Source organism: Comamonas sp. CAH-2, assembly GCF_009668305.1.
Lineage (GTDB): Bacteria > Pseudomonadota > Gammaproteobacteria > Burkholderiales > Burkholderiaceae_C > Comamonas > Comamonas aquatica.
On sequence record NZ_VSWF01000028.1, the window covers coordinates 1 to 48,103 of the forward strand.

Annotated in this window: 46 protein-coding genes; 9 read left to right on the forward strand and 37 right to left on the reverse strand. The window is 65.0% G+C overall.

The genetic code is table 11. From position 1 onward, the window contains the following. From FYM52_RS13945 to FYM52_RS13960, 4 genes are all read right to left on the reverse strand, one after another. The coding region (locus tag FYM52_RS13945; RefSeq protein ID WP_154164533.1) for a hypothetical protein at positions 1-726 on the reverse strand (726 nt) is incomplete at its 3' end. Then, positions 723-1,877, reverse strand: coding sequence for a DUF58 domain-containing protein (locus tag FYM52_RS13950; RefSeq protein ID WP_154164534.1), 1,155 nt, complete (start codon positions 1,875-1,877; stop codon positions 723-725). The genes FYM52_RS13945 and FYM52_RS13950, both read right to left, overlap by 4 nt. Positions 1,878-1,889: 12 nt before the next feature. Continuing rightward, positions 1,890-2,861: a MoxR family ATPase gene (locus FYM52_RS13955; protein ID WP_154164535.1), complete on the reverse strand. Its 972-nt coding sequence runs from the start codon at positions 2,859-2,861 to the stop codon at positions 1,890-1,892. Between the two features lie 186 nt (positions 2,862-3,047). Then, a complete protein-coding gene (locus tag FYM52_RS13960; RefSeq protein WP_042415629.1) occupies positions 3,048-3,425 on the reverse strand; it encodes an oxidoreductase in 378 nt (125 codons plus the stop codon). A gap of 222 nt (positions 3,426-3,647) precedes the next feature. Here FYM52_RS13960 and FYM52_RS13965 point away from each other — a divergent pair, with 222 nt between their 5' ends. Further along, positions 3,648-4,499, forward strand: a complete 852-nt coding sequence (locus tag FYM52_RS13965) for a M23 family metallopeptidase (protein ID WP_154164536.1) — start codon at positions 3,648-3,650, stop codon at positions 4,497-4,499. 65 nt (positions 4,500-4,564) lie between these two features. Here the strand turns inward: FYM52_RS13965 and FYM52_RS13970 are convergent, their stop codons facing one another. Further along, complete coding sequence (locus FYM52_RS13970) at positions 4,565-5,167, reverse strand: DUF2242 domain-containing protein (protein WP_154164537.1); 603 nt, start codon at positions 5,165-5,167, stop codon at positions 4,565-4,567. Positions 5,168-5,420: 253 nt separating this feature from the next. On the opposite strand from FYM52_RS13970, the gene FYM52_RS13975 reads away from it, so the two are divergent. Next, positions 5,421-6,224, forward strand: a complete 804-nt coding sequence (locus FYM52_RS13975) for an META and DUF4377 domain-containing protein (RefSeq protein WP_154164538.1) — start codon at positions 5,421-5,423, stop codon at positions 6,222-6,224. Between the two features lie 221 nt (positions 6,225-6,445). Here FYM52_RS13975 and FYM52_RS13980 read toward each other — a convergent pair whose 3' ends face one another. From FYM52_RS13980 to surE, 30 genes are all read right to left on the reverse strand, one after another. Then, positions 6,446-6,700 (reverse strand): hypothetical protein, encoded by a 255-nt coding sequence (locus tag FYM52_RS13980; protein ID WP_238826220.1) that lies wholly within the window; start codon positions 6,698-6,700, stop codon positions 6,446-6,448. Positions 6,701-6,983: 283 nt separating this feature from the next. Beyond that, positions 6,984-7,859: a hypothetical protein gene (locus FYM52_RS13985; protein ID WP_154164539.1), complete on the reverse strand. Its 876-nt coding sequence runs from the start codon at positions 7,857-7,859 to the stop codon at positions 6,984-6,986. A 203-nt stretch (positions 7,860-8,062) separates the two neighbouring features. Beyond that, entirely contained in the window at positions 8,063-9,616 is a 1,554-nt protein-coding gene (ntrC, locus tag FYM52_RS13990; protein WP_154164540.1) for a nitrogen regulation protein NR(I), read from the reverse strand. Positions 9,617-9,660: 44 nt separating this feature from the next. After that, the gene (gene glnL, locus FYM52_RS13995) at positions 9,661-10,734 is read right to left on the reverse strand and encodes a nitrogen regulation protein NR(II) (RefSeq protein WP_154164541.1); all 1,074 of its coding nucleotides are present in this window, start codon (positions 10,732-10,734) and stop codon (positions 9,661-9,663) included. A 28-nt stretch (positions 10,735-10,762) separates the two neighbouring features. After that, the gene (locus tag FYM52_RS14000; protein ID WP_154164542.1) at positions 10,763-11,275 is read right to left on the reverse strand and encodes a hypothetical protein; all 513 of its coding nucleotides are present in this window, start codon (positions 11,273-11,275) and stop codon (positions 10,763-10,765) included. A gap of 219 nt (positions 11,276-11,494) precedes the next feature. Then, positions 11,495-12,910 (reverse strand): type I glutamate--ammonia ligase, encoded by a 1,416-nt coding sequence (gene glnA, locus FYM52_RS14005; RefSeq protein WP_043386509.1) that lies wholly within the window; start codon positions 12,908-12,910, stop codon positions 11,495-11,497. A gap of 270 nt (positions 12,911-13,180) precedes the next feature. Beyond that, a complete protein-coding gene (locus tag FYM52_RS14010) occupies positions 13,181-14,002 on the reverse strand; it encodes an EI24 domain-containing protein (RefSeq protein ID WP_154164543.1) in 822 nt (273 codons plus the stop codon). A 230-nt stretch (positions 14,003-14,232) separates the two neighbouring features. Continuing rightward, on the reverse strand, positions 14,233-14,757 hold the full coding sequence (locus FYM52_RS14015; RefSeq protein WP_042415649.1) for a phosphoribosyltransferase: 525 nt from the start codon (positions 14,755-14,757) through the stop codon (positions 14,233-14,235). A gap of 54 nt (positions 14,758-14,811) precedes the next feature. Then, complete coding sequence (locus FYM52_RS14020) at positions 14,812-16,188, reverse strand: adenylosuccinate synthase (RefSeq protein WP_154164544.1); 1,377 nt, start codon at positions 16,186-16,188, stop codon at positions 14,812-14,814. A gap of 30 nt (positions 16,189-16,218) precedes the next feature. Then, on the reverse strand, positions 16,219-17,367 hold the full coding sequence (locus FYM52_RS14025) for an ATP phosphoribosyltransferase regulatory subunit (protein WP_154164545.1): 1,149 nt from the start codon (positions 17,365-17,367) through the stop codon (positions 16,219-16,221). Between the two features lie 90 nt (positions 17,368-17,457). Next, a complete protein-coding gene (locus FYM52_RS14030; RefSeq protein WP_370513851.1) occupies positions 17,458-17,619 on the reverse strand; it encodes a DUF2065 domain-containing protein in 162 nt (53 codons plus the stop codon). A 76-nt stretch (positions 17,620-17,695) separates the two neighbouring features. After that, the gene (hflC, locus tag FYM52_RS14035; protein ID WP_042415662.1) at positions 17,696-18,586 is read right to left on the reverse strand and encodes a protease modulator HflC; all 891 of its coding nucleotides are present in this window, start codon (positions 18,584-18,586) and stop codon (positions 17,696-17,698) included. A gap of 11 nt (positions 18,587-18,597) precedes the next feature. Further along, complete coding sequence (gene hflK, locus FYM52_RS14040; RefSeq protein WP_042415665.1) at positions 18,598-19,953, reverse strand: FtsH protease activity modulator HflK; 1,356 nt, start codon at positions 19,951-19,953, stop codon at positions 18,598-18,600. A gap of 69 nt (positions 19,954-20,022) precedes the next feature. Continuing rightward, positions 20,023-21,234, reverse strand: coding sequence for a GTPase HflX (gene hflX, locus FYM52_RS14045; protein ID WP_154164547.1), 1,212 nt, complete (start codon positions 21,232-21,234; stop codon positions 20,023-20,025). 55 nt (positions 21,235-21,289) lie between these two features. Further along, on the reverse strand, positions 21,290-21,544 hold the full coding sequence (gene hfq / locus FYM52_RS14050; RefSeq protein WP_042415668.1) for an RNA chaperone Hfq: 255 nt from the start codon (positions 21,542-21,544) through the stop codon (positions 21,290-21,292). Positions 21,545-21,657: 113 nt separating this feature from the next. Beyond that, positions 21,658-22,992, reverse strand: coding sequence for a ribosome biogenesis GTPase Der (gene der, locus FYM52_RS14055; RefSeq protein ID WP_043386529.1), 1,335 nt, complete (start codon positions 22,990-22,992; stop codon positions 21,658-21,660). A gap of 13 nt (positions 22,993-23,005) precedes the next feature. Continuing rightward, the gene (gene bamB, locus FYM52_RS14060; protein WP_154164564.1) at positions 23,006-24,106 is read right to left on the reverse strand and encodes an outer membrane protein assembly factor BamB; all 1,101 of its coding nucleotides are present in this window, start codon (positions 24,104-24,106) and stop codon (positions 23,006-23,008) included. Between the two features lie 65 nt (positions 24,107-24,171). Further along, positions 24,172-24,852, reverse strand: coding sequence for a tetratricopeptide repeat protein (locus FYM52_RS14065; RefSeq protein ID WP_042415674.1), 681 nt, complete (start codon positions 24,850-24,852; stop codon positions 24,172-24,174). A 19-nt stretch (positions 24,853-24,871) separates the two neighbouring features. Beyond that, positions 24,872-26,167, reverse strand: coding sequence for a histidine--tRNA ligase (hisS, locus tag FYM52_RS14070; protein WP_162524734.1), 1,296 nt, complete (start codon positions 26,165-26,167; stop codon positions 24,872-24,874). A gap of 126 nt (positions 26,168-26,293) precedes the next feature. Further along, complete coding sequence (ispG, locus tag FYM52_RS14075; protein ID WP_045267103.1) at positions 26,294-27,565, reverse strand: flavodoxin-dependent (E)-4-hydroxy-3-methylbut-2-enyl-diphosphate synthase; 1,272 nt, start codon at positions 27,563-27,565, stop codon at positions 26,294-26,296. Positions 27,566-27,568: 3 nt separating this feature from the next. After that, a complete protein-coding gene (locus FYM52_RS14080; RefSeq protein ID WP_154164549.1) occupies positions 27,569-28,558 on the reverse strand; it encodes a helix-turn-helix domain-containing protein in 990 nt (329 codons plus the stop codon). Then, entirely contained in the window at positions 28,551-29,357 is an 807-nt protein-coding gene (locus tag FYM52_RS14085; RefSeq protein WP_154164550.1) for a tetratricopeptide repeat protein, read from the reverse strand. The genes FYM52_RS14080 and FYM52_RS14085 overlap by 8 nt, the downstream gene beginning before the upstream one ends. 46 nt (positions 29,358-29,403) lie before the next feature. Further along, positions 29,404-30,528, reverse strand: a complete 1,125-nt coding sequence (rlmN, locus tag FYM52_RS14090; protein ID WP_154164551.1) for a 23S rRNA (adenine(2503)-C(2))-methyltransferase RlmN — start codon at positions 30,526-30,528, stop codon at positions 29,404-29,406. 88 nt (positions 30,529-30,616) lie between these two features. Next, the gene (gene ndk, locus FYM52_RS14095) at positions 30,617-31,042 is read right to left on the reverse strand and encodes a nucleoside-diphosphate kinase (RefSeq protein ID WP_042415683.1); all 426 of its coding nucleotides are present in this window, start codon (positions 31,040-31,042) and stop codon (positions 30,617-30,619) included. Between the two features lie 105 nt (positions 31,043-31,147). Further along, the gene (gene rluB, locus FYM52_RS14100; RefSeq protein ID WP_370513852.1) at positions 31,148-32,398 is read right to left on the reverse strand and encodes a 23S rRNA pseudouridine(2605) synthase RluB; all 1,251 of its coding nucleotides are present in this window, start codon (positions 32,396-32,398) and stop codon (positions 31,148-31,150) included. A 74-nt stretch (positions 32,399-32,472) separates the two neighbouring features. Continuing rightward, on the reverse strand, positions 32,473-33,183 hold the full coding sequence (scpB, locus tag FYM52_RS14105; RefSeq protein WP_070356683.1) for an SMC-Scp complex subunit ScpB: 711 nt from the start codon (positions 33,181-33,183) through the stop codon (positions 32,473-32,475). Positions 33,184-33,300: 117 nt separating this feature from the next. Then, a complete protein-coding gene (locus tag FYM52_RS14110) occupies positions 33,301-34,314 on the reverse strand; it encodes an RluA family pseudouridine synthase (protein WP_179954955.1) in 1,014 nt (337 codons plus the stop codon). 96 nt (positions 34,315-34,410) lie between these two features. Continuing rightward, positions 34,411-35,274, reverse strand: coding sequence for a peptidoglycan DD-metalloendopeptidase family protein (locus FYM52_RS14115; protein ID WP_043386556.1), 864 nt, complete (start codon positions 35,272-35,274; stop codon positions 34,411-34,413). 13 nt (positions 35,275-35,287) lie between these two features. After that, a complete protein-coding gene (locus FYM52_RS14120) occupies positions 35,288-36,076 on the reverse strand; it encodes a protein-L-isoaspartate(D-aspartate) O-methyltransferase (protein WP_043386559.1) in 789 nt (262 codons plus the stop codon). Then, on the reverse strand, positions 36,073-36,861 hold the full coding sequence (surE, locus tag FYM52_RS14125) for a 5'/3'-nucleotidase SurE (RefSeq protein WP_043386562.1): 789 nt from the start codon (positions 36,859-36,861) through the stop codon (positions 36,073-36,075). Before surE ends, FYM52_RS14120 begins: the two co-directional genes overlap by 4 nt. A 153-nt stretch (positions 36,862-37,014) precedes the next feature. On the opposite strand from surE, the gene FYM52_RS19190 reads away from it, so the two are divergent. The 5 genes from FYM52_RS19190 to FYM52_RS14150 all read left to right on the forward strand — a co-directional run bounded on the left by FYM52_RS19190 (position 37,015) and on the right by FYM52_RS14150 (position 44,371). Continuing rightward, positions 37,015-38,550: a GGDEF domain-containing protein gene (locus FYM52_RS19190; RefSeq protein ID WP_154164554.1), complete on the forward strand. Its 1,536-nt coding sequence runs from the start codon at positions 37,015-37,017 to the stop codon at positions 38,548-38,550. 533 nt (positions 38,551-39,083) lie between these two features. After that, positions 39,084-40,322 (forward strand): sodium/glutamate symporter, encoded by a 1,239-nt coding sequence (gene gltS, locus FYM52_RS14135; RefSeq protein WP_154164555.1) that lies wholly within the window; start codon positions 39,084-39,086, stop codon positions 40,320-40,322. 80 nt (positions 40,323-40,402) lie between these two features. After that, positions 40,403-42,271 carry a gamma-glutamyltransferase family protein gene (locus FYM52_RS14140; RefSeq protein WP_154164556.1) on the forward strand — a complete coding sequence of 623 codons (1,869 nt, stop codon included), beginning with the start codon at positions 40,403-40,405 and terminating at the stop codon, positions 42,269-42,271. Between the two features lie 69 nt (positions 42,272-42,340). Continuing rightward, a complete protein-coding gene (locus FYM52_RS14145) occupies positions 42,341-43,939 on the forward strand; it encodes a phospholipase D family protein (protein WP_154164557.1) in 1,599 nt (532 codons plus the stop codon). A 54-nt stretch (positions 43,940-43,993) separates the two neighbouring features. Next, complete coding sequence (locus FYM52_RS14150) at positions 43,994-44,371, forward strand: helix-turn-helix domain-containing protein (RefSeq protein ID WP_154164558.1); 378 nt, start codon at positions 43,994-43,996, stop codon at positions 44,369-44,371. 33 nt (positions 44,372-44,404) lie between these two features. On the opposite strand, the gene FYM52_RS14155 is transcribed toward FYM52_RS14150, so the two are convergent. After that, a complete protein-coding gene (locus FYM52_RS14155) occupies positions 44,405-45,400 on the reverse strand; it encodes a GlxA family transcriptional regulator (protein WP_154164559.1) in 996 nt (331 codons plus the stop codon). 192 nt (positions 45,401-45,592) lie between these two features. On the opposite strand from FYM52_RS14155, the gene FYM52_RS14160 reads away from it, so the two are divergent. Both FYM52_RS14160 and FYM52_RS14165 read left to right on the forward strand, forming a co-directional pair. Further along, positions 45,593-46,390 (forward strand): hypothetical protein, encoded by a 798-nt coding sequence (locus FYM52_RS14160; protein WP_234686608.1) that lies wholly within the window; start codon positions 45,593-45,595, stop codon positions 46,388-46,390. A 160-nt stretch (positions 46,391-46,550) separates the two neighbouring features. Continuing rightward, on the forward strand, positions 46,551-47,660 hold the full coding sequence (locus FYM52_RS14165; protein WP_042415706.1) for an S-(hydroxymethyl)glutathione dehydrogenase/class III alcohol dehydrogenase: 1,110 nt from the start codon (positions 46,551-46,553) through the stop codon (positions 47,658-47,660). A gap of 104 nt (positions 47,661-47,764) precedes the next feature. Here FYM52_RS14165 and FYM52_RS14170 read toward each other — a convergent pair. After that, on the reverse strand, positions 47,765-48,103 hold a 339-nt coding region (locus FYM52_RS14170; protein ID WP_154164561.1), incomplete at its 5' end, for an isoprenylcysteine carboxylmethyltransferase family protein.

Below are 48,103 nucleotides of genomic sequence, written 5' to 3' on the forward strand. Positions count from 1 at the left end.
GTGCAGGGCTGGGCGGGTTCCCGGCCCCTCGCCCGCCTCGGGCCGGGAACCCGCCCAGCCCTGCACATCCCCACCGGGCAGGAAGCCAAAGCCCAGGGACGGCGGACGCGGTGCCCACAGGAACAGGCTGCTGGTCAGGGTGACCACCAGCGCCATGAAACCGCAGGCCAGTGCGATCTTCTTCCAGCCCGCCAACGGGGCCTGGGCCGCATGGTGCCAGGCCAGCGCCAGCGCACCCCACAGCCAGGCCGGCCCCAGGTAGAACCACAGCGTCCAGTCGGCCGCCCAGTCCGTCGCCAGCCAAAAGCCCACGGTCATGACCACCAGCAAGGCCAGATAAAAATCACGGTCGGTGCGCATGCGCGGTGCGCGGGCACCGGTGATCAGCAACAGGCACAGGCACAGCCACAAGATGGCGCCCCCGCGCAACAGCCCAGGGAACAGCAACACGGCCACCAGCGCGGTCACGCTGCCCATCGCGATGCTGCGCTTGCGCCCGGCCAGGGGCTCCTGGGTCAACATGTGCTTCCAGGCCCCGTGGAACCCCCACCAGGTCCACAGTGACCAGGCGACCAAGCCAAAGCCCATGCCCCCGGCGCGGCGGTTCAGGTACATCAAGGCCATGCAGGTGCACCAGTAGCTCAGCGCGGTCAACACCACCACCCCGCGCGTGCCCAGCCGCGGCGAGGTCGGTGCGGTCGCGGGCGTGCGACGCCACAGATTCATGCCACCTCCGTATGGGTCAGATACCCGGCCTGCGCCAAGGCCGGCGCCAATGCTTGCGGCACTGCCGCCCCTGCTGCCCCTTGCGCCAGGCACACCAACACCGGCCCGCCTCGCGCCCGCAAGCCCTGCAGGGCCTGCAACACCTGCGGGGGGGGCAGGCTGGCCGGCAGCACCACGGCCACCGACGCCCCGGCCTGCAACTGGGGCAAGGCCTGGTGCACCACCACCGGCAGGCTGTCGGGCACCGCCGGGACGGCGGCCAGCGCCAGCAGGGCCGCTGCGGGATCGGTCAGGGCCTCGGCATGTGGCGGCAGGTGCAGGCGCAGTTGCACATGGTGGGCCTGCGCCGCGGCGACGATGCCGGCGGCCAGGCGCATGGTCTGCTCACCATCGCTGTCCGGCTGGCCGCACGCCTGTGCATCGGGCACAGCCACCAGCACATGCAGGCGCAGGCTGCCGGTTTGCTGAAAGTGCTGGATCACCAGTTGCCCCGCACGCGCCGAAGCGCGCCAGCTCACGCGCCCCAGAGGCTCCCCATCCTGGTAGGCGCGCAGCAGGCCCAGCTCCATGGACGGCCCCAGGTGGCGTGTCGAGCGCTCGCCCTGCGGGTCGGCCGTCACGGTCCAGGGCAGGGGCCAGACAAACGGGCTGGGCTGCGGCAGCACCTGCACCGCCAGCTCGGGTGTGGGCATCTGCAGTTGCGCGCGCAGCAAGCCCAGGGGGAAACCGCTGGCCAGGCGCACCGACTGCAGCCGGTACACCCCCCGGCACGGAAAGGTGCACAGTTGCTCCAACGCCACCGACCGCCCCCTGCGCACCAGCGCCACGGTATGGCGCATGACCAGGCGTTGCGAGGCCCAGACCCACTCGGCCTCGATCTCGACCAGGAAGGCTGGCCAGCGCGCACGGCGCTCCAGCACCAGGTGCAGCGGGTAGGCCTGACCCTCGGTCACTTGTGGCGTCTCCTGCCCCAGCCAGCGCAGCTGCATGCCGCGCAGGGACAGCCAGGGCAGCAGATAGCCCAGCGTGCAGATCACCGCCAGGAACAGGAACACGCCGTAGGCCATGGGGTCCCGGCGGTTAAAGGCCGCAATCAGCATCAGGGCGCACAGCCCCAGCAACACGCGCGACTTGGACAGCCAGCGTTCCATGGCGGCGTGCCGTCAGCGCGGTGTGCGTTGCAGGGCCAGGATCTCGCGCACCACGTTTTCCGTGGCCTGCACGGGGTGCGCCTGCACATGCGGCTGGGCCAGCACGATGCGGTGGGCCAGCACGGCCGGTGCCACCTCGCGCACCACCGCGGGCTCCACGTAGCGCTGTCCGCGCACATGGCTCAGGGCGCGGGCCATGCGTGCCAGGCCCAGCGTGCCGCGCGGGCTGGCGCCGAAGCGCAGCATCGGGTGCGTGCGCGTGGCCGCCACGATCTGGGCCATGAACTGGGCCATCTCCGGCGTCACGATGACGGCGCGGGCGCCCTCGGCCAGGTCCGCGAACTGTGCCGGCGTGCACACCGGCTGCAGGCGCTGGATGGGGTGGACGAACTGCTGGCTCTGGATCAGCCCGGCTTCGGTCGCGAAGTCCGGGTAGCCCAGCGACAGGCGGATCAGAAAGCGGTCCATCTGCGCCTCGGGCAAGGGGAAGGTACCAGCCATGTCCATGGGGTTTTGCGTGGCCAGCACCACAAACGGCTGGGGCAGCGGCAGGCTGTGGCCATCGAGCGTCACCTGCCCCTCCTCCATGCATTCCAGCAGGGCCGACTGGGCGCGCGGGTTGGCGCGGTTCACCTCGTCGGCCAGCACGATGTGGGCAAACACGGGGCCGGGGCGCAGCGCAAAGCTGCCGTCCTTGGGGTTGTAGACCGGACCGCCCACGATGTCCGAGGGCATCAGGTCGGCTGTGAACTGGATGCGCTTGAACGACAACCCCACCGAGGCGGCCAGGGCCCGCGCCAGCATGGTCTTGCCCAGACCCGGCACATCCTCCAGCAGCACGTGGCCGCTGGCCACCATGGCCGCCAGCGCCCATTCCACCTGCTGGTGCTTGCCTTGCAGCACCTGCTCAACATTGCGCACGATGGCTTGCGCCAGTGGTGCCCCCGACTGTGCAGGGGTGGCCTCGGTCACCGCAGCGTCCATGTCATTCCCTCTCTGTGTCTGGTTCTGGAATGCCGCCATCTTCCAAAGAAGCCGCCGTGCCAGCAAGCCCCCGCACCCAAAATGCCACAGCCATGAAAAAGGCTGCCCCGGGGGCAGCCTCGGCCGCGTGCTTGCGAACAAAAATGGCTTTCAGCGCTTATCCAGCAAGCGCCAACAGCTATGCTTTTAGGCGTATTGCTGCAGACCGTGCTTGCTGTCCACCAGCTTGCCGGCCGACAGGGACATCATCAGCAGTGCAATCTGCTCGTGCATGATGACCGTGTGGGCATTGCGCGAATCCACCATGTACTGGCGCAGCTGCTCGCGCACCTTGGTGGCACCGGTCACGTCGATGATGATGTCCACCTGGGAGCCCAGGCTCACCAGTTCCATGAAGTTGTCGGTCACGGGCACCTGGTGCTGGCGGGCCAGCGCGATGCCGGGCAGCTCCAGGTTCAGATCGGCCACGCCCAGCACCTGCACGAACGGTGCATTGAACAGTTGCTGCAGCAGCGGGGTGCCAGTGTCACCGGCGCCGATGACTACGATGCGAAAAGCTTGCATGAGATAACTACCTTCCATCAGCCAGCCGTTCGCCCCAGAGGCACGGACCTGGTCAGAACCCGCAAGTGTCCCCGCGCTGCCGGCTGCGTTTTCTGCGCCACGTCAAGGACTCGGCAGGCCGCCCCCATCACCCCGCTGTCGCGGCCGTGCACGGGTGTGCCCCGCGCCCCAGCGCAGGCACGCGACAATGCAGCGATGCGAACCGCAGTTTCGGAATCTCTCATGCAACGACGCGACTACCTGGCCGCACTGGGCCAACTGGGCCTGTGCGCCGCCCTGCCCGCCTGGGCCGCAACCCCGGCCGACACCCCCTGGTTCCCCCTGGACAGCCGCGTCCCGGGCGGCGTGGCCCGCCTGTCGCTGGGCCCTTCGTCCTTTCGACCGCAGGTCACCACGTCGGAAGGCATGCCGGTGCTGGTGGTGGGCGACATGATCGAGTGGACGGCCCTGGTCGGCATTCCGCTGTCGGCCAAGCTGGGCGTGCACACGGTCACCGTGCACAGCGACGACGGCACCCAGTCCGTGGACTATGCCGTGCGCGACAAGCGCTACACCGAGCAGCAGTTGAAGGTCTCGCCCAAGACCGTCGACCTCTCACCCCAGAACCTGGCACGCCACGAGCGCGAACGTGCGCACCAGCAGACCATCATGGCCCTGTTCAGCAGCCCGGCACCGCAGACGGGGGACCTGCAGATGCGCCAGCCCTGCCCCGGGCGCCGCTCCAGCAGCTTCGGCCTGCGCCGCGTCTTCAACGGCCAGCCGCGCAATCCGCACAGCGGCATGGACATTGCCGCCGCCACCGGCACGCCCATCGTGGCACCGCTGCCGGGCAAGGTGGTGGATGTGGGGGACTACTTCTTCAACGGTGGCACCGTCTGGCTGGACCATGGCGGCGGGCTGCTGACCATGTACTGCCACCTGTCCAGCGTGCAGTGCCAGGTGGGCGATACGCTGCGCACCGGCCAGGCGTTTTGCAAGGTAGGCGCCACCGGCCGCGTGACCGGCCCCCACCTGCACTGGGGGGTCATGCTCAACCGCAGCATGGTGGACCCCGCGCTGTTCCTGGCCGAATAGCCCCCCAGCGCTTGTCTATCCAGCGCTGACTGCTATCAATTCACAAACCATAGCCGCAGCGCGGCTCAGCGCTTGCTGTGGGCCACGGGCTCCGCCGGCACATCGACCAGCAGGTAGCGGCGCATCAGGTCGAAGAAGCTGTCGTAGAACTGGTCGCTGGTCACGGTCTCGCTGCCGATCTTGATCATGGAGTCGTGGCCGGCCGCCACGGGCACCGACACCGAACCAAGCATGCTGACGCCCAGGCTGGCCGAGTTGCTGGCCATCTTCAGCGCGAAGCTGTCCTGCAGCGCACTCACAAAACCCATGCTGAGCTGGCCGTCGCTGCTCTCGGGCACGCAGGTGACACGGATGTTCATCTGCACATGGCGGTCCGGCTGGGGCTGGAAGCTTTTTTGCCCCTCGACCGTTTCCTGGTCGGCCTTGTTCACGATGTAGCCCTGGCTGAGCAGGGCACGCCGCGCAGCCTCACAGGTCTGCGCCGGCGTCGCATCAAACAGGCGCGAATAGGTCGCGGCCGAGCCGAACTTTTCCTGCACCTTGGGCATGGCCTCGGGCACGGGCGATCTCCCCAAGCCACCACACGCTGTCATCAACAGGGCCACCGCCACTGCGGTGCCGCCACGCACGGTGGCCTTGGCCCAACGGCCTCGCAACAATCTGGACATGAACGTTTCCACAAGACCCGAGATCCAACTTTCTGAACAAGCGACGGGTGGGCACTGCAGGCCGCCCCATCGCTCACTATTTTATAGCTCCTGCCATTCGCACGCCGGGCATGCACAGCCGTCATGAACGGCTTGATACATCGGCATACGATTACAGGGCTTGTCTCACACAAGCGCCCCCACACCGCCAACATACTTGGGGTTTGCATACGCCCCCACCGGGGCGTTGTCCATTTTGAGGAGAAGAACACCCATGCTGAACCGTACAAGCTTCACCGCCGCCAGTGTGCTGGCCGCCATGACCCTGGCCGCCTGCACCTCGGCCCCGCAGGCCACGACACCGGCCACCCCATCTTCGGTCAGTCTGCAATCCCATGAATGGCAACTGCATAAAGCCTTGAACGCACAAGGGACGGTGGACCCGCAATGGCAATTGCCCGGCACACCCCAGGGGCCAGCCCCCACCGTCGGCCTGCGCTTTGTCGATGCGCAGACGGTCAGCGTGGAGAACCTGTGCAACCGCATGCATGGGCGCTATACCCTCAACGGCACCAACATCCAGGTCGAGCGCCTGGCGAGCACCCTGATGGCCTGCCCCAACGCCAACCTGATGGCCCTGGAGCGCAAGGTCGGACAATGGCTGCCCCAGGCCCGGACCTGGAAGATCGTGGGCAATGCCAACGCCCCGGTGCTGGAGCTGCAGTTTGACAATGGCGCGCGCTGGCAACTCACGGGCAGCCCCACCTACGAAACGCTGTACGGCGCCAGCGAGCGCATTTTCCTTGAGGTGGCCCCCCAGCAAATGGCCTGCAGCCACCCCCTGATGCCGAACGCCAAATGCCTGCAGGTGCGCGAAGTGACCTACGACGCCCAGGGCATCAAACAAGGCCACGGCGCCTGGGAGGCGTTCTACGGCGCGATCGAAGGCTATACCCACCAGGATGGGGTGCGCAATGTGCTGCGCCTCAAGCGCTACACCCGCTCGCCAGTGCCTGCCGATGCCTCCAAGTACCTGTACGTGCTGGACATGACGGTGGAAAGCGAACGCGTGCGCTGATACTGCCGTGCTCCGGCTCCGGCGCCATGCAAAAAGCCCTTGGATCACCTCCAAGGGCTTTTTGCATGGCCCACAGGCCACCGCCATTTGTACCCAGCATCTGTGGGCCCAGCTGTGGACAACCCACGGGAAAAGCCACCAAGCTTTTGAATCAAAACAGCTTTTACAAGCTGCTCAAAAATTAAGTAGATTCCACAAATCGGTCAGCCGCCCCATCGTCCTCAGACGAAATGGAAGGTGCCGTCCACGAACATGGAGGCACGGTGCCCACGTTCACTGAATTCGTCCGCGTACGACCAGAAGGCTTTCACGGTGCCGTTCTCGGTATCGATCACCTGGCTCACCGTGAAGCCCGTCTTTTCGATCCAGTTCAGGAAATGCAGCGTGTCTGACAGTTGGAGATAGCTCAGTCGCTCATTGCCCTGGGTCACATTACCGTTCTTGTCCGTGACACACCAGTGCAAGTCTCCACGCACAGAATATCGGACCTGTGCCGTGCTTTCCGGGAATTGAATCACTGCCTCGCGTCCCAACAAGGCCCCGGTGTAGTGCATTGTCATACAAGCCCCCTTTGCAACCATGCTTTGGATATGGCGCTGGTCGCCATCGCCTGGAATCGATTGTTCTGCGGGCGTCACAGGACATGCTGTGAGAATTTGGCGCATCCTCGAGCCATCACCTTGGCGGATGGCGACATAGGCGTTTGGCTGATACGGGACACCCCTATGTGGCCGGCAACGGTTTGGTGGGCACCGCTTCTTATTCGAGATTCCAGTTGTGGCGCACCCAGCTGAGCTTTTCCATGTGCACGCGCAAGCGTTTGGACTGCATTTGCAGCAGCTCCCGGACCTCGACAGGCAGCGTCTTGCGCAGCGCCCGCTGGTAGCTGGACAGCAGGGTGCGTTCGCGCAGCTCGCAGACCTCGAACACCTGGGCCGGCGCCCAGTCCGACAGGTCGTCGCGCCAGGCCATCCAGCGCCGGCGCAACCTGCTGGGCCACGTGGTCAAGCCCATGTCCTCTTTGTGAAACGCACGCTTCACATGGCTGTGCAAGGTGTAGGCAAAGTCACGCAGCATCAGGATGTGCCGTTGAATGACCTGGTGGGCGAAGTCACTCATGGGGATGGTGCACATGCGTTGCAAATCCTCGGCCAGCAGGGCGCAGCCGCGCTGCAGCGGCAACAGGCTGGCCGCGGTCTCGCGGCTGCACTCCACGCGTGCTGCCGGCTGCTGCACCTTGCGCATTTGCTGGCTGGCATGGAGCCAGGCCGCATGCACGGCCTGGTGCACCTCGCGCCAGGGCAGCAGGCTGGAGCCACTGCGCACGGCCCACTGCCGGTGCAGGCGATCGGCCAGGTCTTCAAACTCAGCATCCGGGTATTGCAGCGCCGTCTGCCAGCCCAGTTCATAGGCCGGGCGGTACTGGTCGTAGCTGCGGCCGGCGACGTAATAAGGTGCCTGTGAGAAGCGCTCGCGCCAGTAGGTGTCCTCCTGCTCGGAAACCAGGCGCATGTGGATATCTAGGGTCAGCACGGCAATGTCGCTGTCAGGAGGGTGGTCATAGCGTGCCACGCCGGTCTGCACCGCGGACAGTGCCGTGCTACGTGCCGGATAGTGGGGAAAAGTAAGCAGCATGGGCTATGACAGATTTCAAAAGCAAGTGAACGCCAACTTGGCGATGCTTTTGATTCTCAGAAACCATGCGCAGTCCGACGGTCGGCTGATACGAACGGTCGATGTAGGACGGCCCCGTCTGCCCTGCCCGACCCGCCATCGCCATGAAAAAAGGGCATATCGCAGATATGCCCTTGTGCCGTGGTGCCTGTCGGCGGATGCGGCTAGACCTCGTCACCCGCTCCACGCTCGGGGCCGTCCAGCCCCAGCTCCTGGATCTTGCGCGTGATGGTGTTGCGCCCGATCCCCAGGCGCTGCGCAGCTTCCATGCGCTTGCCGTGGGTCAGGCCCAAGGCGGTCGTGATCAGGCTGGACTCGAAGCGCTTGCTCAGCACGTCCCAGACCTCCTTGCAGTCACCCTGCAACAGCTTGCGGGCATCAGCCTCCAGCAGGCTTTCCCAGCCAGGCCCGACATACCCCGCGGCGGCAGTGGCCGCCCCACTGGCCTGCGGCTGTGCGGCGCTGGCTACCGGAACCTCCGCCACCGTGCCGATCTGCAGAGGCACCAGGCCCGCGGGCTCGACCGGTGCAGTACTGGCAGACGCACCCAGCACCTCCGGAGGCAGGTCCTGCACTGAAATTTGCTGGGCCGGAGCCATGACTGTCAGCCAGTGGCAGATGTTCTCCAGCTGGCGCACATTGCCGGGGAAACCGAACTGCGCCAGACGCTGCAAGGCGGCCTCCGAAATGCGCTTGGGCTCCACCCCCAGCTGCTTGGCGCTGCGCTGCAAGAAATGCTTGGCCAGCATGGGCACGTCCTCGGAACGCTCGCGCAGCGAGGGCAGACGCAGCCGGATCACATTCAGGCGGTGGAACAAGTCTTCACGGAACACCCCATCCTTGACCCGCTGCTCCAGGTTCTGGTGGGTGGCAGCAATCACGCGGACATTGCTTTTGACCGCCGTATGACCACCAACCCGGTAAAACTGGCCGTCAGACAGCACGCGCAACAGCCGGGTCTGCAGATCGAAGGGCATGTCCCCGATTTCGTCCAGGAACAAGGTCCCGCCCTCCGCCTGCTCGAAACGCCCCCGGCGCTGTGTCTGCGCCCCGGTGAAGGCGCCACGCTCATGGCCGAACAGCTCCGACTCCAGCAAATCCTTGGGAATGGCGGCGGTGTTGATGGCCACGAAAGGGCCGTTTGCGACCGGCGAGTGCTTGTGCAAGGCTCGGGCCACCAGCTCCTTGCCCGAACCGGATTCGCCGGTGATCAGCACGGTGACAGCACTCTGGCTGAGGCGGCCGATCGCCCGGAATACATCCTGCATCGCTGGCGCCTGGCCCAGCATTTCGGGCATGGCCGTCTGACGCTCCTCGGCAACCTGCTCGCGCTCGCTTTCCTCCACCGCGCGGCGAATCAACTCCACCGCCTTGGGTAGATCGAAAGGCTTGGGCAGGTACTCGAACGCGCCGCGCTGGAAGGCCGACACCGCACTGTCCAGGTCCGAGTAGGCGGTCATGATGATGACCGGCAACTCCGGCTGCTGCGCATGCACCTGCTCCAGCAGTTGCAAGCCCGAGCCGCCAGGCATGCGGATATCGCTGACCAGGACACGCGGGCCCTGGTGTGCAGGATCGCCTTCCGGCAGATCGGCCAAGGCGGCCAGCACTTCGCGAGGGTTACTGAAGCTGCGGGTGTCCAGGTTTTCGCGAGCCAACGCCTTTTCTAAGACGAAGCGGATCGAGGGGTCGTCATCTACTATCCAGATCGGCTTCATATGCTGTGTTTACCTTCCGTTGTTTGTTCTTGAAAGACCCGGTCTCACGGCAGCGGGATCAGGATCCGAAAATCCGTGCGCCCCGCCATGCTTTCGCACTCGATGAGGCCGTGGTGGCGCTGCACGAATGTCTGCGCCAACGGCAGCCCCAAGCCGGAACCGCCATCCCGCCCCGTCACCAGCGGATAAAAAATCCGCTCCTTGATGTGGTCCGGTACGCCGGGTCCGTTGTCAATCACATGCAATTCCAATGCCAACCTGTGGCGCTGGCGACCAATCGTCACCTGGCGAGCCACCCGGGTGCGCAACACGATTTCGGCCTCGCCACTGGCAATCTTGTCGGAGAGCACCTGTGCGGCGTTTTGCACGATGTTCAGCAGCGCCTGGATCAGCTGCGCGCGATCCCCCTTGAACTCCGGGATGGAAATGTCGTAATCCCGGCGCACTTTCAGGCCCTGGGGGTACTCCAGCAGGACCAGGGAGCGCACCCGCTCGCACACCTCATGGATGTTCAGGTCGGCCAGCTGGTGCGGGTGACGGTGCGGGGCCAGCAAGCGATCGACCAGGCTTTGCAGGCGATCGGCCTCATGGATGATGACCTGGGTGTATTCCTTGAGCTCACGGCTGTCCAGCTCCATCTCCAGCAACTGGGCCGCACCGCGAATGCCGCCCAGCGGGTTCTTGATCTCGTGCGCCAGATTGCGCACCAGCTCCTTGTTCGCCTGGGCCTGCTCGACCAGGCGCTCCTCGCGGTCCTGGCGGGCCTGCTGCTCCAGCACCCACAGCTCCACCAGGCTCAAGTCCGTGTGCTCAATCGGTGTCAGCGTGACATGCACGAACAGCGGCTCTTGCACCGTGCGCTGCAGGCCGGTGTCGAAGCTCATCGCCGCATAGCCGTGCCCATCCGAGGATTGCAGGCCCGTGCGCAGCAGCGAGGGCGAGGCCAGGTACTGGGCGAACTCCACCCCTTCGAGCATGCGCCGCGACATGCCCATCGCGCTTTCCAGGGCGGCGTTGGCAAACACCACGGCGCCCTGCTGGTCAACCACCACCGCCAAGGTAGACAGCAAATCCAACGCAGCAAAACGCTGCACATCACGGGGAACTGCAAGCGACATGGACAGACCACTCAACTTTCAAAAACAATCAGCCACCAGAGTGGCGTGCCAGCTCTCGCTGGATGCCGGCAATGTCGCTCTCCTGGCGGGCAATGCTGGCCTTCAAGCTCTCCAGGCGCTCGTTGTAGACCTGCGAATTGCGCAACTCCAGCGCCGACTTGGTCGGGTAGCCGTCGTTGTATTCAGCCTTGAGTGCCTTCAATTTCTCCTGGGCCTTGACCAGCTCGGCCTGCAGGATGGCCCGGGCATCGCTGTCACGGGCTTTTTGCTGGCTGGGATCGACCTGCACTGCACGGGCGCCCGCCGGTGCAGGCGTAGAGGCCTTGCCCTCACCAGTCCCGGCGGTGGGGGCAGACGCGGGGCGGGTGTGCACCACGGTCACATGCCCGCCTTCCACCACCTGGCAGTTGCGCTGCTTGGCGATGGCGGCGCTGTTGGTGTACTCATTGCCACAACGGTAAATGCGCTCCTGGGCCTGTGCCGCAGGCAGCACGGCGGCACAGGCCAGCCAGCAGGCGGTTGCTCCGATCAGTTGCTTCATAGTGTTCACACCTCCAACGTTCAAATCCAGGCGCCGTGCCGCAGAACCAGCATGCATGGCGTGTCTGTATGGCATTGTGCAATGCCCGACCTGCACTGTCCCGGATTGTCCGACCTGGGCCACCCGCTGCCGCCGACAAAAAAGGCAGCCTCTCGGCTGCCTTTTTGTGTCGTTCCAGCACAGGGGCCACGCATGCATGCCCAGCCCCTGGCGCCGGAATTACAGCGAGTAGTACATGTCGTACTCGACGGGGTGCACGGCCTGGCGGAAGCGGGTCACTTCGCCCATCTTCAGTTCGATGTAGGCGTCGATCATGCTGTCGGAGAACACACCACCCTTGGTCAGGAAGGCGCGGTCCGCGTCCAGGGCTTCCAGCGCCTGGTCCAGGCTGTGGCACACGGTCGGCACCAGCTTGTCTTCCTCGGGAGGCAGGTGGTACAGGTCCTTGGTGGCGGCTTCGCCGGGGTGGATCTTGTTTTCCACGCCGTCCAGACCGGCCATCAGCAGCGCTGCGAAGCCCAGGTAGGGGTTCATCAGTGGATCGGGGAAGCGCGCTTCCACGCGGCGGCCCTTGGGGTTGGCCACGTAAGGAATGCGGATCGAGGCCGAGCGGTTCTTGGCCGAGTAGGCAAGCTTCACAGGGGCTTCGAAGCCAGGCACCAGGCGCTTGTACGAGTTGGTACCGGGGTTGGTGATGGCGTTCAGGGCACGGGCGTGCTTGATGATGCCGCCGATGTAGTACAGCGCGAAGTCGGACAGACCGGCATAGCCGTCGCCGGCGAACAGGTTCTTGCCGTCCTTCCACACAGACTGGTGCACGTGCATACCGGAACCGTTGTCACCGCTGTAGGGCTTGGGCATGAAGGTCGCGGTCTTGCCGTAGGTGTTGGCCACGTTCCAGATCACGTACTTCTGCAGCTGGGTCCAGTCGGCACGCTCCACCAGGGTGGAGAAGCGGGTGCCCAGTTCATTCTGGCCAGCGCCAGCCACTTCGTGGTGGAACACTTCGACGGGGATGCCCAGGGATTCCAGGATCAGGGACATCTCGGCACGCATGTCCTGGGTGCTGTCGACGGGAGGCACGGGGAAGTAGCCACCCTTGACGCGGGGACGGTGGCCACGGTTGCCGCCTTCAAACTTGGTGCCGGTGTTCCAGGGGGCTTCGTACTCTTCGATTTCGAAGAAGGGGTTGTGGGGTTCGGTGCCCCAGCGCACGCCGTCGAAGATGAAGAATTCGGGTTCGGGACCGAAGTAGGCGGTGTCGCCCAGGCCGGAAGCCTTCAGGTAGGCTTCAGCGCGCTTGGCCACGGAACGGGGATCGCGGTCGTAGGCCTTGCCGTCACCGGGTTCGATCACATCGCACTGCAGGATCAGCGTGGTTTCTTCGAAGAAAGGATCGATGTTGGCGGTGTTGGGATCGGGCATGAGCAGCATGTCCGACGCTTCAATCCCCTTCCAACCAGCAACCGACGAACCGTCAAAGGCGTGGCCCGAAGTGAACTTGTCATCATCAAAGTGCGACACAGGCACGGTCACGTGCTGTTCTTTGCCACGGGTATCAGTGAAGCGCAGGTCAACAAACTTGACCTCGTTTTCCTTCACTAGGTTCATCACATCTGCAACGGTCTTAGCCATCAGGTTCTCCTGGAAAAGCGCTTCATAGAAAGTACGCAGTTAGCAAAGCAGTTTGTGTGCCAGCTCGCCCGACACCCATCCACAAGCGGAAAGGCTGTGAAGTCCATGTTTTCACAGCCTTTTGCAATTCACCACTTTGGTGCAAATTCAACAAGCCATTCCGGACTTGCTTTCCATGCACTATTTTAGTTCCTGGATGTGCACCACATTGGTGCAATCACCAATATGCGGCACGCCCTGCACCAAGTGGCAAAAAACACACAACGGTTTTCACGGCCGCGTGCCTGCCGGTGGTGCCGCCTGCCCGGCATCCGGCGCGGCATGCTCCCGCAGACTGTCCAGGGCGACCAGGCCATAGTGCGCAAACCAGAGCGAGGAAAACGCCAGCACCAGCGCATAAATCCACACGGCCACCGGAATCAGCACCCAGAACGCCGCGGCGAACACCACCCCCGACGCCCACACCAGGCTGGGCGCAGCGCCCAGGTAGCCACAGACCACACCCATCAGCAGCAAGCGGTAGCGGTGGGTGGCCAGGACGGTCTGGCGCTCAGCCGGGCTGGCGTGCTCGGCCAGGGCATCAAAGGCCATGACGCGGTAGGTCAACCAGCCCCAGATCAGCGGCGGCAGCACCAGCACCAGCGGTGGCACCAGCCACAGCGGCATGGACAGCACCAGGGCCAGCAAGGCCATGGCCGTCGATCCCAGGGCCCACAGTGCGCTGCCCACCCAGCCCGCACCCTGCTTGCGCTGCAGTTGCGGAAAGCGGCGTTCGGCCACCAGTGCCACCATCTGCGGGGTCATCACCACGGCCACGATGGCCAAGGCCACCATCACCATCACCGGGCTGATCACCAGCACCAGCAAGACCGCCGCCGCCACGGCGCTGGCCGATGCTGTGCCCTGCCCCATCCAGCCCCACAACCATTCCAGCCAGGCCTGCACGCTGGCCGCGGCAGCGTCCCACCAGAACACCCCGACCAGCGCCGCCATGCCGGCCACCAGCAGCAGGGGAAACAAAGACCAGGCAATCACCCGGCCCCGCAGGCAATCGGTCACCGCGCGCCACAGCGCATCCAAGATCATGTGCATGCTGCCAAGCATAGCGGCGCCGACCTGCCCGGCACAAGGCCAGTGGCACGCTGGCCCCTGCACACCCCAAGCACATCAAAAAGCAGAGCTGCTGGCGCTGATCAAAACTGGGTTGCAGATACTTTTTGGATTGAAAGCGTTGAATGACGCGCGCCGACTGCTCTTATTTATAGATTTTGAAAATAAAAAAAGGAGCCCCGGGGGCTCCTTGTGTCGACATGCACGCTGGCTTACAGCTTCCACTTGTCCATCAGCTTCTCGGGCGACAGGTTGTCGTAGCCTTCGAAGGGTTGGTGGATCCAGGGGTTGGTGGGCAGGTCTTCCACAGAGTAGTCAGCGCGGAAGGTCGACACACCCTTGGTCCAGATCACGGCGGTACGCAGCTCGGTGATGGGCTGGTAGTTTTCCTTGAGCATCTTCACCACGGCATTCAGCGTCACGCCCGAATCGGCCAGGTCGTCAACCAGCAGCACGCGGCCGGCGATCTCACCCTTGGGGGTGGCGATGAAGCGGCCGATGTCCAGATGGCCCTGCACGGTGCCGGCTTCGGCGCGGTACGAGCTGGTCGACATGATGGCCAGGGGCTTGTCGAAGATGCGGCTCAGGATGTCACCGGGGCGCAGGCCACCACGGGCCAGGCACAGGATGGTGTCGAATTCCCAGCCGGACTGGTGGATCTTGAGGGCCAGCTTTTCGATCAGGCCGTGGTATTCGTCGTAGCTGACGTACAGGTGCTTGCCGTCTTCAGTCAACATGGTCGTGTTCCTGTGTAATTTCGCGAGGAGCGTGTTTATAGAGGCAACGCCGCTTCAGCCCGCGCTGTAGGGGTTTTGCATCAGGATGGTGTGGTCGCGGTCGGGACTGGTGGAGACCATGGCGATCGGCACACCGGTCACTTCGGCGATGCGGTCCAGGTAACGGCGCGCATTCACAGGCAGCTTGTCATAGTCGGTCACACCCACGGTGGAATCGGTCCAGCCGGGAATAGATTCGTAGATGGGCTTGCAGCGCTCGATGTCGTCCGCGCCCATGGGCAGAATGTCGATCTTCTCGCCGTCCAGCTCATAGCCCACGCACAGTTGCAGCTCTTCGATGCCGTCCAGCACGTCCAGCTTGGTGATGCACAGACCGGACAGGCCGTTGATCTGGGCCGAGCGCTTGAGCAGCGCGGCATCGAACCAACCACAGCGGCGCGAACGGCCGGTGGTCACGCCCTTTTCGGCGCCCACGGTGGACATGACGTAGCCCGGTGTGCCTTCCTTTTCCCACTCCAGCTCGGTGGGGAAAGGACCGCCACCCACGCGGGTGCAGTAGGCCTTGGTGATGCCCAGGATGTAGTGCAGCATGCCGGGGCCCACGCCCGCACCGGCGGCGGCATTGCCGGCCACGCAGTTCGACGAGGTGACGTATGGGTAGGTGCCGTGGTCCACGTCCAGCAGCGTGCCTTGCGCGCCTTCAAACAGCAGGTTGGCACCGGCGGCATGGGCGTCGTTCAGCTCGCGCGACACGTCGGCGATCATGGACTTGAGCAGCTCGGCATGGCGCATCGCTTCGGTGTACACCGCGTCGAACTGCACTTCGCCGTCCTTCATGTAGGGGGCCAGGTGGGGACCGAAATCGAACTGCTTGGAGCCCAGAACGTTCACCAGAATGTGGTTGTGCAAGTTCAGCAACTCGCGCAGCTTGGTGGCGAAGCGCTCGGGGTGCTTCAGGTCCTGCACGCGCAGGGCACGGCGGGCGATCTTGTCTTCGTACGCGGGGCCAATGCCCTTGCCGGTGGTACCGATCTTCTGCGTGCCACCTTGCTCGCGGGCGGCTTCACGCGCCACGTCCAGGGCCTGGTGGAAAGGCAGGATCAGGGGGCAGGCTTCAGACACGCGCAGACGGTCACGCACGGACACGCCGGCCTTTTCCAGGCCTTCGATTTCCTCGAACAGCTTGCCCACGGACAGCACCACGCCATTGCCGATGTAGCACTTCACGCCAGGGCGCATGATGCCGCTGGGAATCAGGTGCAGTGCGGTCTTCACGCCATTGATCACCAGGGTGTGGCCGGCGTTGTGGCCGCCCTGGAAGCGCACCACGCCTTGGGCGCTTTCAGTCAGCCAGTCGACCAATTTACCCTTGCCTTCGTCGCCCCACTGGGTACCGACGACGACCACGTTGCGACCTTTGGTTGCTTTCATAATCTCAAATCCGATGAATTGAAAAATGCCTTAGATGGCTTGAACGACCCATTGCCCGGCGCTGGGCACCAGTGCGCGGTCGCAGTCGAATTCGTCCACTTCGCTCTCATGACCTGGCAACACGCACACCACGGTCTCGCCTTGGCTGCGCAACTGCGCAATGGCTTGACTGAGTTGCGCATCGTTGCCCCAGGGAGCGCGAATGGCCGCACGCAGCGGACGCGATGGCACCACCGACACCAGCTGCTTGATATCCAGTGAGAAGCCCGCCGCAGGGCGGTTGCGTCCAAACACGGAACCCACTTCGTCGTAACGACCGCCGCGCACCAGCGCATCGCTGGCACCAGGAGCGTAGACGGCAAAGCGTGTGCCGCTGTAGTAGGAGTAGCCACGCACGTCCGCCAGGTCGAACGTCAGGTTCGCTTGCGGGAACTGTGTGGCAAACCACTTGAGGTGCTGCAGCACGTGCAGCGTTCCGGGTGTGCGGGCCAGCGCCTTCTCCGCCTCATCCAGCACGGAGACATCACCGTACAGCTGCAGCAAGGCCTGCAGGCCTTCGCGCGCGGTCTGGGGAAAGCTTTTGGTGAGGGCCGCCAAGCCCGTGGCGTCCTTGGCAGCCAGCGCCGCGTGAACCTTCTGCAGCACGCTGGCATCCACCATGACCCCGGCCAGCAGGCTGCGCACGATGCGCACATCGCCCAGGTCCACGGTGAAGCCGGTCACGCCCGCACCTTGCACGCAAGCCAGCGCCAGGCTCAGCGCCTCCACGTCGGCTTCGGGTCCGGCATGGCCATAGATTTCAGCGCCGAACTGCAGCGGCTCCCGTGTAGCACGGGGGCGATCCTGCGTGGCATGCAGCACCGGACCGCAATAGCACAGGCGCGTCACGCCCTGGCGGTTCAGCAAATGTGCGTCGATGCGCGCCACCTGCTGCGTCATGTCAGCACGCAGCCCCAGGGAGCGTCCGGAAATCTGGTCGACCAACTTGAAGGTCTGCAGGTTCAGTGCTTCACCGGTGCCGGTGAGCAAGGACTCCAGATACTCCAGGAGCGGAGGCATGACCAACTCATACCCATAGCTGCGCGCCGTATCGAGCAAACCTCGGCGCAACTCTTCGATGTGACGTGCCTCAGAGGGCAGCACATCGGCGATGTGATCCGGCAGGACCCAAGCGGACATGGAAAAAAGGGGGAGGCTGTTAAAAACGTGATTCTATCGGCTATCGTCGGCCGCCCCCAACAAAGCCTTAAGGCCTAGCCATGATCCACGTTATTCAAGCCACCACAGCAGGCTTAAACCGACTGCGATACAGAGCAGCCCCACAGCGCGTATCTGGCTATCGCGCAGGGCCAGCAGCTGGATCAAGGTGGCGCGCCAGTAGCGCGGTGATGCAAACGGCAGCAAACCCTCGACCACCAACAACAAGGCCAAGGCAGTCCACCAAGAAAATCCGGATTCCATGAGGTGGGCTGGCCTTGGCCTGAAGGGCTACAGACGGTGCGCGCGCTTAGTTGCTGCTGGCTCCACTGCTGCGGTAGGACTTGAAGAAGTCAGAACTGCTGGGGTCAACCAGCATCACGTCGCTCTTGTTCGCAAAGCTGGCCTTGTAGGCTTCCAGACTGCGGTAGAACTTCGCGAACTGGGGGTCTTGCCCAAAAGCTCCGGCATAGGTTCGGGCTGCCTCGGCGTCGCCTTCGCCCTTGATCTTCTGTGCATCCCGGTAGGCATTCGCCACGGTGATTTCGCGCTGACGATCGGCTTCCGCACGGATTTTTTCACCCTCGGCAGCGCCGGTCGACCGCAGCTCGTTGGCCACGCGCTTGCGCTCGGCTTCCATGCGGCGATAGACGGATTCGGTGATGGTCTCCGCGTAATCCACACGGGTGATGCGCACGTCGACCACATCCACCCCCCAGGTCTTGCCACCGGTCACGGCATTCAGGACTTCCTGCTTGACATCGGCCATCAGGGTGTCGCGCTTGCTGGACAGCAGCTCGCGCACGGTACGCTTGTTGACCTCCTCTTGGAAGGCATTGCGCACCACACGGTTCAGCTGCATGGCACCGGCACTTTCGTCCAGACCCACGTTGCGGATGTATTCCGACGGATCGGTAATGCGCCAGCGCACGTACCAGTCGATCACCACGCGCTGCTTTTCGGCGGTCAGCATGGGTTCGGTATCGGTACTATCCAGTGTCAGCAGACGCTTGTCGATGTAACGCACGTTCTGGAACGGTGGCGGCATCTTGAAGTTCAAGCCCGGCTCGGTAATGACTTCCTTGATCTGCCCCAGGGCGTAGACCACGCCAAATTGACGTTGGTCCACCACAAAAAGCATGGAGCTCAGCACGGCCAGCACCACCAGCAGGCTAGAGGCAATAAATCCAACTCTGTTCACAACAGATCTCCTCAGCGGGACTCACGCTCGCGCGAGCGATTCACATCGCGCACACGGGCATCAATGGGGGTTGCGGGCACGACAGTGACACCGTTCTGCGCAGGCGTGCGAGCAGCATCCTGCGCGGCCTGTGGTGCAGCGCCAGAGCTGTGCAAGATCTTGTCCAGCGGCAGATACAGCAGGTTGGAACCCTGGCGCGAATCCACCAGCACCTTGGTCACATTGCTATAAACCTCTTGCAGGGTTTCGGTGTACAGGCGGTCACGCGTCACCTGGGGCGCCTTCTTGTATTCGGCCAGCACCGAGCTGAAGCGCTGTGCATCACCCTCGGCCTGCGCCGCGATGCGCTCGCGGTAGGCTTCCGCTTCTTCCTTCAAACGCGCAGCCGTACCTGCGGCACGGGGGATCACGTCGTTGGCATAGGCCTGGGCTTCGTTCTTGGCGCGCTCGCGCTCCTGACCAGCCTTGAGTACATCGTCGAATGCGGCCTGCACCTGCTCGGGCGGACGCACACCGCCTTGCTGCATATTGATGCCGACCACCTCCACACCCACCTTGTAGCGGTCCAGGATGGTCTGCATCAAATCCCGCACGCGCGGCGCGATCTGGTCGCGCTCTTCCGCCAGTGCGGTATCCATCTTCATCTTGCCCACCACTTCACGCACCGCAGTCTCTGCAGCCTGCACCACTGCGACGTCGGGGCTCTTGCTCTCAAACAGCCAGGCCCGGGCATCGCTCAAGCGGTACTGCACCGCGAACTTGATCTCGACGATGTTCTCATCCTCGGTCAGCATCGCCGATTCGCGCAGACCGGTGCTCTTGATGATGGTGTCACGACCCACATCCACGGAACGGATCTGCGACACGTAGACCAGCTCATGGTTTTGCACGGGATACGGCAAACGCCAATTGAAGCCAGCACCCACGGTCGAGTGGTACTTGCCGAACTGCGTGATCACCGCCTGCTGGCCTTCCTGCACGATGAAGAAACCCGTGCCCAGCCAGATCAGCACAGCGATACCGGCGATCACGCCGACGCCAATGCCTGCACCCTTCATTTCTGGCGGCTGGCTGCTGTTGCCCCCCTGGGGACCACGGGGAGGCTTGCCTCCAAACAGCCCCGAGAGCTTGCGATTCAGGTCACGCCACAGCTCATCCAGATCCGGTGGCTGACCCGCCTGCTGCTGGCCACGCGGCGGAGGGGGAGAGGAAGGAGGCTGTGCAGGACGGTCAGAATCCGGGCGCGACTCACCCTCCCCTGCTTGGTTGTCCTCTCCACGCCCCCAGCGGGGATCATTCAGATTGAACATTCCCCGCAAGCGTTCTGGCAGCACTGCCCAACGAGGGGCGCGATTCAGGAAATTCATGCGAAAAGTCTCAATTGGTATTGCTATGAACCATGTGGCATTGTGCCGAAATGTGCAGATGCACTTTGCTCAATCGTCGTAGTCATCAAGGGACATTGGTTCAGACCTTAGGCCATCACGACCATCTTGGACCTCCCCTTCGTCGGATGCATTCCGGGCTGCCAAAGCGGCCTGAGCCAGCAGCTGGCGCAACTGCACCAGGCCTTCGCCCGTGCGCGCACTCACAAACACACGCGGAACGGCCACCCCGTCTACCTCGTAGGTGTCCTGCGTGATGACAGGCATGCGCTCCGGCGGCAAGGCATCCAGCTTGTTGAAGACCAGTACCTGGGGAATATCCAGAGCACCGATCTCGCCCAACACACTGCGGACTTGATCCATCTGCTCAGGGAAAGTTTCATTCGAGGCATCGACCACATGCAGCAGCAGATCGGCATCCACCGCTTCTTGCAACGTGGCCTGAAAGGCCTCGACCAGACCGTGGGGCAAATCACGGATGAAGCCCACGGTGTCCGACAGGGACACAGACATGCCCGCCTCGCTCAGGTACAGCTGGCGCGTGGTCGTATCGAGCGTGGCAAACAACTGGTCCGCTGCGTAGGCTCGCGCTTTCACCAGGGCGTTGAACAGCGTGGATTTGCCAGCATTCGTGTAGCCGACCAGCGAGATGTTAAACACATCTCGGCGCTCGCGCTGCCGGCGCTGGGTGGCGCGCTGCTTCTTGACCTTCTGCAGTTTGTCCTTGGTGCGCTTGATGGCATCGGCAATCATGCGGCGGTCCAGTTCGATCTGCTTTTCGCCCGGTCCACCACGCCCGCCGATACCGCCCATCTGGCGCTCCAGGTGGGTCCAGCGGCGCACCAGGCGTGTGGCCACGTACTGCAGCCGTGCCAGTTCGACCTGCAGTTTGCCTTCATGGCTGCGCGCGCGCTGGGCGAAGATCTCCAGGATCAACAACGTCCGGTCATTGACCGGCATTTCCAGATGGCGTTCCAGGTTGCGCTGCTGCGCCGGGCTCAGAGCCTGGTCAAACAACACCTCGCGGGCGCCATGCATCTGGGCCAGCATGCGGATTTCGTCCGCCTTGCCACTGCCCACAAACAAGGCTGCGTCGGGTGCTTTGCGTTTACAGGTGATGCGTGCCACAGGGCGCAGGCCGGCGGTTTGTGCCAGCAGGCCCAGTTCTTCAAGCTCGGTGTCGAAGTGTGGAAGTCCGAAGTCAACGCCCACCAGCACAACGGGGGTGGCGTCTTCGGGGGAGGGTGCGGCATTCACGCTCATGCCATCACCTCCCCCACCCTGCACGGCTGTGCAGGGAAGGGATAAGTCAACAGTTTCAAGCGGCAGCGGCCTCGTTGTCGTTGTTGTCAGCTAGGCTGAAGTTCACAGGGCGACCTGGGACGATGGTCGAGATGGCGTGCTTGTAGACCATCTGGGTCACGGTATTGCGCAGCAACACCACGTACTGGTCGAACGATTCGATCTGGCCTTGCAGCTTGATGCCGTTCACCAAATAAATGGAAACCGGCACGTGCTCGCGGCGCAGTGCGTTCAAAAATGGATCTTGCAGGAGTTGGCCTTTATTGCTCACGATATTCTCCGTGTTCGGAAATGTTGTTGTAAACCGACACCATACCACAGCGCCTTTTGTGCATTTCCCTTGCAGGGATTCGCCCTCTGGCACTGCGGTGATGGCTTCCCAGCTTAGTCGGAATAGGGGTTGTGGGAAGTCTTAAACTCGATCCTCAGGGGGGTCCCCACCAAATCAAACTCCTTGCGGAAACGTCCTTCCAGGAAACGGCGGTAGGCCTCGGTGATGTGCTCCAAGGAATTGCCATGCACCACGATCACGGGCGGGTTCATGCCCCCCTGGTGCGCGTAGCGCGGCTTGGGGCGATAGGCTCCCGCCTTCTTTGGCGTTTGATACTGCACGGCTTCCAGCAGGACGCGTGTGAGCACAGGCGTCGGCATCTTGCAGGTGGCCGCCTTGTGCGCCTGCACGATGGAAGCCCACAAGGGCCCCAGGCCTTGGCGCTTGGTGGCAGAGATGAAGTGCAACGCGGCAAATTTCAGGAAGCCCAGGCGGGTTTCAATCGCACGCTCAACCAACTGACGCTGGTAATCGTCCACGGCGTCCCACTTGTTCACCGCCACCACCACAGCACGGCCACTTTCCAAGACGTAGCCCGCAATGTGGGCGTCCTGGTCCGTCACCCCTTCGGTGGCATCGATCAGCAGCAAGACCACGTTCGCGGTTTCGATCGCCTGCAAGGTCTTGACCACCGAGAACTTCTCGATGGCCTCGAAGACGCGACCCTTGCGGCGCAGACCGGCGGTATCGATCAGCTCGAAACGCTGGCCGTTGCGCTCGAACGGCACAGCAATCGCATCGCGCGTCGTGCCCGGCATGTCGAACGCCACCAGGCGTTCCTCACCCAGCCAGGTGTTGATCAAGGTGGACTTGCCCGCGTTCGGGCGTCCGGCCAGGGCCAAGCGCACAGGACGCGCTTCCACGTCCTCGATGCTTTCCTCTTCGGGCTCGGGCAGGTTCAAGGAACCCAGCGCCAGATCCACCAGACCGCGCACGCCCTGCCCATGGGCAGCGGACACCGGGTAGACATCCCCCAGACCCAGCTCATAGAACTCCGCCAGCTGCGTGCCCGCCTTCATGCCTTCGGCCTTGTTGGCCACCAGCACACACGGCTTGCCCAGGCGACGCAGGTAGTTGCCGATGTCATGGTCCTGGGCCGACAGGCCGTCGCGCGCATCGACCACAAACAGCACCACGTCGGCTTCTGCCACGGCCTGGCGCGTCTGCTTGGCCATTTCGCGGAAGATGCCCTTGGAGGCATCGGGCTCAAAACCGCCCGTGTCGATCACGATGTACTCGTGCTTGCCCTGGCGACCCTGGCCGTAGTGGCGATCGCGTGTCAGACCGGCAAAGTCGGCGACGATGGCGTCGCGCGACTTGGTCAGTCGATTGAACAAGGTTGATTTGCCCACATTGGGCCGCCCGACAAGGGCAATAACTGGCTTCATTCGAAAATTTTTGTCAATCCGGGCGGAAGCCGTAAATGCCGCCGCCGCGTGTCACAACCACCAAGGTATCGGCGGCCACCACCGGCGCTGCTGCCACGCCGGTTCCATCGGTATTCAATCGGTTCAGGTGCGAGCCGTCCTGCTTGGACACCAGGTGCACCAGGCCCGTCTCATCGGCCATCACCACGGCACGCCCCAGCACCAGCGGTGCGGACAGCTTGCGGTGCTGGAAGCGATCGACCGACCAGCGCTTGGTGCCGTCGGCCAGATTCCAGGCCTGCAGGATGCCGTTGCTCTCCGTACCAAACACGTACTCTGCATCAGCTGCAATTCCCACTGCTCCCTTGGCAGTTTGTGACCATGCGGTGCGACCGACATTCGCATCCACGCAGCCCACAGCCGCCTGGAAGGCGCGCGCGCAGACGGCATTGCCAACGCGGCTGGCTGGGCCGACCAAGTCCACCAGGCGCTCCACATCGTTGGTGCCGCGCGGCGATGCCAGCGGAGCTTCCCACTCGACGCGGCCATCATCCGGATTCAGGGCCACCAGGCGGCCGGACAGGCCGGCCAGCAAGGTGTTGCCATAGGGCATCAGCACCCCCTGCTGGCGCAGCACCAGGGGCTCGCCCTCCCGGCGCTGGGTCCACAGGTGGGCACCATTTTGCGCATCGAAGGCCGACACCGAACGGTCGGCCGCCAGCACAAATATGCGACGGCCCGCGACCAGCGGGGCGGTGAAGACCGAGGTGCTGAGCGGCTTGCTCCACAGCTTGTTGCCGCCCTCCAGCACCACCAGCTCGTTGCCGGTGGTCACCACGGCCGCATGGCGGCCATCGGCGCCGACGCCGGTTTGCAAGGCCTTGCCGGCCTGGCCACGCCAGCTTTCACGGCCATTGCTGGCGTTGATGCTGACCACCGTACCGTCGGCCGCTGCCACGATCACGTCCTGCCCCTGGACCTGGGCCCGCACATTGGCGTCCTTGATCGCTGGAATGCGCACCGTCCAGGCCTGGCGCACCGGCAAATTGACCACGTTCGGACCCAAGTCCATGGGCTTGGGTGCACTGCCGGAACCGAACCACGCGCAGCCACCCAGGGCTGTCACCATGGCCATGGCCACCACCGTGCGCTGCACGGTCACTCCCCAAACTCGTCCTTGATCGCGTTGCGCGTTGTGATTCACTTGTTGGTCTCCGTCAAAGTCGCCATTCCGGATTCAGAGGTTGCCACCCCCAATGCATTCAGCTTGAAGCCCACCAGCGCGCGGTAGTCCACCTGCGGGTCCAGCAGCTTCCAGGCTTCCTGGTAGGCTGTGATCGCTTCGCTGGTCTTGCCCTGCTGCTGCAGCACATCCCCCAGGCGATCGGCCGCCAGGCCCTTGAATTCGGCAGGGAAGCTGCCACGCAGCACGGCTGCGGCAGCCTCCAGGTCCTTTTCTTCCATCAGCACCGCGGCCAGACGCAGCTTGGCCGTGGCTTGGTAGCCCTCGTCCTTGGTGTGGTCCACCACCCATTGCAGGGCCGACTTGGCTTCGGGCAGCTTGCCCGCCTTCACGGAGGACTGGGCCACCAGCAAGGCGGCGTGCCCGGCCTGCAGCGTGCCGGCGTAGTCGGCCTTCACGGCATCGAACGCCTGGGCAACACGGGCCTGGTCGCCGCTTTCCACGGCCACCGCCACCACATCGGCCAGGGCGGAGGCCTGCACCGCCTGGCGCTGCTGCCACATCTGCCAGCCATTCCAGGCGGCAAAGCCGCCCATCACGATCACGGCCACGCCGGTGATGGGGGTGCCCCACTTGTTCCAGAAGTGCTTGATCTGATCAAGTTGCTCTTGTTCTTCGAGGTCGAGATGCGTTGCCATACTGGGTGTTGTAAGAGATTCAAGCCTGAGATTGTAGGGTGGCGGCCCAATCGACCACCTGCGCCAGCGGCTGCTGCACCTGGGCGCCCTGTCCATCGCGCAGCGATTTGACGGTCACCAGGCCCTGCGCCAGCTCGTCGGCACCGAAGATCAGCGCAAAGCGCGCGCCCGATCCGTCGGCTTTCTTGAACTGCGACTTCATCGAGCCCATGCCCTCGGCGCCAGCCGTGTGCATCTGTGCGCGCACGCCCGCATCGCGCAGCTGGGTGAGGGTGCGCAGCACCACGGGCATGGCGGCGGCATCGGGCACGATGGCGTACACGTCCAGACCAGGCTCGGGGATGTCGGTGCCCAGTTCCTTGACGAGCTCCAGTACGCGCTCCACGCCCAGCGCCCAGCCCACGGCGGGGGCCGGCTTGCCGCCGACCTGCTCGATCAGGTAGTCGTAACGGCCGCCGGCACAGATGGTGCCTTGCGAACCCAGCAGGTCGGTCACGAACTCGAACACGCTGAGGTTGTAGTAGTCCAGGCCGCGCACCAAGCGGGGGTTGACCGTCCAGGGCACGCCGTTGGCGTCCAGGATGGCCTTCAGGCCGTCAAAGTGCGCCAGCGAGGCCTCGCCCAGGTAGTCCAGCAGCTTGGGCGCGGCGTTCACCATCTCCTGCATCGCCGGGTTCTTGGTGTCCAGCACGCGCAGCGGGTTGCTGTACATGCGGCGCTTGGCCTCTTCGTCCATGACGTCGGTGTGCTGCTCCAGGTAGGCGATCAGCGCCTCGCGGTGCGCCTTGCGCTCCTCGGGCTGGCCCAGGCTGTTGATTTCCAGGCGCCACTGGGTCAGACCCAGGCGCTTCCACAGGGCCACGGCCAGCAGGATCAGCTCGGCGTCCACGTCGGGGCCGGCAAAGCCCAGGGCCTCGGCACCGATCTGGTGGAACTGGCGGTAGCGGCCACGCTGCGGACGCTCGTGGCGGAACATGGGGCCGATGTACCACATGCGCTTGCCGCCGTCGTACAGCAGGTTGTTCTCGATGGTGGCACGCACCAGGCTGGCCGTGCCTTCGGGGCGCAGCGTCAGGCGCTCGCCGTTGAGTTTGTCCTCGAAGGAGTACATCTCCTTCTCGACAATGTCCGTCACCTCGCCGATGCCGCGCACAAACAGCTGCGTGTGCTCGACGATGGGCGTGCGCACGTTGCGGTAGGCAAAGCGCCCCATCAGATCGCGCACTTGCGCTTCCAGCCACTCCCAGCGGGCGGACTCGCCGGGAAGGATGTCGTTCATGCCTTTGACGGCGGAGAGTTTGTCGGTCTTTGCCACTTCAGAAATCTCACCAAAAATACAGCCCTTCAAAAAGAAGAGCTGTTTGCGCTGGTTCAGCGCGGTTTTCAGAAACTTTTATCGTTGAAAGTATTTAAACACGCGCGCTGAAAGCTATTGTTTTATTCAAGCACCCGCACCCCAGCGGCGCTGCACGTAGGACTCGACGATGCCCTGGAACTCCTGCGCGATCCCCTCCCCGCGCAGCGTCATGGCTTTTTCGCCGTCGATGAACACCGGCGCTGCGGGCGCCTCGCCGTTGCCCGGCAGGCTGATGCCGATGTCGGCATGCTTGCTCTCACCCGGGCCATTGACGATGCAGCCCATGACGGCCACCTTCATGGCCTCCACGCCCGGGTACTTCATGCGCCACACCGGCATCTGGCCTCGCAGGTAGTCGTCGATCTGCTTGGCCAGCTCCTGGAAGGTGGTGCTGGTGGTGCGGCCGCAACCGGGGCAGGCCGTCACGCTGGGCACGAACACGCGCAGGCCCAGGCTTTGCAGGATTTCCGAGGCCACCACCACCTCCTGCGTGCGCGCTTCGCCCGGCTGGGGCGTGAGCGAGACACGGATGGTGTCGCCAATGCCTTCCTGCAGCAGCACGGCCAGCGCGGCGGTCGATGCCACCGTGCCCTTGGTACCCATGCCGGCTTCGGTCAGGCCCAGGTGCAGCGCGTAGTCGCAGCGGCGTGCCAGCTCGCGGTACACGGCAATCAGATCCTGCACCCCGCTCACCTTGCAGGACAGGATGATGTTGTCAGGGTTCAGCCCGATGCTCTGGGCCAGCTCGGCCGAGGTGATGGCCGAGGTGATCAGCGCCTCGTACATGACCTGGCGCGTTTCCCAGGGCTGGGCGCGCCGGCTGTTGGCATCCATCAGCTCGGCCATGATTTCCTGGTCCAGCGAGCCCCAGTTCACGCCGATGCGCACCGCCTTGTCGTACTTGGCAGCGATCTCGATCATCTGGCCGAACTGCTTGTCCTTCTTCTCGCCCTTGCCCACGTTGCCGGGATTGATGCGGTACTTGGACAGCGCCTCGGCGCAGGCGGGGTAATCGGTCAGCAGGCGGTGACCGTTGTAGTGAAAGTCGCCCACCAGCGGCACGTACTCACCCATGCGGTCCAACTGCTCGCGGATGTAGGGCACGGCGGCCGCGGCCTCGGGCGTGTTCACCGTGATACGCACCATCTCCGAGCCGGCCTGTGCCAGCTGGCGCACCTGGATGGCGGTTTCCACCGCATCCACCGTGTCGGTGTTGGTCATGGACTGCACGCGCACGGGCGCATCGCCCCCCACGGTGACCACGTTGTTGCGCCACACCACACGGGCCTGGCGGCTGCGGCGGGGCAGCGGGGCAGCGAGCGCGATCGGCGACGCCTGGAATGTGTTGTCAGACACTTGTTACTTCACCTCGAACCGGGCCACATTGTTCTTGGCCGCAGCGGCCAGATCGAATGCAGCGCCATCAATCTGCAAGGTGGTGGCGCCGGCATTGCCCACCACCACGTGCAGAGGCCGTCCGGCGGCCGTGTCCTCAAACACATCGCCAGACTTCAAAATCTTTTCCATCACCACGCGCTGCTGCGCATCGCGCACCTGTACCCAGCTCTCGGCATTCGCGGTGAAACGCAGTTGCATGCCATTTGCCGCCGGAGCTGCGGCGGCAGCGGCTGTCGCAGCCGGCATGGCAGGGGTGGCCACAGGTGCCGCGGCAGGCTCGGCGGCGCTGCTGGGTGCAGGGGCGGCTGGCGCAGCAGCCGAAGGGGCCACGGCCTTTTCCGCCACGGCGGGGGCCGCCTCCGCAGCAGGTGCCGCCTCGGTGGCTGCAGGTGCTGCGGCTTCGGGGGCAGGCATGAACAGCGGCTCCGCGGGAGCGGCTTCGCTCAGATGGGTCTCGCCGCCGGCCGCGTCCTGGGCTTCCTGCCACTGCGGCAGGAAATACAGGCCGGCGCCACCGATGGCGGCAATCAGCACGGCGATCCCCAGTTTCACCGCACTGCCGGAGCCGCTGTCCTGCGTGGGCGACATCAGGGAGCGCAGCGTCTTTTCCTTGAACGGCGTGTTGATGCCCTCGGGGTTGGACGCCAGCTTGGCCGCCTCGTGCTTGGGCAGCCCGGCCATCACCGGCGCCGAAGGAATCTGCAGCACGCGGCACACGCTCAGCGCCAGCGAACGCGTGAACACCGAATCCGTGAGCAAGTCCCAGCGGTCTTCCTCCAGGGCCTGCAGCTTGTGTGCCGGCACCTTGAGTGCGCCCGCCAAGGATTGCAGCGACACCTGTCGCTGCTCACGCGCCTGGCGCAGCATCTGCCCCGCACTGCTGCTGGGCAGCGTGCCCGTGCCGCCACCAACTTGTTGCTCTGCGTTGCTCACATCCACCACCTCAGTCATCAAACGCTCCCCGCTCAAACCGTTGCCATTCCTTGGAGTCAGGGAATCGCTTATGTAATTGATCCGCCAATTGCCGCATCGCCACCCGGTCCCCCAGGCTGCGCTCCACCTTGATGCCCAGCCACAGCGACTGCGCCGATGCCCATTGCCCATTGTTGATGCGGCGCACATAGAAGCGCGCACGCTCGGCCTCGCCCTGCGCCAGCAGGGCATCGGCAAAATTGTAGGCAACCGCAGGGCTGCCCGGCTCGATTTCGTTGGCTTTTTCCAGCGCCTGCAAGGCCTTGTCGATCTGACCAGCTTGGCGCAGGCACACCCCCTTGGCTAGCCAGATGCGTGCCACCGATTGGCCGCTGGCGCGCGGCGCACCCAAGGCCGCATCGAAATTACCATCGGCCACCGTGAATTGCTTTTGCAGGCACTGCACCCAGCCCAGGTTGTACAGGCTGTCGGCATCGCCGGGACGCAGGGCCAGGGCCTGCACAAAGCTCTGGTGCGCGTTCTTGTAGTCCTGCAGGCTCAGGTAGATCCAGCCTTGCAGGTTGAAGGCATCGACGTAACGGGGGTAGGCCTGCAGCGCCTGGGCAATTTCGCCCAGCGCCACTTCGGCGCGGCCTTCCTCAAAGTGCAAGGCCGCCAGTTGCAAGCGCGTCTTGGCCAGGCGGTGCACCTCTGTTTCGGCGGCAGACCCGGGAATGGCCTCCGGCTTGACGGCCGCCGGCGTGGACACACACCCGGCCAAGATACATGCTGCCACCACCCCCACGCCCAGATAGGCCTTGCTGAATATCTGCTTCATGGGAATGAATGGGGCTGGCATGCACATCCTTGCGGTCAAGAAACGGTTACGAAATGGGTGTCAGCGGTATGGTACGTTGCTTTGCCATGCGCTCCGCAGCCCGGGTCCTGTCCTTGACATCGCCAGCCAGCTGCCCGCAGGCGGCATCGATATCGTCCCCGCGGGTTTTGCGCACCGTCGTCACGATGCCCGCATCGCTGAGCGCCTTGGCAAAGGCCGCCACCGCCGCATTCGGGGACCGCAACAGCCCAGAGGCCGGGAAGGGGTTGAACGGGATCAGGTTCAGCTTGCACCAGGGCTTGCCTTGGTGGCTGTATTTGCGCACCAGATCGATCAATTGCTGGGCATGCTCCGGCTGGTCGTTGACGCCGTCCAGCATGCAGTACTCGAAGGTGATGAAATCGCGCGGCGCAAATTCCAGATAGCGCACGCAGGCCTGCATCAGCTCGTCCAGCGGGTACTTCTTGTTCAAGGGCACCAGGTTCTCGCGCAAGGGATCGTTGGGCGCGTGCAGCGACACCGCCAGTGCCACGGCACAGTCCTGTGCCAGGCGGTCCATCATCGGCACCACGCCCGACGTCGACACGGTCACACGTCGGCGCGACAGGCCGTAGGCATGGTCATCCAGCATGGTGCGCAGCGCGGGGACCAGGGCCGTGTAGTTCTGCAGGGGCTCGCCCATGCCCATCATCACCACATTGGTGATGACGCGTTCTTCGGTCTGGAGGTGCTTGCGCAGCAAATGCTCGGCGAACCACAGCTGGGCGAGGATTTCACCCGTGGTCAGGTTGCGGCTGAAGCCTTGGTGGCCGGTGGAGCAAAAACGGCAGCCCACGGCGCAACCGGCCTGGGACGACACGCACAGCGTGCCGCGATCATCCTCGGGGATGAAGACCGACTCCACCGCATTGCCATCGCCCACATCGAACAGCCACTTGATGGTGCCATCCTGCGATTCGTGCTGGGTGATGACGGACAGGCCTTCAATGCAGGCGTTGCCCTTGAGTTTTTCGCGCAGGGACTTGGCCAGATCGGTCATCTGGTCGAAGTCGCTGGCACCGCGCTGGTGGATCCAGCGGAACAGCTGCGTGGCTCGAAAACGTTTTTCCCCCAGCGACTCGCAATATGCGGTCAGCCCCTGGAGGTCGAAATTCAAAAGATTCGTGGTCATATGCAGTACCTGGACCACTTACAGGGCGGCACTCCCATGCAGGGGTGCCGCCGTTACAGCAAGCACGGCCAGCATGGGAGACATGGTATTAACGTGCGTAGACGTTCATGCCAGGGAAGAAGAAAGCCACTTCGACAGCAGCAGTTTCAGCGGCGTCCGAACCGTGCACGGCGTTGGCGTCGATGCTGTCAGCGAAGTCAGCGCGGATGGTGCCGGCTTCAGCCTTCTTGGGGTCGGTGGCGCCCATCAGTTCGCGGTTCTTCAGGATGGCGTTTTCACCTTCCAGCACTTGGATCATCACGGGGCCGGAGATCATGAAGTCCACCAGGTCTTTGAAGAAAGGACGGGCAGCGTGCACAGCGTAGAACTGCTCGGCGTCAGCGCGCGACAGGTGCACCAGCTTGGCAGCGGCGATCTTCAGGCCAGCGCCTTCGAAACGGCTGTAGATTTGGCCGATCACGTTCTTGGCAACGGCGTCAGGCTTGATGATGGAGAGGGTGCGTTCGATAGCCATTTGGTTTTCCTAGTGAAAATGGAATGATTTTTTGCCGTATCGGCAAAACCCTTGATTCTAGCGGGCCAGTGGCAACCCTAGAAAGCGCTGACCTAGGCCAGCCAATCAGCGCCCGCCGCGCCGCGCGCCAGGTTTGCGCTTCGCCTGTGCGCGGGCACGCGCTAGGCTGTCGTGACCGATGTAGCCGACCGAGGTCTTCAACGGATCTGGCTGAACGGACGGCAATTGGTAGTCGTTGTTGCTGGTCCGCTTGGGCGCGGACTTGGCCTTGCGCCGCGCACGCAGCTCGCGCGCCTCTGCAGCGGCTGTCACCCGTGCCTTGGCACGTGAACCGGCACGGTCCGACTCGCGACGCGCATTGCCCTGCGGCACAGGCTTGCGCGGCTTGGCCATGGACACGCCGGTCGCCTGGATCAAGGCCTGCACGTCCTGCTCGTCCAGCTCCATCCAGGCGCCACGGCGCAGGCCGCGGGGCAGCTGCATGGCGCCGTAGCGGATACGGATCAGGCGGCTGACAGCACGCCCCACCGCTTCGAACATGCGACGCACTTCACGGTTACGGCCTTCGGAGATGGTCACGCGGTACCAGACATTGGCACCCTCGCCCCCGCCATCCTCGATGGAACCGAAGGCGGCCTCACCGTCTTCCAGCTGCACACCACTGGTCAGCAGCTGCTTTTCTTCCTTGGTCAACGCACCCAGCACGCGCACGGCGTACTCGCGCTCCAGACCGAAGCGAGGATGCATCAGGTTATTGGCCAGGGTGCCGGAGCTGGTGAACAGCAACAGGCCTTCGGTGTTCAAGTCCAGGCGACCGACCGACTGCCACTTGCCGTTGTGCAGCTTGGGCAGGCGACGAAACACGGTGGGGCGGTTTTGCGGATCATCCAGCGTCACCACTTCGCCAGCCGGCTTGTGGTAGGCCAGCACGCGCACAGCCGGTGGATCGATGCGCACCTTGATGGGTTTGCCGTCCACCTTGATGCTGTCACCCAGCTGGATGCGCTGCCCCACGTGGGCCGGCTCGCTGTTGACGGTGATGCGCCCCTCGACAATCATGCGCTCCATCTCCAGGCGCGAGCCCAGGCCGGCCTGCGCCAGCACCTTGTGCAGCTTCGGCGATTCCACCTCGGGCTTGAGCACGCGTTTGACCGTGCTGGACTCGGGCTGCGTCTCGGCCGCATCCAGCTCCCCGGCAATCACGGCTGCAAAATCGTAGCCAGACTCGGCATTCGAGACATCCGTCAACGCGGATTGAGGGGCGTTTGCCACTTCGGGCGTGGACGCGCGGTCCATCTGCTGCTTGCGCTCGGTGCTGCGTGGCGCACGGCGAGCGGGCTTGTGTTCTTTAGTCATGATTTCCATTTCTGCGCCCGCCCATTTCTATCGGCACGACGCTTGCATTCAATACGAGGCAGCTTGCCCCAGGGTCAGACGGGATCGGCCTCGCCGGTATCCACCGTATCCACGGCAGCCGGCGCTTCCACCGGAACAAACACCTGGTCCATGGGCAACGCAGGTTCGGCAAACAGATCGTCGGGTGCGGTGTCCGCAGGTACGGCAGGATCTTGCGCCACCACGGCGTCGCCCGCCTCTGCATCCAGGGCCGAGAACAAGGTGGCCTGGGCCTCCGGCTCATCCAGCATGGGCAGCTCGTCGAGCGACTTCAGCCCCAGATCATCCAGAAACTGGCGCGTCGTGGCGAGCAAGGCGGGACGCCCCACCGTTTCCCGGTGACCGATCTCTTCCACCCACCCACGGTCTTCCAGCTGTTTGATGATCAGGCTGTTGACCGTCACGCCGCGAATGTCTTCGATATCACCACGTGTCACGGGTTGACGGTAGGCGATGATGGCCAGAGTCTCCAGCACAGCACGGCTGTAGCGCGGTGGCTTCTCGGGGTGCAGCTTGTCGAGGAAGGCCCGCATTTCCGGGCGGCTTTGAAAGCGCCAACCCGAGGCCACCTGCACCAGTTCCACCCCACGCCCCACCCACTCCTGCTGCAGGCCCAGCAACAAGTCCTTGAGGGTGTCCGCCCCCAAGTTGCCGTCGAACAGCGCGCGCAGATCCCGCAGCGGCAAAGGCTGCTGCGCACAGATCAAAGCGGTTTCCAGAACCCGTTTGGCGTCAACCGTATGCATGGTTCAAGCGCGGGATAGCCTCATCAAAAGAGGGGGATGGCAGACAGATGGACCGGACCCTCACGGGCAAGTGCACCAACAATCGCAGGGGCACCCACCAGGCGCCCAGCTTCAGAATCAGGACGGATTGTAGCGCAGACCCAATTCTTCGATGGCCCGCAGGAAATCCGCAGGCGGCTCGGCCGCCAGCTCCAGGCTCGCGCCCGTGACCGGATGGGCGAATGACAGGCGAAACGCATGCAGTGCCTGCCGCAACATGCCACCGGCCTGCGCGCCCCCGTACAAGGCATCGGCCACCAAGGGGTGCCCCAAGGAAAGCATGTGCACACGGATCTGGTGGGTGCGCCCGGTGTGCAGCTTGCAATGCACCAGGCAATGCGCCTGCGTCGTATCCCAGCAGGTGATGTCGGTACGCGCTTCCTTGCCGGCATGCTGCGCCAGATCCACCACCGCCATGCGCAGGCGGTTGCGCGGATCGCGCCCGATCGGGGCATTCACCGCCTGCAGCTCCGGACCGCTCCAGCGCTTGTGCGCCAGGGCCAGATAGCGTCGGCTGACGTCGCGGCGCGCAATCAAGGCCACCAAAGCGTCCATGGTGGCTCGCGTCTTGGCCACGACCATCAGGCCGCTGGTGTCTTTGTCCAGACGGTGCACGATGCCGGCGCGCGGCACGGCCGCTGCTCCGGCATGGTGGGCCAGCAAACCGTTCAGCAAGGTGCCGCTCCAGTTCCCTGGCGCCGGGTGGACCACCAGGCCGGCCGGCTTGTTGACCACCAGCAGGTGCTCATCCTCGTAGACAACGTCCAGCGCCATCGCCTCCGCCCGGAAGGACTGGCTTTGCGCCGTAGGACGCATCTCCACCGCCAACACATCACCCAGCTTGACCTTGTGCGAGGCCTTGGTCACCCGGCGGTCGTTGACCTGCACGGCCTCCTGCGCCAGCAACTGCTGCAGGTAGCTGCGCGAGAACTCCGGCACCAGGTCCACCAGCGCCTTGTCCAGCCGGCTGCCGTGCTGCTCCAGGGTCACCTGCAGCACGCGCAGCTCCACCTCCGTCGTCGCGACCTCCACGTCGGCGGCATCGTCCTCAACGGACAGGTCATGATCGGGGGGCAAGGACGTTTCACTCACACCAGCTCCTGGGTCAAAAGATGTCAAAACAAAAATGCCCGGTGCGGGTTGCACCGGGCATTTGCACCAGAGATCCGACAGACCTCCGGCCACGCATCAACGTGCGGGCAGATAGCGCGAAGGGTCGACCGGCTTGCCTTGACGGCGTACCTCGAAGTGCAGCTTGACGCGGTCGGCATCGCTGTTGCCCATCTCCGCAATCTTCTGCCCCTTCTTCACATTCTGGTCTTCCTTGACCAGCAGCTTCTGGTTGTGGGCGTAGGCCGTCAGGTAGGTGTTGTTGTGCTTGAGGATGATCAGGTGCCCATAGCCGCGCAGGCCGGCCCCCGAATACACCACGCGGCCATCGGCGGCGGCCATCACGGGATCGCCAGCCTTGCCGGCAATATCCACCCCCTTGTTGGTCGACTCGTTGAAGCCGGCAATCACCGGACCCGCAGCGGGCCAGATGAAGCCCAAACCGCTGGCATCGCCACCCGCCGAACCATTCTTCGCCGCGTCGGACGGTGGGGTCGCCACGGGTGTGGGCGTTGGCGCAGGTGCGGGCGCTGCGCTGCCCGAGCTGCCGGCCGGCGGCAAGGGCGTAGCCTGCACCTTGGTGCTGGCCACGGGGCGGGCACCTTCGCCATCCGCGCCCCCTGGCGGCACCACGCGCACCACCTGCCCCACTTCGATCAGGTCGGGATTGGACAGATTGCTCCAGCGCGCAATGTCCTTCCAGCTTTGGCCGTGCTCCAGGCCGATCCGGATCAAGGTATCACCAGGCTGCACCGTGTAGTAACCCGGCTTGCCCGCATTCTCTGCACCAGGCAGCGTGGCAGGGTCAACGCGCGCAGCGGACCCACCGCCCCAGCCACCACGGTCTTCCACCGGAGCCTTGTTCACCTGAGCGCACCCCACCAGCAATCCGCCAACCACCAAGACCGCACCCCAAGAACCAAGACCTCGCGATAACAACATATTCATTTCCCTTTCAGGCAATCCCCGATTTTAGGGGGACAAAGTGCACTGCCTCGAGCACGGATTCCGTAAACCCGTGCAACGTTTTATCGATCACCAGCAGCACCTGCTGACCGGCATTTCTCACCATGGGCGCAACCAGACGCCCTCCCACAGCCAGCTGATCCAGCCATGCCTGGGGGACGGCATCGCCACCCGCGGCCGCAATGATGCCCGCGTAGGGCGCACCTTGCGCATACCCTTGCATTCCGTCACCAAACAAGAGGTGCACATTCCTGAGTCGCAGCGGCCGCAAATTGTTCCGCGCTTTTTCATGCAGGCCGCGCAGCCGCTCGATGGAATACACCTCGCGCGCCACGCGCCCCAGCACCGCAGCCTGGTAGCCGCAGCCGGTACCGATTTCCAGCACCCGCCCCAAGCCTCCGGGAGCACGCGCGCACTCGGCGCCCTCCAGCAGCTCGATCATGCGGGCCACCACGCTGGGCTTGGAGATGGTCTGCTGCAAGCCGATTGGCAAGCTGGTGTCTTCGTAAGCCTGGTTCACCAGGGCACTGTCCACAAACAGGTGCCGCTCCACGCCGCCCATGGCAGACAGCACCGCCTGCGACTGAATGCCCGAGGCCGCCAACCGCTGCACCATGCGCATGCGCACGGCCACCGAATCCAGCCCCCACCCCACGGGCGCCATCGCCGGGCGCTGGGCGGTGCCGGCCGCTACGGGCGTGCGCGCACCTGCTGCAGGTTTGGGCGCCGCGGAGGACGCAATCCATGCCGGAAAACCGGGTCGCTTGGGTTGGTTCATGCCGCGGCCCTCGCACCTGCGCTGCCATCCAGGCGGGAGGCCGTCTGCGCCCAATAGACCAAATGTTCGTGGTCTGTCAGGTCCACCTTCAGCGGCGTCATGGACACATGGCCCTGGGCGGTGGCATGGAAATCCGTCCCCTCCGCATCGTCCTTGGCCGCGCCTGCGCTGCCGATCCAGTACATGGTCTCTCCGCGCGGACTGACCTGGGTGATCACGGGCTCGGCCGAATGGCGGCGCCCCAGGCGACACAGCTTGACGCCCCCCATCTGCTCCAGCGGCAGATTGGGAATATTCACGTTGAGCAGCCAGGGGGCCTGGCCCACCAGTTGCTGCTGCAGCATCTGCTGCACGATCTGCTTGGCCTTCTGCGCGGCCGCCTGCAGCTCGACCCAGTCGCGTTGCACCTGGGAGAAGGCAATGGCGGGCACGCCAAACAGGTAGCCCTCCATCGCGGCGCCCACGGTGCCGGAGTAGATGGTGTCGTCGCCCATGTTGGCGCCGTTGTTGATGCCGGAGACCACCAGGTCCGGGCGGTAGCCCAGCAAGCCGGTCATGGCGATGTGCACGCAATCCGCGGGGGTTCCGTTGACATAGCGAAAACCATTCGCACCACGGTGCACGTACAGCGGAGAATGCAGTGTCAGCGCATTCGACTTGGCGCTGTTGTTGTGCTCGGGGGCGACGACCTCGGCTTCCACCCCCTCAATGGAAGTCAAGGCAGCGTGCAGCGCGACGATGCCGGGTGCCTGATAACCGTCGTCGTTGGAAATGAGAATCTTCATGGGCTCTAAACAGATTACACCGATTGTAGGTGGCATCCAGACAATCTCCAGCGGAGTATGAGGGCACACTTACGCACCCTCTGGGCCGCGCGACTGCCCCGAAATTCGGCACACTCCCGAAATCCCCCCCCCCCATAACTAGAAGGCATTGCTGTGGCCGCCCTCTCACCCGCTGAAATTGCACGCGACACCTTGAAGCTGCTGGCTTCGCGCCGGCTGCCCCCCACGCCGGAAAATTACCAGGCCATCTACGAAGAAGTCGCCGGCCTGCTGCCCAAGCTGCCCTTCCCCAAGCCACCGCTGCGCCGCATCGCCAGCATTTTGCCCACCCAGACCCCGGCGCAAAAACGCATCACCCACGAGTTTGCCGCAGCGGTGGAGGCCGAAGACTGGACCGGCCTGCAAAGCGCCATTGCCAGCTTCGCCAAGCTGGACCTGGGCAATTCCACCTTGCTGCCCCCGCCCGGCCCCGTGACCGAGACCGTGCACGTCCTGCCCCCGGCCCTGGCCGACCAGATGGCGCGCATGATGGAAAGCACCCTGGCCGTGCTGGGCGATGAAGACCAGCGCATGCACGAGCTGACCGACCAGCTGGCCACTTTTTTGCGCACCGCACCGCCGCCGCTGCCCGCACTGGAGCAAATGCTGCACAACTACAGCTACCGGCTGTCCTTCACCGCCGAAGACCAGGCGCAGCGCCGGCAGAGCATGTTGGCCATGCTGCGCATGGTGGCCGAGCACATTTCTGCCATCGCCGCGCAGGACCAGGCCCTGCAGCAACAGGCCCAGGCGCTGACGAGCGCCATGCAACAGCCCTGGTCCCTGGCACAGCTCGACACGATGCAGACGCACCTGAAGAACCTGCTGTTCCGCCACCTACAGATCGAAGGCGCCCGCAACGACGCCTACCAGCAGCTCAAGCAGCTGCTGGGCGAACACACCAGCCAACTGGCCAGCCTGGGCAAGCTCAGCGCCACCCACGCCGAGGCCTTGCAGGAATGCGCCCAGCAGATCCAGCAGACCCAGGACCTGGGCAGCCTGGCGCAGGTGCTGGAATCCGTGGTCCAGTCCGGCCATGCCCTGGCCACCGAAAACCGCATGGCCCAGGCCCAGTTGGAAGATCTGCGCGCCCAGGCCCTGGCCCAGGAGCGCAAGATTGCCGAGCTGACCGATATCCTGACCCAGTTCGAGAGCAGCACCCGCCACGACCCGCTGACGGGCGCCCTGAACCTGCAGGGCCTGCAGGAAACCCTGCAGGCGGAAGTGGCCCGCACCCAGCGCCATGCGCAGCATGTCAGCCTGGCCACGCTGCAGCTGGACCCGCTGGCGGCCACGGACCTGCCCAGCCAGGACTTGCCGCCGGCCGAGTTGGCTGCGCTGACCCATGTGGCGCGGCTGGTGCGCAGCACCCTGCGCCCGCAGGATGCCCTGGGGCGGGTGAACGACCTGCAGTTCGCCATCGTCTTTCCGGCCACCGACCCTGGTGATGCCGCCCAGGCGCTGGCACGCCTGCAGACCGAGCTGGCGCAGCGCCCGCTGCTGCATGCCGAGCACAAGCTGGGGCTGAGCTTCAGCGCCGGGCTGATCGCCGTGCGCAGCTCCGAGACCCCGGCCGAAGCCCTGGCACGAGCCACCCAGACCTGCGAACAGGCCCAGCGCATGGGGCGGGCCCGCGTGGCACTGTCTTAGGCGCCACAGGCGAAGGCGTGCCGCGTGCCGCCTTCAGCCCCAACCGCGGCATGGCATTGCACCACCATGGTGCGCAGCGTCCGCCAGCACCCACTGCGGCGCACAGCCTGCACCTGTGCGATCCACAGCCCATGGGCCACGCAGCGCCGCGGCGTCTGGCACAAGACTGCTATCACATTTCGCAGATAGCTCCCATCGCATTCCCAGAATACAAGAGGGAAAACCCGCCATCAGCAAGCGCTAACGCACATCTTGGTGCATAGTCCGCGCGCAGGACGTCCCTCCCCTTGCGGCGGGACAGTCACATCTCGAAAAGTCATAACTGGCTTTTCAAAATATTCAAAGACACTCGCCAGATAGCGCTTTATTCCTATGCGCCTCCAGCTATCCACTTGATAGCTGCAGATATATGCATTACGCATGACTGGCTCTCACACGTCTTTGACCGACCAACTTAAGCGCTTTTGGCCATGCCCCTGCTGCGGCCGGACATGGACCATCGCTTTGCCGCTTCTTGTGAAAGAGGACCCTTGATGCATGTGAATTTCAGTGCGTATTACACGCTCATCCTCGCCGTGCTGGTGCTGCTGCTGGGCAAGCTCCTGGTCTCGCGCATCCGCTTCCTGCGTGACTTCAACATTCCGGAACCCGTGGCCGGCGGCCTGGTGGTCGCCGCCGTGATCTATGTGCTGCACCTCACCCTGGGCTGGACATTCGGCTTCGAAAGCAGCCTGCAGACCGCGTTCATGCTGGTGTTCTTTTCCTCGATTGGCCTGAGCGCCAATTTCGCCAAGCTGCGCGAGGGGGGCTCGGGCTTGGTGCTGTTTCTGGGCGTGATCGCCGCCTTCATCCTGGTGCAGAACGCCGTCGGCGTTGGCCTGGCCAGCGCACTGGGTCTGGACCCGCTGATCGGTCTGGTGGCCGGCTCCATCACCCTGATCGGCGGCCACGGCACCGCCGGCGCCTGGGGCTCGGTGCTGCAAAACCAGTACGGCCTGAACGGCGCCACCACCCTGGGCATGGCCTGCGCCACCTTCGGCCTGGTGATCGGCGGAATTTTGGGCGGCCCCTTGGCCAAGCGCCTGGTTACCCAGCACCGGCTGGCCAAGTCCCGCAGCGATGCCGAACAGCTGAGCGAAGAAACCCCGGCCGTGTCCGAACACAGCCTGGTGGCCAACTTCGAATCGCCCAACAAGACCCCACGCCTGATCACGGCCGACGCCGCCATCGAGACCCTGGCCCTGTTTGCCGGCTGCCTGGCGTTTGCCGAATTCATGACTGGCGTGACCAAGGGCACGGCCATCCAGCTGCCCACTTTCGTCTGGGCACTGGGCGGTGGCGTCATCATCCGCAACTCGCTGGATTACATCTTTGGCTTCAAGGTGTTTGACCGCGCCATCGACGTGTTCGGCAACGCCGCGCTGTCGATCTATCTGGCGATTGCCCTGCTGTCGCTGAAGCTGTGGGAGCTGACCGATCTGGCCGCCCCCCTGATGGTCATCCTGGCCGCACAGACCGTGGTCATGGCGCTGTATGCCACCTTCGTCACCTTCCGCATCATGGGCAAGAACTACGATGCCGCCGTGCTGGCCGCCGGCCACTGCGGCTTCGGCATGGGGGCCACGCCCACGGCCGTGGCCAATATGCAGGCCATCACCAACCAGTACGGCCCTTCGCACAAGGCCTTCCTGATCGTGCCGCTGGTGGGGGCCTTCTTCATCGACATCATCAACGCCTTCCTGATCCAGGCCTTCATCAAGTTCATCCATTGAACTAGCTGAAACTGCCTACGCGGTGGCACGCGGGCTTGGGGCACACTGGGGTTTTTTCACGGACCCCAGGAGACCGCCCCATGCACGCACCTGCTCTCGCCCGCACCCCCAACACCCTGCGCCCAGCCCCTGTGCTGGGCGCTGTCGTTTTGACGGCCTTGCTGGCAGGCTGCGGCACCCCCACCCGCCCGACCGCAGGGCTGAACTACCAGATCCCCGCACAACCCGAAGGCAGCTCCGGCTACACCGAGAAACCCGGCTGGGCCACCGAGCAATTCGCCGTTGCCGCCGCCAACCCGCTGGCCACCGATGCCGGCTACCAGGTGCTCAAGGCCGGCGGCAGCGCCATCGATGCCGCAATTGCCGTGCAAATGGTGCTGGGCCTGGTCGAGCCCCAGTCCAGCGGCATCGGCGGCGGCGCTTTCCTGCTGCACGCCGCCGGCACCCAAGTGCTGGCCTATGACGGGCGCGAGACCGCCCCGGCCGCCGCCACCGAAAACCTGTTCCTGAAGGCCGACGGCCAGCCCATGGCCTTCCACGATGCCGTCGTCGGCGGCCGCTCGGTGGGCACACCCGGCGCTGTGCGCATGCTGGAGCTGGCCCACCGGGAACACGGCAAGCTGCCCTGGGCCAGCCTGCTGCAACCGGCCATCCAGCTGGCCGAGCAGGGCTTCAAGGTCAGCCCGCGCCTGCACACGCTGCTGCGCAGCGAGAAATTCCTGCCCAGCGACCCCGTCGCGCGCGCCTACTTCTATGGCGCCGACGGCCAGCCCCTGCCTGTGGGCACGCTGCTGAAGAACCCCGCATACGCCCAGGTGCTGCGCGCCATCGCCCAGCACGGCAGCCAGGCGCTGCACGAAGGGCCCGTGGCCCAGGCCATCGTCGACAAGGTGCGCAACCACCCCACCAACCCCGGCGTGCTGTCGCTGCAGGACCTGGCCGGCTACCAGCCCAAGAAGCGCCAGGCCCTGTGCCACGACTGGAACCTGCCCGCCAGCACGCCCGGTGGTGCCGCACGCAGCTACATCCTCTGCGGCTTTCCGCCACCCAGTTCGGGTGCCATCGCCGTGGGTCAGATCCTGGGCATCCTGGGCCACACGCCCGCCGCGCGCATGCCGCTGGGCAGTGACGGCCTGCCCAGCGCCGACTGGCTGCACTACTACACCGAGGCCGCACGCCTGGCCTTTGCCGACCGCGCCCTGTACGTGGCCGACCCCGACTTCGTCCAGCCCCCGGGCGGCAGCTGGCACAGCCTGCTGGACCACCGCTACCTGCAGGAGCGCGCCCGCCTGATCGGCGCGCAGAGCATGAAGGTGGCCAAGCCCGGCAACCCGGCCCAGTTCAAGGTCGGCCATGCGCCCATGCCCGAGCAGATCGAATACGGCACCAGCCACATCAGCATCGTCGATGCGTTTGGTAACGCCCTGGCCATGACCACCACCATCGAGGACCAGTTCGGCAGCCGCCAGATGGTCCAGGGCTTTCTGCTCAACAACGAGCTGACCGATTTCAGCATGGCCCCCCGGGCCGCCGACGGCCAGCCGATTGCCAACCGCGTGCAGCCCGGCAAGCGCCCGCGCTCGTCCATGGCCCCCACCCTGGTCTTCGACAAGGCCACGGGCCAGGTCATCATGAGCGCCGGCAGCCCCGGCGGGGCGCAGATCATCCACTACACGGCCAAGACGCTGCAGGGCGTGCTGGGCTGGGGTCTGACGCCGCAGCAGGCCATCAACCTGCCCAACTTCAGCAGCCTGAACGGCCCGACCTTGCTGGAGGCGAAGCGCTTCCCTGCCGCCACCGTGCAGGCCCTGCAGGCACGCGGCGCCGAAGTGAAGGAGCAGGACCTGACCAGCGGCCTGCAGGCCATCACGCGCGGCGAAGCCCACGGCAAGCGCTTCTGGTTTGGCGGCGCCGATCCGCGCCGCGAAGGCGTGGTGATGGGCGACTGATGCCGGTGCAGCCCACCGTTGTCCCAGCCTTTTTGGCCTGTAGCGCTTGTCCAGCCAGCGTTGAAAGCTATGTTTTTTAGCAAGACCACGCCCCAGCACCGGCGCCTGCCGTGGCTCGGGGCTGCCGTGCTGGCGGGCGGGCTGGGCGCCTGCAGCCTGCCCGCCCCCATCCAGCCGCCCCAGGCCACGCAGGCCATAGCCCCGGACGTGTCCGCACAGACGGCCCTGGGCCAGGCCCATGCGGCCCTGCGGCAGCAGGCGCAGGCCCCGGCCACGCACTCCGGGGTCTACGCCCTGGGCGATCCGCGCGAAGCCTTCGCCGCCCGCAGCCTGCTGGCCCGCGCCGCCCAGCACACGCTGGATGTGCAGTACTACATCTGGCGCCACGACAAGACCGGCCTGCTGCTGCTGCACGAGCTGCTGCTGGCCGCCGACCGCGGCGTGCGCGTGCGCCTGCTGCTGGACGACGGCGGCACCACCGGGCTGGACGACGCCCTGCAGGCCCTGCACAGCCACCCGAACGCCGAAGTGCGGCTGGTCAATCCCTTGCCCCTGCGCGGCTGGCTCAAGCCCCTGGGCTATGTCACAGACTTTCGCCGCACCCACCGGCGCATGCACAACAAGTCGTTCTCAGCGGACGGGCAGGCCAGCATCGTGGGCGGGCGCAATGTCGGCAACGAATACTTCGGCGCCACCGATGGCGTCGTGTTTGCCGACCTGGACGTGTTGGCCATCGGCCCGGCCGTGCTCGCCATCGAGCAGGACTTCGACCGCTACTGGAACCATGTCGCCGCCTACCCGGTCGACCAGGTGGTGCGCCCGGTCGCCCCGGGGGCACTCGAGGGTTTGCGCCGCAGCGGCCAGGCGCTGGTGCAGTCGCCCGCAGCCCAGGACTACCGCCAGGCGCTGGAAGCCACCCCCTTCGTGCAGCACCTGCTGCAGGCGCAATTGCCCATGGACTGGGCCGTGGCCCACCTGGTGAGCGACCCGCCCGAGAAGATCCAGGGCCAGGCCCCGAGCACCGCCCTCATCGGCGAGCAGTTGCGCCGCGCCATCGGCACACCCACGCAGTCGCTGGACCTGGTGTCGCCCTACTTCGTGCCCACGGCCGCTGGGGTGCAGGCCTTCGCCCAACTGCGCGCCCAGGGCCTGCGCGTGCGCATCCTGACCAACGCCCTGGAGGCGACCGACGTGGCCATCGTGCACTCGGGCTACGCCAAGTACCGCAAGCCCTTGCTGCAAGCCGGCATCGCGCTGTACGAGAAACGCGGCGCACCGCCGGACTATGCCGAGGACGGCGACCGGTTGCGCCTGCAGTTGGCGTCACTGGGCAGTTCCGGCAGCAGCCTGCATGCCAAGACCTTCGCGGTCGACGGGCAGCGGGCCTTTGTCGGCTCCTTCAACTTCGACCCGCGCTCGCTGCAGCTCAATACCGAGATGGGCCTGATGATCGAAAGCCCGCGCCTGGCGCAGCAGATCAGCCACAGCTTTGACCAGACCATCCCGGCCCTGGCCTACCGCGTCAGCCTGAACGCGCAGGGACAGCTGCGCTGGCACAGCGGCGTCGGCGATCCCGCGCCGGTGTACGACACCGAGCCCCAGAGCCGCTGGCACCAGCGCCTGTCGCTCTGGTTCCTGGGCCTGCTGCCGATCGAGTGGTTGCTGTGAAATTATTCATAGAGTTACCCCAACGCCCGACGAACGGTACTACCATCGGCCTCCATGCCCCGCCAGAACACCTGTCCCACCGACTTTCCGCCGTTCATCCTGTCGCAGATCGAGCAAGTGGCCCAGCAGATCGTCGCCACCCGCAAGGCGCGCGGGGAAACCCAGGCACAGTGGGCGCAGCAGCTGGGCATCTCCCAACCGACCATGGCCCGCCTGGAGCGCGGTGACCCGGCGATTGCCACGGCCACCTATGTGATGTGCCTGTGGCTGGTCAACCCGCAGCTGGATCTGCAGCAGCTGCTGCCCTCGGCGCTGCCCGCAGTCCCCCCGGCACAGGCGGCGGCCACCCCAGCGCCAGCACAGAGCCCGCCACCATCGGCCGCCGACGAGCTGGCCGATCTGCTGGCGTCCTGGAACACCCCCGCGCTCTGAGCCTGCACCACGCAAGCCCCGGGCGCCCGGAGCCTAATCCCCGAAGCGCTCGCGGTAGGCCACGGGCGTGATGCCCAGCCTTTTCTGGAACAGGTGGCGCAGGGCCTGCTCCGACCCCAGCCCCACCTTGGCCGCCACGGTCTTCAGGGGCAGATCGCCACGCGTCTCCAGCAACTGCTTGGCGCCTTCCAGGCGTGCGTTCTCGACAAAGGCGCTGGGCGTGACGCCGGTTTCCTGCTGGAACACGCGGCGAAAGTGCCGCTCGCTCATGGCGGCTTTGTCGGCCAGCAGCGCCTGCGGCATGGGCTGGTCCAGATGCGCCAGCACCCACTGCTGGACCAGGCGCACACCACTGTGCTGCACGGCCTGGCTGGCCAGCTGCACGCTGAACTGCGACTGCCCGCCGGGGCGCTTGAGGTACATCACCAGATCGCGCGCCACCTCCAGCGCCAGGGCGTGGCCAAAGTCCTGCTCCACCACGGCCAGGGCCAGATCGATCCCGGCCGTGACCCCGGCCGAGGTCCAGTACGGCCCCTCGCGCACATAGATGGCATCGGCATCCACCCGCACCTGGGGGTGGCGGCGCTGCAGCTCCTGCGCCACGCTCCAGTGCGTGGCCGCGCGGCGGCCGTTGAGCTGCCCGGCCTCGGCCAGGAAGAAGCTGCCGCTGCACAACGCAATGGTGCGTGCCACCTGGGGCGCCACACGCCCCACCCAGTCCACCAGCGGCGCGCTGGCCTGCAGCACCGTGGCGATGTGGCGCGCGCCCACCAGCAGCACGGTGCAGCCCGTGTCCTGCTCCACATCGGCCAGGGTGTGCGTGGCCTCCAGCGCCATCAGCGTGTCCGAGCGCACCAGCCCGCGCTGCGCGGCCACCACGCGCAGGGCATAGCCATCGGCCAGCCCCTTGGCACGCAGGTGCACGTTGGCGTACTCAAAGACCGACATCGGGCCGATGGCCTCCAGCGCCTTGAAGCCGGGGTAGACGACGATATCGACGCGGTGAGCGCCTGGGTGGCGGTGTTCCATATCAAAAAAAGTAGCTTTAAACACAGGTAAACAGAGGGCAACAGGCATTTTTGATTCAAAGCCGGCCACCGAGCTGCCGCCGACTATACGCAGGCCCATGCCTGCGCCCACGCGGCACGCCTGGCAACCATCGCTACAGTTGGGGCATCGCCGCCTGCACTGCCCACTCCCCGATCGATGATTCCCGGCCCTTTGTTTTCCTGGCCCCAACTGCTGCTCCTGCTGGCCCCGTGGGTGGCTGCGGCGCTGGGCGCCGGCTTGCTGCTGTACCGCCTGCGGTGGGGATGGCGCCACCGCCACCTGCCCGCTGCGCAGCGCCCCCGCTTCTGGCGGGCGGGGATCGTGGCGCTGTCGGTGCTGGCAACGGTTGGCTGCCTCTGGGGGCTGGTATTGGTACAGCACATCTGGCAGATCCAGCAGACGCTGGAGCAGCAGCACCGCTCCCGCCACAGCCGCCAGCACTTCGTGCTGCCGCAGGACTTTCAGTATGGCGAGCTGCGGATCCCCCAGGGCAGCCTGATCGACCGCTATGACCCGTTTGACAACGGGGAACCCCAACGACCGCTGAGCTTGCGCGGCTTGCGGGCCGTGCGCTTCCCCCACCCGGTGCAGGTGGCCGGCGCCTGGGCCACGGCAATGGAGACCAACCCCACCCGGTTGGAGCTGGCGCACGACCAGCAAATTCGCCCCGTCGCCCACTTCGACCGCCAGGCTGGCGATGGGTATGGCGCCTGGGTCCCAGACCCGGACCGACCCCATCTGGACTGCCAGCAGGGCGAATACGCCTGGTTCCACCGACCGCTGATCGACTACGACATCGAGGCCGAGTTCGGCCAACCCGAGCCCGACGGCCCCGCCGCGCGCTTCCGCCCCAGCCAGTGGGCGGTGACGCACTGCGAAAGCAGCTGGGGGCCCATCGAGCTTCAGCCGGCCGCCCCTGCCGATGCCACCCCAGTCTGGGGCGCGCTGCTACCGAACGCTACGCCCTAACAGCCACTGCCGCCCAGATGCCCACCTGCATCTGCGGCCAACACACCTGCACCTGCGGCCATGGCCCGCCACCGCGGCCCGGCATGCTCTACAGTCAGGCACTTGCACCGCGAAGCCGTCCCGCGCCTCGCCTTCCCACGCCTTCAACAGAAAGACCATCATGAAATCCCGCGCCGCCGTGGCCTTTAAGGCCGGAGAACCCCTGCAAATCGTCGAAATCGACGTGGCACCGCCCCAGAAGGGCGAAGTGCTGATCAAGATCACCGACACCGGCGTCTGCCACACCGATGCCTTCACGCTCTCCGGTGAAGACCCCGAAGGCCTGTTCCCCGTGGTGCTGGGCCACGAAGGTGCCGGCATCGTGGTGGAAGTGGGCGAAGGCGTGACCAGCGTCAAGCCGGGTGACCATGTGATCCCGCTGTACACCGCCGAATGCGGCGAATGCCTGTTCTGCAAGAGCGGCAAGACCAACCTGTGCGTGGCCGTGCGCGCCACGCAGGGCAAGGGCGTGATGCCCGACGGTACCACCCGCTTTTCCTACAACGGCCAGCCCATCTACCACTACATGGGCTGCTCCACCTTCAGCGAATACACCGTGGTGGCCGAGGTCTCGCTCGCCAAGATCAACCCCGAGGCCAACCCCGAGCAGGTCTGCCTGCTGGGCTGCGGCGTGACCACCGGTCTGGGCGCCGTCAAGAACACCGCCAAGGTCCAGGAAGGCGACACCGTCGCCGTGTTCGGCCTGGGCGGCATCGGCCTGGCCGTGATCCAGGGTGCCAAGCTGGCCAAGGCCGGCCGCATCATCGCCATCGACACCAACCCCAGCAAGTTCGACCTGGCCAAGACCTTCGGCGCCACGGACTGCATCAACCCCAAGGACTTCGACAAGCCGATCCAGCAGGTCATCGTCGAGATGACGACCTGGGGCGTGGACCACTCGTTCGAGTGCATCGGCAACACCCAGGTCATGCGTGCCGCGCTGGAATGCGCGCACCGCGGCTGGGGCCAGTCGGTCATCATCGGCGTGGCCGGCGCGGGCCAGGAAATCTCCACCCGCCCCTTCCAGCTGGTGACCGGCCGCAAGTGGCTGGGCACGGCCTTCGGCGGCGTCAAGGGGCGCAGCGAGCTGCCTGGCATGGTGGAAGACGCCATGGCTGGCAAGATCCAGCTCGAACCGTTCGTGACCCACACCATGGGCCTGGACCAGATCAACGAAGCGTTTGATCTGATGCACGAGGGCAAGTCCATCCGCTCGGTGGTCAAGTACTGACCCGGCCAGCGTTGATGCCCCCCGCCACGGTGTTGCCACCGTGGCTTTTTTTATGGCCGGGTGGCTGCAGCGTCCTGGGCGCGCACGCCGAGCGCCAGCCCGGCTTACAGCCAGCGCCGCACTTGCTGCAGATAGCGGGTGTAGGGTACGCCGAACTTCTGCGCCAGCATGCGCTCTTCCGGCACGATCTGGAAGCGGTTCATGTACAGCACAAACGCCGGCAGCACCAGCAGCGCCCCGGCATGGCCCAGCCACAGGCCCCAGCCCAGCAGCGCCAGGGCAAAGCCCAGGTACATGGGGTTGCGGCTGTGGGCATAGATGCCCGTGGTCACCACGCTGGACGAGGCCTGCGGCGTGGTCGGGTTCACCGTCGTGGCCGCGCGGCGAAAGGCCAGCACCCCGGCCAGCGCCACGCCCGCCCCCAGCGCGATGGGCAGCGCCCC

Bases quoted from the DNA above. Each gene is read 5' to 3' on its own strand.
- FYM52_RS13950 (WP_154164534.1), bottom strand. From the start codon at position 1,877: ATGGAACGCTGGCTGTCCAAGTCGCGCGTGTTGCTGGGGCTGTGCGCC.
- FYM52_RS13955 (WP_154164535.1), bottom strand. From the start codon at position 2,861: ATGGACGCTGCGGTGACCGAGGCCACCCCTGCACAGTCGGGGGCACCA.
- FYM52_RS13960 (WP_042415629.1), bottom strand. From the start codon at position 3,425: ATGCAAGCTTTTCGCATCGTAGTCATCGGCGCCGGTGACACTGGCACC.
- FYM52_RS13965 (WP_154164536.1), top strand. From the start codon at position 3,648: ATGCAACGACGCGACTACCTGGCCGCACTGGGCCAACTGGGCCTGTGC.
- FYM52_RS13970 (WP_154164537.1), bottom strand. From the start codon at position 5,167: ATGTCCAGATTGTTGCGAGGCCGTTGGGCCAAGGCCACCGTGCGTGGC.
- FYM52_RS13975 (WP_154164538.1), top strand. From the start codon at position 5,421: ATGCTGAACCGTACAAGCTTCACCGCCGCCAGTGTGCTGGCCGCCATG.
- FYM52_RS13985 (WP_154164539.1), bottom strand. From the start codon at position 7,859: ATGCTGCTTACTTTTCCCCACTATCCGGCACGTAGCACGGCACTGTCC.
- ntrC (WP_154164540.1), bottom strand. From the start codon at position 9,616: ATGAAGCCGATCTGGATAGTAGATGACGACCCCTCGATCCGCTTCGTC.
- glnL (WP_154164541.1), bottom strand. From the start codon at position 10,734: ATGTCGCTTGCAGTTCCCCGTGATGTGCAGCGTTTTGCTGCGTTGGAT.
- FYM52_RS14000 (WP_154164542.1), bottom strand. From the start codon at position 11,275: ATGAAGCAACTGATCGGAGCAACCGCCTGCTGGCTGGCCTGTGCCGCC.
- glnA (WP_043386509.1), bottom strand. From the start codon at position 12,910: ATGGCTAAGACCGTTGCAGATGTGATGAACCTAGTGAAGGAAAACGAG.
- FYM52_RS14010 (WP_154164543.1), bottom strand. From the start codon at position 14,002: ATGCACATGATCTTGGATGCGCTGTGGCGCGCGGTGACCGATTGCCTG.
- FYM52_RS14015 (WP_042415649.1), bottom strand. From the start codon at position 14,757: ATGTTGACTGAAGACGGCAAGCACCTGTACGTCAGCTACGACGAATAC.
- FYM52_RS14020 (WP_154164544.1), bottom strand. From the start codon at position 16,188: ATGAAAGCAACCAAAGGTCGCAACGTGGTCGTCGTCGGTACCCAGTGG.
- FYM52_RS14025 (WP_154164545.1), bottom strand. From the start codon at position 17,367: ATGTCCGCTTGGGTCCTGCCGGATCACATCGCCGATGTGCTGCCCTCT.
- hflK (WP_042415665.1), bottom strand. From the start codon at position 19,953: ATGAATTTCCTGAATCGCGCCCCTCGTTGGGCAGTGCTGCCAGAACGC.
- hflX (WP_154164547.1), bottom strand. From the start codon at position 21,234: ATGAGCGTGAATGCCGCACCCTCCCCCGAAGACGCCACCCCCGTTGTG.
- der (WP_043386529.1), bottom strand. From the start codon at position 22,992: ATGAAGCCAGTTATTGCCCTTGTCGGGCGGCCCAATGTGGGCAAATCA.
- bamB (WP_154164564.1), bottom strand. From the start codon at position 24,106: ATGGCCATGGTGACAGCCCTGGGTGGCTGCGCGTGGTTCGGTTCCGGC.
- FYM52_RS14065 (WP_042415674.1), bottom strand. From the start codon at position 24,852: ATGGCAACGCATCTCGACCTCGAAGAACAAGAGCAACTTGATCAGATC.
- FYM52_RS14080 (WP_154164549.1), bottom strand. From the start codon at position 28,558: ATGACTGAGGTGGTGGATGTGAGCAACGCAGAGCAACAAGTTGGTGGC.
- FYM52_RS14085 (WP_154164550.1), bottom strand. From the start codon at position 29,357: ATGAAGCAGATATTCAGCAAGGCCTATCTGGGCGTGGGGGTGGTGGCA.
- rlmN (WP_154164551.1), bottom strand. From the start codon at position 30,528: ATGACCACGAATCTTTTGAATTTCGACCTCCAGGGGCTGACCGCATAT.
- ndk (WP_042415683.1), bottom strand. From the start codon at position 31,042: ATGGCTATCGAACGCACCCTCTCCATCATCAAGCCTGACGCCGTTGCC.
- rluB (WP_370513852.1), bottom strand. From the start codon at position 32,398: ATGACTAAAGAACACAAGCCCGCTCGCCGTGCGCCACGCAGCACCGAG.
- scpB (WP_070356683.1), bottom strand. From the start codon at position 33,183: ATGCATACGGTTGACGCCAAACGGGTTCTGGAAACCGCTTTGATCTGT.
- FYM52_RS14115 (WP_043386556.1), bottom strand. From the start codon at position 35,274: ATGTTGTTATCGCGAGGTCTTGGTTCTTGGGGTGCGGTCTTGGTGGTT.
- FYM52_RS14120 (WP_043386559.1), bottom strand. From the start codon at position 36,076: ATGAACCAACCCAAGCGACCCGGTTTTCCGGCATGGATTGCGTCCTCC.
- surE (WP_043386562.1), bottom strand. From the start codon at position 36,861: ATGAAGATTCTCATTTCCAACGACGACGGTTATCAGGCACCCGGCATC.
- gltS (WP_154164555.1), top strand. From the start codon at position 39,084: ATGCATGTGAATTTCAGTGCGTATTACACGCTCATCCTCGCCGTGCTG.
- FYM52_RS14140 (WP_154164556.1), top strand. From the start codon at position 40,403: ATGCACGCACCTGCTCTCGCCCGCACCCCCAACACCCTGCGCCCAGCC.
- FYM52_RS14145 (WP_154164557.1), top strand. From the start codon at position 42,341: ATGTTTTTTAGCAAGACCACGCCCCAGCACCGGCGCCTGCCGTGGCTC.
- FYM52_RS14150 (WP_154164558.1), top strand. From the start codon at position 43,994: ATGCCCCGCCAGAACACCTGTCCCACCGACTTTCCGCCGTTCATCCTG.
- FYM52_RS14155 (WP_154164559.1), bottom strand. From the start codon at position 45,400: ATGGAACACCGCCACCCAGGCGCTCACCGCGTCGATATCGTCGTCTAC.
- FYM52_RS14165 (WP_042415706.1), top strand. From the start codon at position 46,551: ATGAAATCCCGCGCCGCCGTGGCCTTTAAGGCCGGAGAACCCCTGCAA.